The following is a 56,045-nucleotide window of genomic DNA, read 5'->3' on the forward strand; positions in this document are numbered from 1 at the left end:
CCAGCCGCAGGAAGGTCAGACTTTCATTGCGCTTGACCGTGTGCGTGATCCCGGCAATCTCGGTACCATCATTCGTACTGCCGATGCGGCGGGTGCATCCGGCGTCATCCTCGTTGGAGATTGCACCGACCCGTTTTCGCTGGAAACAGTGCGCGCCACCATGGGCTCGGTCTTCGCCACGCCGGTTGCGCATGCGACGGTGGAAGAATTTCTGGCCTGGAAAAAATCAGCTGGTGTCAGCGTGGTCGCCACCCATCTTGCCGGGTCTGTCGATTACCGGACCATCGATTACAAGCGCAAGCCGACCGTGATCCTGATGGGCAACGAACAGTCCGGCCTTCCGCCGGAACTGGCTGCGAAGGCAGACCAGCTGGCGCGCATTCCCCAGCAGGGGCGTGCCGATTCTCTTAATCTGGCGATTGCAACGGCAGTCATGCTGTTTGAAGCCCGCCGTCATCTTCTCGAACTTGCACCGGTAAAATGATGGCAAAGCCTGCTCTGTTCTCCAAGCCCATCCCGGCCATCGCCCTGATCGTCTTTGCGCTGATCGCAGACCAGATCATCAAGCTTCTGGTGGAAGCCTATCTGCCACTGCAGCAGATGGTGCCGGTCATGCCTTTCTGGGCGCTCTACCGCACCTATAATCTCGGTGTCGCCTTTTCCATGCTGGCGGACATGGAAGGGTGGTTCATCGTCACCATGCGCCTGGCCATCGTTGGTTTCGTCATCTGGCTGTGGCGCAAGACGGACAAAGATCGCACCTTCGCGCATCTGGGCTTTGCGCTCATCATTGCCGGTGCCGCAGGCAATATTTTCGACCGCTTTTTATACGGCCATGTGATCGATTATATTCTTTTCCACACTGACACTTGGTCTTTTGCGGTCTTCAACCTCGCCGATAGCTTCATCACCATCGGTGCTGGCTGCGTTATTCTGGACGAGATCTTGCACGCCAGAGCATCAAGCCGCGCTAAAAACGAGGAACGCTAAAAATTTAGCGATCAAGCCAAGCCAATCCAAACGGCTGGCGTGCTAGCGTCGTGGTATGAGCGAACTGGCGAAACTGAAAGAGCAGCTTTCCGAAGCCTTCGGCCCGACTGAGGCGGATGCTGTTCCTCCGGTCGTTTCAAAAAAGGCGAGTCCGCGAGAAGCCGACGCCCTTCCTTTCTACAACAAAATTCTGCGCCGGGTGACGCTGTTCACCGCTGGCTGCGGCTTTGCTTTCGCCAGTGCCGTTTATCTGGGTGGAAACGCCGCACTTTATATGGCCGCACTGTCGGTCGCCATCTGCGTATCCTGCGCGCTCTACATGATGGTCCGATCCTCCATGCTGCGGCAGGCATCCGTGCGCGATGCGAAAATCATCGAAGCGCGGCAGATGCAGAATGCGGCGCTGATGGCCGAAATCCATGAGGCGATGGGCGATATCGTCGTGACGCGGGACATGGAGCGGCGCATTCTGCACGCTAATGCCGCCTTTTGCGAAATGACCGGCTGTGCGGCTCCCCGCGGCAAGACCTGCGAGGAAATCGGCATTGCCTTCCGCCCCGGTGGAAAGGCGCATTGCTACGATGTGGAAATCGCAACGCCCTACGGCCAGCGCATCTTCACCTGGCACGATGTGGTCGCCAATGATTCCTCCAGCAGCCGTCTGGTTATCAGCAGCATCGCCCGCGATATCACCGATGAGCGGGCGGCACTCCGGGCGCGTGAGGATGCAAGGCTGCGCGCGGAAAATGCCAATGCCGCCAAGGGCAGGCTACTGGCCACCGTCAGCCACGAAATCCGCCTGCCGCTGTCGGGCATTCTGGGCATGAACCATCTTCTGTCACAGACGAAGCTCAGCCATGAGCAGCGCAATTATCTGGATGGCATGCGCCAGTCCGGTCAGGCGCTGGTGCAGCTGGTGGAGGATCTGCTGGACTTTTCCACCATGGAAGCGGGACGTTTCCGGCTCAACCCGCGGGCGGAGAACCTGCGTCAGCTGATTGAAAGCGTGGTGGAAATGCTGTCCCACCGCGCCCATGAGAAAGGCATCGAAATCGCCTCCATCGTTGCACCCGACGTGCCGGATTATCTGGATTTCGATCCGGCCCGGCTTCGGCAGGTCCTGTTCAACCTCATCGGCAATGCAGTGAAATTCACCAGCAAAGGCGGTGTGCTGGTACAGGCCTCCATGCAGGGCGACACGCTGTCGATTGCCGTTGAAGACACCGGCCCCGGCATGAGCAAGACCGAACAGGCCCGCATTTTCGGAGAGTTCGAGCAGGCGGGCTCCACCTCGCAACGCAGCGCTGGCACCGGGCTTGGCCTTGCCATCTCCGCCCGCATCATCCGTGAATTCGGCGGCCAGCTGTCGGTGACGAGCAAGAAGGGCAAGGGCAGCATCTTCACGCTCACCTTCAAGGCAGGCTCCGCGACGGCATCGGCAGGGCCTTCCAGCCGCATCGATGCGCTGCGCAGATCGAATGTCCTGCTGCTTGCCCCCGCAGGTATTGCTGCAAACGCCACCATCGAATCGATACAGGCGCTTGGCGGCGAGTGCATGCTGGTCTCGACCACGCGTCAGCTGGAAGCGCTGCGGTTGAAAGCTCCAGTCGATCTGGACCGCGTCACCGATATCATCATCGATCACCGTGCCGCGCCGGAGTTTCGCGAGAGCCTTCAGAACTGGCCCGTCGTGGCGGATCGGACGGTGCGCCACATCCTTCTCGTCAATCCGGAAGACCGCGCCTCGCAGCAGCAGGAAGATTTCGACGCTTGGCTGATCAGGCCGCTGCGGGAAAAGTCGCTGACGGATGTGCTGTGTGGTCGCCTGCGCGGTGTAGAGCGGCGCGATGCCATCAACGACAATAACCATCCCGGCCTCGGTTTCTTCTCCCTGCTGGATGAGAAATCCCACGACCTCGACGTTCTCGTGGCCGAGGACGATCCGGTCAATGCCCGTATCCTGCGTGCGGTGCTGGAAAAATCCGGCTGCACGGTGCGGCTGGTCAGCGATTTCGAGGCTCTGTCTGCCGCTCTCGGTGGCGCTGAAACCTTGCCTGATCTGATCATTTCGGATTTGAACATGCCGGGTGGCGACGGGCTGCAAGTGCTGCCACGCCTCTGCGCCTCGCTGGCAGGTAAAAGCACGCCTGTGATGGTGCTGAGCGGCGATACGACGCCGGATACCAAATCGACTTTGCTGCGTGCCGGCATCGCCGCCGTGCTGGCAAAACCCGTGGAGCCTAAGCGGCTGATCGAGGAAGTGCTGCGGTTGTTTCCCCAAAAAAGCACAGGCAGATTTTAGATTTGATCTGCGGGCCGTTACGCGGCTAACTGTCACTGTTTTGTCGTCAATAAGTGATTTATGACAGTCAGAACCAAACGGTGGTGGGACGATTCTCCATGATCACGGAAATTCTCGAGCACGACATTCGCGAGCGAAATGTCATCACCAGCGCCCGTCCCGTTTCGCAGACGCGCAACGACGACGTCTTCGGCCGTATCGGCCCGTTGGAAACGCGGCTTGCGCGCAATGACCGCGAAATCGACGCCGCGCAACATGTCCGCTTTCGCGTTTTCGTGGAAGAAATGGGCGCGAGACTTCCCGCCGACGCCATGCGCCGCAACCGCGATGCCGACGCTTTCGACGCCGTCTGCGACCATCTGCTTGTCCTCGATAATTCCATCGAAGGCGACACCGAAGATCAGATCGTTGGCACATACCGTCTGCTGCGGCAGGAAACGGCCTTTGCCCATAACGGTTTTTATTCGGCCAGCGAATTCGATATCGAAGGGCTGATCGCCCGGCATCCCGGCAAGAGCTTCATGGAGCTGGGCCGCTCCTGCGTGCTGCCGGAATATCGCACCAAGAGAACGGTGGAATTGCTGTGGCAGGGCAACTGGGCCTATGCCGTGCGCCACCGCATGGACGCCATGATCGGCTGCGCCTCCTTCCCCGGCGTGCAACCGGAAGCGCACGCGCTGGCGCTCTCCTTCCTGCACCATACCTGCGGCGCAAAGGGTGACTGGGCGGCGCAAGCCTTGCCGGAACTCTACCGCGAAATGGACATGATGCCGATGGAGGCCATCAACCCACGCCGCGCACTTTTCGCCATGCCGCCGCTGATCAAGGGCTATATGCGCCTCGGCGCCATGTTCGGCTCCGGTGCCGTCGTCGATCACGCCTTCAACACCACGGATGTTCTGGTCATCCTGCCGGTTTCTTCGATTGCGGGCCGCTACATCAATTATTACGGCGGCGACGCCTATCGCTTTACGGGTTGATGCTTTCCGGCCAAGCTTCCTGTGGGCAGGTGGCTTCTATGTGTTGTCCTGATGGGGCGGGGCCGTTAGTCTCTGCGCTCGTTTCCCGCAACACATAGCGATATTGAAAAGCCATTGACGGACGTTCACTCCACTGCCTCGCTCATATCCGAGGAGAGCCGCGCCTCGGCCACTCCGATGATGGAGCAATATATCGAGATCAAGGCGAACAATCCCGGTTCGCTGCTCTTCTATCGCATGGGCGATTTCTACGAGCTGTTCTTCGATGATGCGGCGGAAGCTTCGCGGGCGCTGGGCATTACGCTGACCAAGCGCGGCCAGCATCTGGGGCAGGATATTCCCATGTGCGGCGTGCCAGTGCATGCAGCCGATGATTATCTGCAAAAGCTGATCCTGCGCGGCTACCGCGTGGCGGTGTGCGAGCAGACGGAAGACCCGGCGGAAGCCAAGAAGCGCGGCTCCAAATCCGTGGTGCGGCGGGATGTCGTGCGTCTGGTGACGCCGGGCACGCTGACCGAAGAAAAGCTGCTTTCGCCAACGGAATCCAATTATCTGATGGCACTGGCGCGTATCAGGGGCAGCGGCGATGCTCAGTTTGCGCTGGCCTGGATCGACATTTCCACCGGCGTTTTCCGTTTGGCCGAAACGACGCTGACGCGGCTTCTGGCCGATATCTGGCGCATCGATCCGCGCGAACTGATCGTCGCCGACAGCCTGTTTCATGACGAAGAGCTGAAGGCCACCTTCGATGTGCTGGGCCGCGTGGCCGTGCCGCAGCCTGCCGTTCTGTTCGATAGTGCGACCTCTGAAGGCCGTATCGCGCGCTATTTTGGCGTCACCACACTGGATGGCTTCGGCACGTTTTCCCGCGTCGAAATGGCCGCTGCTGCCGCAGCGGTTGCCTATGTCGAGAAAACGCAGATTGCCGAGCGCCCGCCTTTGGCAGCACCCGAACGGGAAAGTGCGGCCTCTACCCTCTTCATCGACCCCGCCACCCGCGCCAATCTGGAACTGACTAAGACGCTGTCGGGCGAGCGCGACGGATCGCTGCTGCACGCCATCAACCGCACGGTCACAGGCGGCGGCGCGCGGCTTCTGGCAGAGCGGCTGATGTCGCCGCTGACGGATGCCGACAAGATCAATGCCCGACTGGATGCCGTCGCCTATCTGCTGGATGATGTGTCGCTTTCGGATGGCTTGCGGGATGCGTTGAAGCAGGTGGCGGATATGCCGCGCGCGCTGTCGCGTCTGGCGCTGGATCGCGGCGGGCCACGGGATCTCGGTGCCATCAGGATCGGGCTTTCCGCCGCCGCCCATGTTGCGGAACTGCTGGATCAGGGCCTGTTGCCGGATGAGCTGGCGGATGCTCTAGCCGCGCTGAAAGCGCTGCCGACGACGCTGGAAGCGATGCTCAGCGCCACGCTTGCCGATGAATTGCCTTTGCTGAAACGCGATGGTGGTTTCGTGCGCGAGGGCTCCAACCCGGAGCTGGATGAGATTAGGGCGCTGCGTGACCAATCCCGCCGGGTCATTGCCGGGTTGCAGCTGCAATATTCCGAAGAGACGGGCATCAAGTCTCTGAAGATCAAGCACAACAATGTGCTGGGCTACTTCATCGAGGTCACGGCGGGCAATGCCGATGTGATGATGACTGGCGATGAGGCCAAAGCCCGCTTCATCCACCGCCAAACCATGGCCGGTGCCATGCGCTTTACCACGACGGAACTGGCCGATCTGGAAAGCCGCATTGCCAATGCCGCCTCGCAGGCGCTCACCATCGAACTGCAGGCATTCGAGCAGATGGTGCGGGCCGTCGTTTCCCATGCCGAAGCCATAAAGGCCGGGGCGTTGGCGCTTGCGGCCATCGATGTTGCCACCAGCCTTGCCTATCTTGCCGCAGAACAGGCCTATTGCCGCCCGGTCATCGATGGTTCGATGATGTTCGACATCAAGGGTGGTCGCCACCCGGTGGTGGAACAGGCGCTGCGCCGCCAATCGTCAGGGCCGTTCATTGCCAATCATTGCGATCTTTCGGCGGTGAATGGCAATCGCAACGGCGCGATCTGGCTGCTGACCGGCCCGAACATGGGCGGTAAATCGACCTTCCTGCGCCAGAGCGCGCTAATCGCCATTTTAGGCCAGATCGGCTCCTTCGTTCCGGCGGAAGCAGCCCATATCGGCATTGTCGACCGGCTGTTCTCCCGCGTCGGTGCATCGGATGATCTGGCGCGCGGGCGCTCCACCTTCATGGTGGAAATGGTGGAAACCGCTGCCATTCTCAATCAGGCGACAGACCGCTCGCTGGTCATTCTGGACGAGATCGGTCGCGGCACGGCAACCTTCGATGGCCTTTCGATTGCCTGGGCGGCTGTCGAACATCTGCATGAGGTCAACCGCTGCCGCGGACTTTTCGCCACCCACTTCCACGAATTGACGGTGCTGTCGGAAAAGCTTGGACGTCTGTCCAATGCCACCATGAAGGTGCGCGAGTGGGAAGGCGACGTGATCTTCCTGCACGAGGTGGGGCCAGGTGCGGCGGATCGATCCTACGGCATTCAGGTGGCAAGGCTGGCAGGGCTTCCGGCTTCCGTCGTGGAGCGGGCGCGGACGGTTCTGACCCAACTGGAAGATGCCGACCGCAAGAACCCGGCCAGCAAGCTGATCGACGATCTGCCGCTGTTTCAGGTGGCGGTGCGGCGCGAGGAAAGCCGCAGCCATGGAAATTCCAAGGTGGACGAGGCTTTAAAAGCACTCAACCCGGATGAGATGACCCCGCGTGAGGCGCTGGATGCGCTTTATGCGCTCAAGAAACAACTTGGCAAGGCTTGAGCCTTACAGTGCCCCTTGTGAAGGGGCATTGAACTTTTAAGATGCGCATCGTGCCTGTCCATCACGCCCTAAAATCGTTATAGGGCTATGCCAAAACTATAGCCCGTATGAAATGGATATCGGCATCAATGGCCACGAAAGACCTGGATTTCTCCGCAATACTGGATGTCGATGCGCTGAAGCGGGAATGCGAAACCGTGTTTCAGGGCGATGGGCAGCGCGTGTCGGATGTGCGTGCCGACCTTTTGCCGATCTTCAAGAAAGCCAGCGCACAGGGCCGTGACAAGGCACGAGAACTTCTGGACACCGAAGGCGGCGGCATCGATTGTGCGCGCCGAATTTCCTGGCTTCAGGACCGGTTGATCGAAGTTCTCTATGATCTGGCCTGCACTTACGTCTATCCCAAGGATGCGCCACAGGTGGCCATAACAGCCGTTGGCGGTTACGGGCGTGGCACGCTGGCACCGGGCTCCGATATCGACCTACTGTTCTTGCTGCCGCCCAAAAATACGGCTGACATGAACAAGGCCATCGAGTTCGTTCTCTACATTCTCTGGGATATCGGCTTCAAGGTGGGCCATGCCACGCGCTCCGTGGATGAGTGCATTCGTCTGTCCAAGGCCGATATGACCATCCGCACCGCGATCCTCGAAATGCGTTCCATCTGCGGCAAACAATCGCTGGCCGATGAACTGGAGCGTCGTTTTGAAACGGAAGTCGTCACCAATAGCGGCCCCGAATTCATTGCCGCCAAACTCGCCGAGCGCGACCAGCGCCACCGCAAGGCAGGCGATACGCGCTATCTGGTGGAGCCCAACGTCAAGGAAGGCAAGGGCGGTCTGCGCGACCTGCACACGCTGTTCTGGATTGCCAAATATTATTACCATGTGCGCGACACGGCCGAACTGGTGAAGCTGGGTGTGCTGTCGAAGCGCGAATTGAAGCTGTTTGAAAAGGCCGATGATTTTCTCTGGACCGTGCGTTGCCAGATGCACTTCATCACCGGCAAGGCGGAAGAGCGGCTGTCCTTCGACATCCAGCGCGAAATCGCTGCGGCACTGAATTACCAGCCACGTCCTGGCCTGTCTGCCGTCGAACGTTTCATGAAGCACTATTTCCTCGTGGCCAAGGATGTCGGCGATCTGACACGCATCCTTTGCGCGGCACTGGAAGACAAGCAGGCCAAGGATGTTCCGGGTCTCTCAGGCGTGTTCAGCCGCTTCGCCCATCGCCTTCGCAAAATTCCGGGCTCCGACCAGTTCGTGGAAGATCGTGGCCGTATTGCGCTGGCCAATGCCGATGTGTTTCGCAGCGATCCGGTCAGCATCATCCGCCTGTTTCATGTGGCCGATATCAACAATCTGGAGCTGCACCCGGATGCGCTGCGGGTGCTGACCCGCTCTCTGGCTCTGATCAATCACGAGCTTCGCGACAATGAGGAAGCCAACCGGCTGTTCCTCTCCATCCTGACCTCACGGCGCGATCCGGCGCTGACGCTGCGGCGTATGAACGAGGCGGGTGTTCTGGGCAAATTCATCCCGGAATTCGGCAAGATCGTCGCGATGATGCAGTTCAACATGTATCACCACTATACTGTCGATGAGCATCTGATCCGCTCTGTTGCCGTGCTGTCGGAAATCGAAAAAGGTCAGGCTGTCGATACGCACCCGCTGGTCAACCAGCTGATGCCCGGGATCGAGGATCGCGACGCGCTCTACGTCGCTGTGCTGCTGCATGATGTGGCAAAGGGACGGCAGGAGGATCACTCCATTGCCGGTGCCCGCGTTGCGCGCAAACTGTGCCAGCGGTTTAGGCTTAGCAGCAAGCAGACGGAAACGGTTGTCTGGCTGATCGAGCAGCATCTGCTGATGTCGATGGTGGCGCAGACCCGCGACCTGCATGACCGCAAGACGATCACCGATTTTGCCGACAAGGTGCAGTCCATGGAGCGGCTGAAAATGCTGCTGATCCTCACCGTCTGCGACATCAGGGCCGTGGGGCCGGATGTGTGGAACGGCTGGAAGGGCCAGCTTCTGCGCACGCTCTATTACGAAACAGAGCTTCTGCTGTCGGGCGGCTTTTCGGAAACCTCCCGCAAGGAGCGCGCCAAGATTGCGCGTCAGGCGCTCTATGATTCGCTGACGGACTGGGGCCAGAAGGCACGGCGCAAATATACCGGCCTGCATTACGAGCCCTATCTTCTGTCGGTCGATCTGGAAGACCAGATCCGCCACACCCGGTTTCTCCGCGAAGCGGACAAGCAGGAAAAAGCGCTTTCCACCATGGTGCGCACCCATTCCTTCCACGCAATTACCGAAATCACCGTGCTGGCGCCGGACCATCCACGCCTTCTGTCCATCATCACAGGCGCCTGTGCTGCTGCCGGGGCCAACATCGCCGATGCGCAAATCTTCACGACTTCGGATGGGCGCGCGCTCGATACCATCCTTATCAACCGCGAATTCCCCATCGATGAGGACGAGACGCGGCGGGCCAACAATATCGGCAAGATGATCGAAGAGGTTCTGGCAGGCAAGAAGCGCGTTCCCGAGATCATCGCGACCCGCACCAAAGGTCGCAAAAAAAGCAAGACCTTCAACATTCCGCCATCCGTTACCATCTCCAATGGACTTTCCAACAAGTTCAGCGTGATCGAAGTCGAATGCCTTGATCGCACCGGTCTGCTGGCGGATATGACGGCTGTTCTGGCCGATCTGTCGCTGGATATCACCTCTGCCCGCATCACCACCTTCGGTGAGAAGGTCATCGACACTTTCTATGTGACCGATCTGTTCGGCCAGAAGGTCATGACCGATAACCGGCAGGCGAGCATCGCTTCGCGGCTGAAGGCTGTCATGGCCGAACAGGAAGACGAATTGCGAGATCGCATGCCGCCCGGCATCATCGCCCATCCCGATGTCGCGGCCTTGCCCGCCTCACGCACCGCGAAAGCTTAGATAGACAATGGGTTTGATCGCGAAATTCGCAACCGTCGGCACCGCGACGCTGGGTAGCCGGCTATTCGGCTTCGTCCGTGAGATGTTGATGGCCGCTGCGGTGGGCACCGGCCCGGTGGCCGATGCCTTCAATGCGGCCTTCCGTTTTCCCAACACCTTCCGCCGCCTGTTTGCCGAAGGGGCGTTCAACTCCGCCTTCGTGCCTCTCTTTGCCAAGGAAATCGAAGCCAATGGCATGGAGGGCGCAAAGCGCTTTTCGGAGGAGGTCTTCGGTGTTCTCTTCACGGTGCTGATGGCGCTGACGATCCTGATGGAACTGTCGATGCCCTTCATCGTGCGAACGGTGATTGCGCCGGGGTTCGTTGAAGACCCGACCAAATTCGACAACACCGTGCGGCTCGCAACCATCATGTTTCCCTATCTCGCCTGCATGTCGCTGGCGGCGATGATGGGTGGCATGCTGAATTCGCTGCATCGATATTTTGCAGCGGCGATTGCGCCTGTCTTCCTCAATATCATTCTGATTGGCGTGCTGGGCATGGCCTGGTGGAAAAGCTACGATCCGCTTCAGGTCGGTTATGCCCTGTCCTGGGGCGTGATGGCCGCCGGTTTCGTGCAACTGGCCATCGTCTGGATTGCCGTGCGCCATGCCGGTATCAAGATCGGCTTTCGCCGCCCGCGCATGACCGGCAATGTCAAACGCCTGCTGGTTCTGGCACTGCCCGCCGCCATTACCGGCGGCATCACCCAGATCAATCTTCTGATCAACACCAATATCGCCTCGGGCAAAGAGGGCGTCATCTCCTCGCTTGCCTATGCGGATCGCATCTATCAGCTGCCGCTCGGCGTCGTCGGCATTGCGGTGGCGACCGTGCTGCTGCCTGAACTGGCGCGCGCCCTGCGTGGCGGCCATCAGGTGGAAGCCGCCAATCTGCAAAACCGCTCGGTCGAATTCGTGATGTTCCTGACCCTGCCAGCCGCAGCCGCCCTGCTTGTCATGGCCGAACCGATCGTGCGGTTCTTGTATGAGCGCGGTAATTTCTCGCCCTCCGCCACCATTACGGTTGCGCAAATCCTCGGCATTTACGGGCTTGGGCTGCCTGCCTTCGTGCTGATCAAGGCCTTCATTCCCGGCTTCTTCGCCCGCGAAGACACCCGCACGCCGATGATTTTTGCGGCGGTTTCCGTGGTCGTCAACGTGTCGCTGGCGCTCACCCTGTTCCCGTCCTATGGCGGGCCGGGTATTGCAACGGCGGAAATTACCGCAGGCTGGGTCAATGCCGCCCTTCTTTTCGGCATGCTGCTGTGGCGCGGCCATTGGAAGCTCGACATTCCGCTCCTGACCCGCATTCCCCGGCTGCTGTTTGCAGCGGCGGTCATGGCTATCGCTATCCACTATGCGCTCGCCTATCTCGCCTTCGAGCTGTCATCCGCATCCTCTATCGCGGTGCGGGCCGGAACGCTGGTCGGTCTCGTCTTTGCAGCGATGATCCTTTATTTCGGAATGGCTTTCCTTACGGGTGGTGCAAGTCTTGGCATGGTCAAGCGCGGATTGAAGCGCAAACCAAAGGCCGTCGTGGAAGACCAGGGGAATTAATGGCCGCTTTTTCATCGTCCAGGCAGATCGCTTTGGTGACGCTCGTTGTTGATGATTACGACAGGGCAAAGGCGTTCTATTGCGACCTCTTAGGTTTCGACTGCGTGTCCGATGAGCCGCTTCCAGACGGAAAACGTTGGGTGGTGGTGACGCCACAGGCAAGCCTCGGCTTCGGCCTTTTGCTGGCACAGGCAGATGGCGCGCAACAGACCGACGCCATCGGCAACCAGACCGGCGGGCGCGTCGGTTTCTTTCTCCATACGGATGATTTTGCAGCCGATTTTGCACTTATGACGGCAAGGGGCATCCGGTTTCTGGAAGAGCCGCGCCATGAGGTGTATGGCTCCGTCGCCGTCTTTGAAGATCTTTACGGTAACACATGGGATCTGTTGCAGCCCGCGCGTTGAAATCACGGAAACCCCTTGATTGCAGGCTGTTGCGGGTGCATAAGCGCGGCCAATTTGAAACCGAGTCTGAAACATAGGGCAAGGCCCTCCACAAGCCTTTTCGAGGATGATCATGAACGCATTCAAGCCGCTGGTTTTCTCAGGCGTCCAGCCGACCGGAAACCTCCATCTCGGCAATTATCTCGGTGCCATCCGCAAATTCGTTGCGCTTCAGGAAGACAATGACTGCATCTACTGCGTCGTGGATATGCACGCCATTACCGCACAGCTGGTGCATGCGGACCTGAAGGCGCAGACGCGCTCGATTGCAGCGGCCTTCATTGCGGCGGGCATCGATCCGGTCAAGCACATCGTCTTCAACCAGTCGGCGGTGCCGCAGCATGCGGAACTGGCATGGGTGTTCAACTGTGTGGCGCGCATCGGCTGGATGGAGCGTATGACGCAGTTCAAGGACAAGTCCGGCAAGAATGCCGAACAGGTCTCTTTGGGTCTGCTTGCCTATCCAAGCCTGATGGCTGCCGACATTCTGGTCTACCGCGCGACGCATGTTCCTGTCGGTGACGATCAGAAGCAGCATCTGGAACTGGCGCGCGATATTGCCCAGAAGTTCAACATCGATTTCAGCGACAATATCCGCACGAACGGTCTCGGCGTCGATATCACTGTCGGCAATGAGCCGGTTCATGCCTATTTCCCGATGGTGGAGCCGTTGATCGGTGGTCCTGCACCGCGCGTCATGTCCTTGAAGGACGGCACGAAGAAAATGTCGAAGTCCGATCCGTCCGACCTGTCGCGCATCAACCTGATGGACGATGTCGATGCGATCTCCAGAAAGATCAAGAAGGCAAAGACCGACCCGGATGCGCTGCCAAGCGAAGTGGATGGCCTGAAGGGCCGTGCGGAAGCGGAAAACCTCGTCGGCATCTATGCGGCCCTGTCCGACAAGACCAAGGCCGAAGTTCTCTTAGAATTCGGCGGTCAACAGTTCTCGGCTTTCAAACCGGCGCTGGTCGATCTGGCGGTCAATGTTCTCGCTCCGATCAATGGCGAAATGCGCCGCCTGCTGGACGATGTCAGCCATATCGACGCGATCCTGAAGCAGGGTGGCGAGCGGGCTGGCGCGATGGCAGAAAAAACCATGAACGAGGTGCGCGACATCATCGGCTTCCTGCGTTGACACGCAGAAGCATTTTTTAATCCTGGGATTTGATATAAAGTCCGCCCGAACCGCCGGGCGGCTTTGGCCGTGACGGCGAAAACAGGAGTATGCAATGGTATCGAAACGGCTTTCGCGTCTCGAAGGACACCGCCGCAAATTTCTGGCGGTTATTGACGGAACACCCGAATGCGAAAGGGCCGTTCATTATGCCGGGCGTCGCGCCAAGAATTCCAATGGCGCTCTGGTGCTTCTCTATGTGATCCCGGAAGGCGACTTCCAGCAATGGCTCGGCGTCGAGCAGATCATGCGGGCCGAAGCGCTCGAAGAGGCTGAGGCGTCGCTGGCCAAGGTGGCGCAGAAGGTGCGTGAGAGTGTGGGCATCGAGCCGGAAGCGGTGATCCGCGAAGGCAATGCCGCCGAGCAGATCCACGGGCTGATCGAAGAAGATCGCGATATCGCCATTCTGGTTCTGGCGGCGGGATCGACCAAGGATGGTCCGGGTCCGCTGGTGTCTTCCATTGCCGGGCGCGGGGCTGCGTTCCCCATTCCGGTAACGGTTCTGCCGGACACTTTGACAGATGAGGAAATCGACGCGCTCTGCTAAAGAGTGGAAGGGCGCGATGCAGATTTCTTGACTATGTTTATCATGTCAGGACTTGAAGTCAGGCTTCGTCCGGCGTATTTTGGAAGTATTCTAAATTCCGGGATGTCTTCCTGACGTCCTGAAGGAGATTGCAATGTTCATTCAGACGGAATCCACGCCGAACCCGGCAACGCTGAAGTTTCTTCCCGGCAAGGTCGTTCTAGAGAGCGGCACGGCGGAGTTCCTGAATGCCGCGCAGGCGCAAGCCTCGCCGCTGGCTGCGGTTCTGTTCGAAATTCCGGGCGTGACCGGCGTTTATTACGGCTTCGATTTCATCACCGTCAGCAAGGACGGCGCGGAATGGCAGCATCTGAAGCCCGCCATCCTCGGCTCGATCATGGAACATTTCATGTCCGGCCGCCCGCTAATGGGTACGGCTGTTGCGGCTGAGATTTCCGATGAGGAAGAAGAGTTCTTCGAAGCAGGCGATGAGACCATCGTCGCCACAATCAAGGAACTTTTGGAAACCCGCGTTCGTCCTGCCGTTGCGCAGGATGGTGGTGACATCACCTTCCGCGGTTTCCGCGATGGCACCGTCTTCCTCAACATGAAGGGCGCATGCTCCGGCTGCCCGTCTTCCACGGCAACGTTGAAGCATGGTGTGCAGAACCTGCTGCGCCACTTTGTGCCTGAGGTACAAGAGGTCGAGGCCGTCTGATACAGAGGCGACTCAAGCGATGATCGTTCTATCCATCGACACGTCGGGTGTGGATTGCTCCGCCTGTCTCTATGACAGTGCTGAGGATGTCGTGCTGGGTGAAGTCACCGAGAATATCGGCAAGGGCCATGCGGAACTGCTGATGGGCATCATCGATGGTGCGCTAGAGCAGGCGTCCGTGGCGCTGAAAGATGTCGAGCGGATCGCTGTTACTATCGGTCCGGGTTCCTTTACCGGCATTCGCGTCGGTGTGGCGGCGGCGCGTGGCTTTGCCCTGTCGCTGGGCATCGAGGCCGTGGGCATCACCACACTCGAAACACTGGCGGCGCATTACCACGCTCAAAATCCTGGCCTGCCGGTGGCAGTCGGGCTGGATGCCAAGCGTGACGAGGCCTATCTCCAGACCTTTGCGGCGGATGGATCGCCCTTGAGCGAGCCAGCGCTTTTGTCGCTGGACGATGCGAAAGCTGCGCTTGCGGGCTTCGCGGGCACCGTGATCGGTTCTGCCGCACCGCTTTTTGCGGGTGGCGAAACGGGCTCCGGGCCGGACAGGTTTGCGATTGCGACGGTTGCCCGTCTGGGTGCGCAAAAGCCTGAAGGCATGCCGAAGCCCGCACCGCTTTATCTGCGCGGACCGGATGCAAAGCCGCAGGCAGGATTTGCGCTGGAACGCCGCCCGGTTGCCTGATACGGCCATTCAGAGTTTGGATGCGGATGATTCCCTGCAATGTTTGACGATTATCTCAGCTGGAAACCGTTTTTCGAAGTCGTGACGATGGAGCACGCTGACTGCGCCGATGTTGCCACCCTCCATCAAGAGCGCTTTCCGCGACCGTGGAGCGACGGCGAATTTTCGAGCCTTCTGGGTCAATCCAGCGTGTTCGGTTTCATCGCGCGCCAGACCAATGCGTTTTTCAGCAAGCCGCTGGGTGGTTTCGTTCTGTCGCGCGAAGCAGGTGGAGAGGCCGAAATCCTGACCGTTGCCGTCAGCGACAAGTTTGCCCGCTCCGGCCTCGGCTGGCGGCTGATGCAGGCGGCGATGCGCGAAGCGAGTATGCGTGGCGCAGAAACCATGTTTCTGGAGGTGGATGGCGGCAATCTGTCGGCCATCGGTCTCTATAAAAAGCTCGGCTTCAAGACGGTGGCCGAGCGGCAGGCTTACTACACAGCGAAAGACGGTACGAAATCGACGGCGCTTGTCATGCGTCGTGATCTTCGCTAGTTCGTGTAGACATTGAAATCAGCGCTTTGCGCCATCCAACGGAAGCATCTGGAAGCCGGACGACGTGATAGACCTCTCTAAAACCCTGGAAGAACTTTGTGCCGAGCGCGGTATGCGCATGACCGATCAGCGTCGTGTGATTGCCCGCGTTCTCCAGGAATCCGACGATCACCCAGACGTCGAAGAGCTGTATCGCCGGTCGTCCGCGGTTGATCCGCGCATCTCCATTTCCACGGTCTATCGCACGGTCAAGCTGTTCGAAGACGCCGGTATTATCGAGCGGCATGACTTTCGTGACGGTCGTTCGCGCTATGAGACCATGCCGGAAGAGCATCACGATCATCTGATCGATCTGAAGCATGGTGTGGTGATCGAGTTTCATTCCCCGGAAATCGAAGCGCTTCAGGAAAAGATCGCCCGTGAACACGGCTTCAAGCTGGTGGATCACAGGCTCGAACTCTATGGTGTTCCGCTCAAGCCCGAAGAAAACTGAACCGGACATGGGGCCACGGAGCGAATGAAGCGATGATGTGGCTGCGGGTTATCTATCTGGTCGTCCTTCTGGCGCTGGTCACATTGGTCCTGCTGCCTGTGCAGCTTCTGGCCCTTTGTTTCGATTGGCCGATCAGGCGTCGTCTGCCGCGCTGGTGGCACAGGGTCGCCTGCCACGGGCTGGGCATCAAGGTTCATGTTCACGGTTCGCTGGAGCGGGCAAAGCCGCTGCTTCTGGTGGTCAATCATGTGTCGTGGAAGGACATCATGATTGTTGGCAGCGTGGCCGATGTGGCGTTTATCGCCAAGACGGAAGTGCGCCACTGGCCGATCTTCGGGGTTTTGGCCCGTTTGCAGAAAACCATTTTCGTAGCGCGCGAGCAGAAGCGTGCCGCAGGCGTGCAGGTCAACGAGATCGCGGAACGTCTGGCGGGCGGCGAAATCGTCGTTCTATTTCCTGAAGGAACGACGTCCGACGGCAACCGGCTGCTGCCCATCAAGTCATCGCTGTTCGGTGCGGCCTCCAGTGCGGCCGATCAGGTGCCGGGGCAGATGGTCTATGTCCAGCCCATGGCGATTGCCTATACCGGCATTCAGGGCATGGCGATGGGGCGTTACCACCGCAGCGTCGCAGCTTGGCCCGGCAGTCTGGAATTGCTGCCATCGCTTTTCGGGCTGATGAAGGCGGGCGCTATCGATGTGGACGTCTCCTTCGGCGACGCCATTCCCTTCCACCGGGGTGATAATCGCAAGACCCTGAGCGCGGATGCGACGGCGTCTCTGCGGGCCATGTTGAATTTCTCTTTGCGCGGCGGATGGCGAAAGTCTCGTTGATTCCCTGTTTTCAGCATCGGATTGTCGGAAAACCGCGATACGCTTTTCGGTCCGATGCCGTGATTCCACATTTTTCTGTTTAATCTGGCGCTCAAAATCATTAGATAGCGGCCATGACCCAGGAAACAATCGGCCTCGAGGCCGCCCCAACTGCTCTTCGCGAAGGCGCAAACAGCCGTAAGGTCTTTATCAAGACCTATGGCTGTCAGATGAATGTCTATGATTCCGTTCGCATGAGCGATGCTCTGGCGAAGGACGGCTACGTGCCGACCGAAGACATGGGTGAGGCGGATCTGGTTCTTCTCAACACCTGTCACATCCGCGAAAAAGCCGCCGAGAAGGTCTACTCCGCACTGGGCCGTCTTCGCGACATGAAGAAATCCCGCGAGGAGCAGGGCCGCGAATTCATGATCGGCGTGGCCGGTTGTGTGGCGCAGGCCGAGGGCGAGGAAATTCTGCGCCGTGCACCGGCGGTCGATGTGGTCATCGGCCCGCAGACCTACCACCGCCTGCCGGAAGCCTTGAAGCGCGTGCGTGGCGGCGAGCGCGTCATCGAAACCGAATATGCGGTTGAAGACAAGTTCGACCATTTGCCGGTCGCGGAAAAGTCGAAGCTGCGTGCGCGTGGCGTAACAGCCTTTCTGACGGTGCAGGAAGGCTGCGACAAGTTCTGTACCTTCTGCGTGGTGCCCTATACGCGCGGGTCGGAAGTTTCGCGGCCCGTGCACCAGATCGTCGATGAGGCCATGAAGCTGGCGGATGCCGGCGTGCGCGAAATCACGCTGCTGGGCCAAAACGTCAATGCCTGGCGCGGAACCGGGCCGAAGGGTGAGCAATGGGGCCTTGCCGAACTGCTTTATCGTCTGGCCGAAATTCCCGGTCTTGCGCGCCTGCGTTACACGACCAGCCACCCGCGTGACATGGATGACCAGCTGATTGGCGCGCATCGCGATCTGCGCAGCCTGATGCCTTATCTGCATCTGCCGGTGCAATCCGGCTCGGACCGAATTCTGAAAGCCATGAACCGTCGCCACACCGGCGAGGAGTATATTAGGCTTGTTGAAAAGATTCGTGGCGCCCGCCCTGATATTGCCATGTCCGGGGATTTTATTGTTGGTTTCCCCGGTGAGACGGATCAGGATTTCGAAGATACACTCGCCATCGTGGATCATGTGAAATACGCGCAGGCCTTTTCGTTCAAATATTCGACACGCCCCGGCACGCCGGGGGCGGATTTGACCGATCAGGTACCCGAGGATGTGAAGGCCGAAAGGCTGGAGCGACTACAGGCTTTGTTGCTGAAACAGCAGCATGACTTTGCCGGATCGCTGGTCGGCAAGACCATGGATGTGCTGCTGGAAAAGCCGGGCCGGATGCCTGGCCAGTTGATCGGACGATCTCCTTGGCTGCAATCTGTGAATCTTGATGCAAACGACATGAAAATCGGCGACATTATTCATGTACGAATCACCGCAACGGGTCCAAACAGCTTGTTTGCCGAGGTGGCATAAAGCTAGAGTGAGGAACCCACACTGATTAGGACGGGAGCCTGACCGCTTGAACGCACACGAATTGGTATCACCCTCATCGCGCCAGCCACGCCCAGCCGCGACCGACGCCAATCACTTCGTCCTCACGTTCGAGAATAACAGGATAGCCGGAGAGCTATTCGGTCAGTTCGATCAAAACCTGAAATTGCTGGAACAGCGACTGAACATCGATGCGCGCCCGCGCGGCAACTCTGTTGCCATTACCGGCGAACTGGTTGCCACCAATCAGGCACGCAGGGCGCTGGATTTCCTCTATCAGCGTCTGCTGAAGGGCGGAAGCGTAGAGGAATCGGACGTCGAAGGTGCCATCCGAATGGCGGTGGCTGCCGACGATCAGTTGACCCTGCCGACCATGGAACGCAAAGCCAAGGTTTCTATGGCGCAGATTTCTACCCGCAAGAAGACCATCGCGGCCCGCACGCCGACGCAGGACGTCTATATGCGGGCGCTGGAACAGTCGGAACTGGTCTTCGGCGTCGGCCCTGCCGGTACGGGCAAGACCTATCTGGCCGTGGCACACGCCGCCCAGCTTCTGGAACGGGGCGTGGTGGATCGCATCATCCTGTCGCGTCCAGCCGTGGAAGCGGGTGAACGTCTGGGCTTCCTGCCCGGCGACATGAAGGAAAAGGTCGATCCTTACCTTCGCCCGCTCTATGACGCGCTGTACGACATGATGCCGGGCGACAAGGTGGAGCGTGCCATTCAGGCCGGCGTCATCGAAATCGCGCCGCTCGCCTTCATGCGCGGACGCACGCTTGCCAATGCTGCGGTCATTCTCGATGAGGCCCAGAACACCACGACGATGCAGATGAAGATGTTTCTGACGCGTCTGGGTGAAAACGGTCGCATGATCGTGACCGGTGACCCGAGCCAGGTGGACTTGCCACGCGGCGTGAAATCCGGCCTCGTGGAAGCGCTGCAAATCCTGCCCGATGTCGAAGGTGTGTCCGTCGTTCGCTTCAAGGACGTCGATGTCGTTCGCCATCCGATGGTCGCACGCATCGTCCGCGCCTATGAAGCTCAGACAGCAGTGCCCGACGAAAGCCTGCCAAGAGGCACGTGATTTTAGATTTTCGTCATCCTCGGGCTTGTCCCGAGGATCTGCTACGCCTCACTTGTCTCAACGTGATTAGATCCTCGGGACAAGCCCGAGGATGACGGAACACTGGGAAGACGTTTTCATGATGGAAGCGGCCTTCAAAAATATTTTGTAACGGCCGCTAACGGGAAACTAAAAAGCATAAGCATGACTGTGCTGGAAATTCAAATCAGTGTTGAGGCCGAAAACTGGACCTCGGAAGAAGAGCTTTATGCCTTCAGCACGAAGGTGCTGGATGCGGCTGTCGATTTTCTGAAAGCGGAAGAGAATCAGCCCTTTCCGAAACAGCCGACCGAGCTGTCGCTGGTTTTTACGGATGACGAAGCCATTCGCGAAATTAATGCCGAATGGCGCGACAAGGACAAGGCGACGAATGTCCTGTCTTTTCCGGCCTATCCGCTGGAGCCGGGCGGCATGCCGGGGCCGATGCTGGGTGATATCGTCATCGCGCGCGAGACTGTTGAGCGCGAGGCCCTTGATCTGGAGAAGAGTTTCGAGGATCATTTGACACATCTTCTGGTGCATGGATTTTTGCATCTTTTCGGTTACGATCATCTGGACACCGAAGAAGCGGAAGAAATGGAAGGGCTTGAGACTCGCATTTTGGCGAAGCTTGGTCTATCTGATCCCTATGCGGGACAGGAACCGCTTTGATTTAACAGTTTGGGACCATGAACGAACATTCGGCACGACCGCCCCTGGAGGGCAAAGACACCGGGGAACAATCCTCATCGGAGGAGGGCAGTAGTCCCTTACGGCAGGACTATCAGGCCAAACCCAGAGCCAGCATCTGGTCTCGCATCTCGAGGCTTCTAAAGCCATCGCAGGGCGAGCGTCTTCGAGAAGACATTACCGACGCGCTGATGACCGATACCGAAATCGGTGCCGCGTTTACGCCCGAAGAGCGGGCGATGCTCAACAACATCCTGCGTTTCCGGGAAGTCCGCGTCGAGGACATCATGATCCCGCGCGTCGATATTGACGGGCTCGATCAGGACATGACCATCGGCGAAGCGATGATCCTGTTTGAAGAAACGGGCCGCTCGCGCATGCCTGTCTATGACGAGACGCTGGATAACCCCAAGGGCATGATCCATATTCGCGATCTTCTGTCCTTCATCGGCAAGCAGGCCCGCAACAAGCGCCGCGTCGGTTCGCGTGCCGCCGCAGGTGGCGAAGCCAAGGCTGCGAAATCGCCCCGCGCCAATTTCGACCTTGCCCGCGTCGATCTGGAAAAAACGCTGGCGGAAGCGGGCATCATCCGCAAAATCCTCTTTGCGCCACCTTCCATGCTGGCCTCGACGCTTCTCAAGACCATGCAGGCGCAGCGCACCCAGCTGGCGCTTGTCATCGATGAGTATGGTGGCACCGACGGTCTCGTCAGCCATGAAGACATCGTGGAAATGGTCATTGGCGACATCGACGACGAGCACGACAAGGACGAGACCATGTTCTCGCGTCTGTCTGCCGACGTTCTGATTGCCGATGCGCGTGCCGAGCTGACCGAACTGGCCGAGGCCATCGGCCCGGATTTCGATGTGCGGGAACATATCGAGGAAATCGATACGCTGGGCGGTCTGATTTTCTTCGCGCTGGGCCGCATTCCGGTCAAGGGCGAAGTGGTCCGGGCCGTGTCCGGTTTCGAATTCCATATTCTGGATGCCGATTCCCGCCGCATCAAGGGCGTGCGCATCGTGCGCAATCAGTCCTCCGAGGGCGAGGATGACCAGGCGCCTGCCGAAGCGGTGAGCGATGTCGTGCTGGCGCTGCCAGCCCCGACCAGCCGTGCGGATAGTGCGTCCGCCTGAATTTAAGGCAATGATTTCAGATTGAAGGCCGCGGACTGTTCGTTCTGCGGCCTTTCTGTTTCGGGCCGGTGCGTGTCTGTAAGATAGGCGAAGTGGAGCCTGTGGACGCGCGCTTTTTTTTACAGTAAGTCCCGTTAAGCAGACGGTGTCGCCTCCCGTGTATCTTGTGTCGGACGGTGCCTTAACAAGGTGGAGACTGCATGGAGCGGCTGGCGGGCAAGATCATGTTGAGCAGTGGTTTTGGCCGCACAATCACCGCCATCCTTGCCGGTGCCGTGGGCGCGCTTGCCTTTCCGCCCTTCGGTTTCTTTGCGGCACTCTTCATCTCTTTCACGCTGCTGGTCTGGTTGATCGACGGTACCACGGGCAGTCCCGAGGGCGGCGTCTGGTCGCGCGGCTGCAAAACCTTCGTCATCGGCTGGCTGTTCGGCCTCGGCTATTTTGTTGCGGGCCTGTGGTGGCTGGGCAATGCGCTGCTGCTGGAGGCGGATGAATTCGCCTGGGCTCTGCCGCTCGCCATTCTCGGCCTTCCCGCCTGTCTTGCCATTTTCTACGGCCTTGCCGTCATGCTGGCTAACCTGTTGTGGTCGGATGGCTGGGGCAGGATCGCCGCACTGGCTGCATCCTTCGGCCTGATCGAATGGCTGCGCAGCTTCATTCTTACCGGCTTTCCCTGGAATACGGTGGGCTACGGCCTGATGCCCATTCCGATGATGATGCAGACATCCAACCTGATCGGCATTTTCGGTATGTCGATGGTGGCCGTCTTCGTCTTTTCCAGCCCGGCTCTGTTGGGAACGAAGAAGGGCATGCTTCCGGGCCTGTCCATTGCCCTGCTGATGTTGGCGGCACATCTCGGTTACGGTGCTTACCGTTTGCAGCAACCGTTGCCGGTTGCCGATGATGCGCTGACCGTTCGGATCGTGCAGCCCGGCATCGATCAGTCCCGCAAGATGCTGAACGAGGACCGGGCGGAAATCTTCAAGGAGCATCTGCGCTTGTCTGCGCTGCCGCCGACGGCGGGCCAGAAGCGGGCGGACATCATCGTCTGGCCGGAAACCTCGGTTCCCTTCATTCTGACCCAGAACCCGGACGCGCTGGAAGAGATCGCCAAGACGCTGGAAGACGGGCAAATCCTGTTGACCGGTGCGGTGCGGATGGAAGATGCGGGGGCGGGCCATGCGCCACGCTATTATAACTCGGTCTATGCCATCGACAGTCAGGGCCAGATCATCGGCGCCACCGACAAGGTGCATCTCGTGCCCTTTGGTGAATATGTGCCGTTCGAGAATGTGCTGCGCAACTTCGGCATCAACAATCTGATCAGCCTGCCGGGCGGCTTTTCACCGGCGGTGACGCGGGAACCGATCACCCTGCCATCGGGCAAGAAACTCGATTCCTTCATCTGCTATGAGATCATTTTTCCGGGCGAAGTACCATCTGACATCGCCACATCGACGGCCATCGTCAACGTGACCAATGATGGCTGGTTCGGCAATACGCCGGGCCCGTATCAGCATTTTCAGCAGGCGAGAATCCGCGCGGTCGAAACCGGCGTTCCTGTGATTCGCGCGGCCAATACCGGCATTTCGGCCTTCATAGACCCTCTGGGGCGAATTGTCGCAGGTCTTGACTACGGTCAAAAGGGAATAATCGATTCTACTTTAAGTAGTAATGCTACTGGCGTGATGACCGCAGATATGCGACAAATGCACTTTTGGTTGTTCTTTGGTCTATTACTCGTCATCGCATTCATTTCAAGGATTGGTTTGATGAATCGGAAGAATTGACCAAAAACCCCTAAAATTGCATAGTGAACTTGTTAGGTTGCACAACGCACATGATATATTCCGTGTTGCGACAATCCTACAGTTCAGGATTTGCACAGGTGTGTAGTCGATAACCCCGAATAAACTGAATGTCAGGACCATAACAATGACAGAGAACAAGAAGAAACCGAACCCGATTGACATTCATGTCGGGAGCCGTATCCGCCTCCGCCGCACCATGCTGGGCATGAGCCAGGAAAAGCTGGGTGAGAGCCTTGGCATCACATTCCAGCAGATTCAGAAGTATGAAAAGGGAACGAACCGCGTTGGCGCCAGCCGCCTGCAGAACATTTCCGGCATTCTGAACGTTCCGGTTTCCTTCTTCTTCGAAGATGCGCCGGGCGACCAGACTGTCAACCCAACCGGCATGGCCGAGGCGACCAGCTCCAACTACGTTGTGGACTTCCTGTCTTCCTCCGAAGGTCTGCAGCTGAACCGCGCCTTCGTGAAGATCAATGATCCCAAGGTTCGTCGCCGCATCGTCGATCTGGTCAAGGCGCTGGCCGCCGAAGGCGACGCCGAGTAATCTCACGGCTTCAAAACAATCGGACGACTACAACGGCCCTTCGGGGCCGTTTTTTATTGGGTAAGCATGAGTTAGGAATTCTCATATAAAGATATATTTATGTCGTTGTGTCCTTGTTTTTTTCGGGCAAACTGACTAACAAACCGGAAGACACTTCTTTGAGGGGAATCCCGCATGCGCGCTAATTACCTGTTCACCAGCGAGTCTGTTGCTGAAGGTCACCCTGACAAGGTGTGTGACCGCATTTCCGATGAAATCGTCGATCTCATCTATCGTGAAGCCGCCAAGACCGGCGTCGATCCGTGGACTGTGCGCATTGCTTGCGAAACGCTTGCCACGACCAATCGCGTGATCATCGCTGGCGAGGTCCGCGTTCCCGACACGCTGTTGAAGAAAGACAAGGAAGGCCACGTCCTGAAGGACGCGAGCGGTCATCCGGTCATCAACCCGGCCAAGTTCAAGGCTGCGGCGCGCAAGGCCATTCGTGACATCGGCTACGAGCAGGACGGCTTCCACTGGAAGACGGCCAAGATCGACGTGCTGCTGCACCCACAGTCTGCCGACATCGCGCAGGGCGTGGACAATGCTTCCGACAAGCAGGGTGACGAAGGCGCTGGCGATCAGGGCATCATGTTCGGTTACGCCTGCAAGGAAACGCCGGACCTGATGCCGGCCCCGATCTACTATTCGCACCGTATTCTCCAGCTTCTGGCAACTGCTCGCAAGAGCGGCGAAGGCGAAGCTGCCAAGCTCGGCCCCGATGCCAAGAGCCAGGTGACCGTGCGTTACGTCGATGGCAAGGCTTCCGAGGCCGTTTCCATTGTTCTCTCCACGCAGCATCTGGATGCGAGCTGGGATTCGAAGAAGGTTCGCGACGTCGTGGAGCCCTATATCCGCGAAGCTCTTGGCGACCTCAAGATCGCCAATGATTGCCAGTGGTACATCAACCCGACCGGCAAGTTCGTGATCGGTGGTCCTGATGGCGACGCTGGCCTCACCGGACGCAAGATCATCGTGGACACTTACGGCGGTGCAGCTCCGCACGGTGGCGGTGCATTCTCCGGCAAGGACACGACCAAGGTCGACCGTTCGGCTGCCTATGCTGCCCGCTACCTCGCAAAGAACGTCGTGGCTGCTGGCCTTGCAGAACGTTGCACCATCCAGCTGTCCTACGCCATCGGCGTGGCCCAGCCGCTGTCGGTCTATGTCGATCTGCACCAGACCGGCAAGCTCAGCGAAGACGAAGTCGAAGCAGCGATCCGCAAGGTCATGGACCTCTCGCCATCGGGCATTCGTCGCCATCTGGACCTCAACAAGCCGATCTATGCCAAGACGTCCTCTTACGGCCATTTTGGTCGCAAGGCCGGTCGCGACGGTTCCTTCTCCTGGGAGAAGCTGGATTTGGTCAAGCCGCTCAAGGATGCATTGAAAGCCGCATAAGGCTTGTCAATCGCCGTTGATTGAGAGATACGGTCTAAACGTTTTGAAACCCGCACAGCGCCATAAACAGGCGCGGTGCGGGTTATCCATTTGTCTGAGAGTGTTGACATGACGGAAGAGCGGCGTTCACGCGCAACGGAAGCGTTTTTTGGCCGGCGTAAAGGCAAGCCGCTGCGCAACCAGCAGGTCGATACGATCGAGAACCTTCTGCCTTTGCTGAAGGTGGATCTGGCGACGCAGCCGCCCAAAAACCTTGCGGCCCTTTTTCCCGCCGATGTGAAATCCATTCGTCTTGAAATCGGCTTTGGTGGTGGTGAACACCTCATCCACCGCGCCTCTGAAAATCCGGACACCGGTTTCATCGGCGTCGAGCCCTTCGTCAATTCCATGGCAAAGCTTCTGGGCAGCGTGAAAGAGCGCGAGCTGATGAACATCCGTCTCTATGACGACGACGCGACGCAGCTATTGGATTGGCTACCGGATGCGTGCATCGACCATATCGATCTGCTCTATCCCGATCCATGGCCGAAGAAGAAGCACTGGAAGCGTCGCTTTGTGTCTGACGTCAATCTGGCGCGGTTCCACCGGGTGCTGAAGCCCGGCGGCAAGTTCTGCTTCGCATCCGATATCGACACCTACATCAACTGGACGCTGCAGCATTGCGCTGCCCATGGCGGTTTCGAATGGACGGCGCAGGTCTCTGCCGACTGGACGACGCCCTTCGCCAATTGGCCGGGCACGCGTTACGAGAACAAGGCGAAGCGCGAGGGTCGCAGCTCCGCCTATCTCACCTTCATCCGAACCTGATTGTCAGATCTTCGCATCCACCTCGGATGCGACAGGAATGGATGGCTGTGCGCCGGGTTTGGTGCAGGCCAGCGAACCGGCAACGGCGGCACGGCGAAGGGCCGCCTCGAAATCCAGACCGGCATCGAGGCTCGCGGCCAGATAGCCGCAGAACGTATCACCCGCACCGACCGTATCGACCGGCTCGATCTTCAGCCCCTTGGCCTTGACGAGCTTGCCGTTGCGGATGGCGATCACGCCTTCTGCGCCCAGGGTGACGATCAACGTCTGGCCAGTTTCGTCATGCAGTGCGGCCAGTTCCTTCTCGCGCTGATCAGCGGAGAGGCCGTTTTTGCCGATCAGCAATTCGAATTCGGTCTCATTGGCAATGACGACATCTGCCAGCCGCGACAGGCGCTGCGCTTCAGATGTCAGAGGCGCGGTGTTGATGAGCGTCGTCACGCGCTTTGCCTTGGCGGCTTTCAGCGCGGCTTCGATGGCTTCGGCGGGAACCTCGAACTGCAACATCAGGATATCGCCTGCCGCCATTTCGGAGACGGCGCGTTCTGCATCGGCTTCCGAGACTTCACCATTGGCGGCGGGAATGACCGAGATCATGTTTTCACCGCCCTCACCAATGAGGATGACGGCGGTGCCGGTGGGGACGGCAACGGTTTTGACCAGCGACAGGTCCGCCCTTGCATCACGCAGCAGGGTCAGGGCAGGGGCAGCGAAACTATCGTCGCCGACGGCACCCGCCATTTTCACCTCTGCACCCGCTCGACGTGCCGCCAGCGCCTGATTGGCACCCTTGCCACCGGCTGCGGTCGAAAATGTCTTGCCAGTCACCGTCTCGCCCGGCTTTGGCAGGCGGTCGGAAATGGCAACGAGGTCCATGTTGATGGAGCCGAAAACTGTGATCATGCGGGTCATTCCATAAGGGACGAAAAAGAAGGCGACTTTGCCGAGTGGATCACTCGTCGTCAACCACCCTAAGCTTGGCAGCACCGGCGCGCACATCCGCGATGCGCCGCAATTGCTCGGCTTCCAGATGGGCGATTTCCTTTTGCGATGGCGCGAAATCAAGGCTTTCGATCTTGATACCGCGCGCCAGCACCTTGTCGGACGAGGTCAGCATCATGTCCACATCCTTCTGAACCAGCCCGAAATGCGCCTGCAATTTGCGGGTTCGCTCGTCCAGACGCCGCACATCATCCATCAGCATCGCGACCTCGCCTTGAATGAGATGCGCCTGTTCGCGCATGCGCTGGTCTTTCAGCACCGACTGGATGACCTGCACCGAAAGCATCAGCAACGATGGCGAGACGATGACGACGCGCGAGCGGTGGGCGCGCTGCACTAGATTTTCGAAATGCTGGTGGATATCGGCAAAGATCGATTCCGAGGGAACGAAGATAAAGGCCGTATCCTGCGTTTCGCCTGAAATGAGATATTTGTCGGCCACATCGCGAATATGCACTTCCATATCGCGGCGAAACTGCTGGGTAGCGGCGCGTTTTCCTTCGGCCCCCTCTTCCGCCTTTAGCGCATTCCATGCTTCCAGCGGAAACTTCGCGTCGATGACCAGTGGTGGCGCATTGTTCGGCATCTTGATCATGCAATCAGGCCGGAAACCGTTGGAAAGCGTCGGCTGCAAACTGTAGGCACCGGAGGGCAGGGCGTCGGCAATCAGTGCTTCCATGCGCGCCTGTCCGAAGGCACCACGGGTCTGCTTGTTATTGAGGATGGCCTGTAGGCCGATGACGTCCTTGGCCAGATCCTGAATATTGCCCTGCGCCGCATCGATGACAGCCAAGCGCTCCTGCAACTTGCTGAGATTTTCGTGGGTTGAGCGGGTCTGCTCCGTCAGCGTCGTGCCGATGCGCTGCGACATGCCGTCGAGCCTGTCGTTCAGCGTCTGGCTCATCTCGTTCTGGCGGGCGCTGAGGCTTTCCGTCATGGCGGCGATGCGGCCATGCAGTTCCGATTGGGTTCTGAGAAGCTCGGTGATTTCATCGCGCGATTGATCGGCAACAGGCGGTCTGCGCCAGACGAAGGCGGCGGCCACCAGACAGCCTGCGACGATGATGCCGAGCAAAGCGCCGACCGATATGTACAGGTCGCCGAGACTGAAAGCTGTCGTACCAAGGGCAGTGAGATCGATGTTCATGCGCAAATCTACCAGATTTCTCGTGATTCGTAAGATCAAACCAAGAACATTTCTGGGGCCTAATTGAGTCCTATGGATCGCTGAAACAGACCTTATTCCGGGCCTTTATTTTTTGTTTCCTCGAAAGATGAGATGCGTTATGGGAAGCCATGACCATCAAACCGCTTATTATTTTGCCTGATCCGTTGTTGCGCCAGCAATCCAAGCCTATCGAACAGGTGGATGCCGAGATCGTGCGTCTTGCCGATGATATGCTGGAAACCATGTATGATGCGCCGGGCATCGGCCTTGCCGCCATCCAGATCGGCGTGCCGCGCCGCATGCTGGTCATCGATATCTCGCGCGAAGATGAAGACCGCAAGCCGGTCGTTTTCATCAACCCGGAAATCCTCAAAGTGTCGGACGATGTTTCGACCTATGAGGAGGGCTGTCTGTCCATTCCGGATTATTATGCCGAGGTGGAACGTCCTGCGGCACTGACGGTTGGTTATATCGACCGCGATGGCAAAAAGCAGACGGTGGAAGCCGATGGCCTTCTGGCCACCTGCCTGCAACATGAAATCGACCATCTGAACGGTGTTCTGTTCATCGACCACATTTCCCGCCTGAAACGGGATATGGTCATCAAGAAATTCACCAAGGCGGCCCGCGCAAAGGTCTGATTTTCTTGACCTGCGGGTCAGCATATCAGGTCTTTGAGGGCAGGGGGCGAGCATGGCACTGCGCATTATTTTCATGGGAACACCGGAATTTTCCGTTCCCACTCTGCGCGCGCTGGTCGATGCGGGCCATCAGATCGCCGCTGTCTATACGCAGCCGCCACGGCCCGGTGGCCGTCGCGGGCTCGATCTCCAGAAATCTCCTGTGCATCAGGCCGCTGAACTGCTCGGCATTCCCGTTTTGACGCCACTGAATTTCAAGGCGGAAGAAGACAGGGCGGAATTCAATGCGTTCAATGCTGACGTGGCCGTCGTCGTCGCTTATGGCCTGCTGCTGCCCGAGTCCATTTTGAACGGCACGGACCTTGGCTGCTACAACGGCCATGCCTCGCTGCTTCCGCGCTGGCGCGGTGCGGCCCCTATTCAGCGCGCGATTATGGCTGGTGATACAGAAACCGGCATGATGGTGATGCAGATGGAAAAGGGGCTGGATACTGGCCCCGTCGCGCTGACGGCAAAGGTTGCCATCGGTCCGAACATGACCGCTGGCGAATTGCATGACAGCTTAATGCTGGCGGGTGCGCGGCTGATGCGCGAGGCGATGCTGAAGCTGGAAGATCGCGATCTGCCGCTGACACCACAGTCGGACGAGGGCGTTCTCTACGCCGCCAAGATCGACAAGGCCGAGACCCGCATCAATTTCTTCCGGTCCAGCCAGGATGTGCACAATCACATTCGCGGCCTCTCGCCTTTCCCCGGCGCTTGGTTCGAAATGGACATCGGCGGCAAGGGCGAGCGCGTGAAGGTTCTGGAAACGGAACTGGCAAGCGGCATGGGCGAGGCGGGCTCCGTTCTGGACGATGCCCTGACGATTGCCTGCGGTAGTGGGGCGGTGCGGCTGGTACGCCTGCAAAAAGCGGGGGGCAAGCCGATGCTGGCCGCAGACTTCCTGCGCGGCACGCCCGTTGCTGTCGGTACGAGGCTCGGCTGATGCCACGCTTCCGCATGACCGTCGAATATGACGGTTCCCCCTATTTCGGCTGGCAGCGGCAGACCAATGGTCCATCCGTGCAAGGCGCGCTGGAAGCAGCCGTGCTGTCGTTGACCACAGAAACGGTCAGTTTTCGTGGCGCAGGCCGCACCGACTCCGGCGTTCACGCCAAGGGGCAGGTCGTGCATGTCGATCTCACCCGCCCCTGGGAGCCCTACAAGCTGCGAAATGCGCTGAATGCGCATCTGGCTATGGCGGGAGAGGCGGTTTCGGTTCTCGATGTCGAAGCTGTCACCGAGGACTTCGATGCCCGTTTCTCAGCGCTGCGCCGCCACTATCTCTACCGCATCATCTGCCGCAAATCCCGGCTGGCGCTGGAACACAAGCGGGCCTGGTGGGTGTCGAAAGACCTCGACCACGAGGCCATGCATGCGGCAGCCCAGATGCTGGTCGGTCGGCATGATTTCACCACTTTCCGCTCCGTGCACTGCCAGGCCAACAGCCCGATCAGAACGCTCGACCGGCTGGATGTGACGCGCGATGGGGACCTGATCGAGATCCGCGCCACCGCGCAGAGCTTTCTGCACAACCAGATCCGCTCCTTTGCCGGCACGCTGAAGCTGGCCGGTGATGGCGGTATGACGGTTGATGATGTGAAGGCAGCGCTGGAGGCGCGTGACCGCAAGGCCTGCGGCCCGGTCGCCCCGCCTGATGGCCTCTATTTCATGCAGGTCGATTATCCCGATGTGATACCGCCGCGCCTGCCCAGAACGGAGACGAACAATGACGGTGACGATCTATCATAACCCAGCCTGCGGCACCTCGCGCAACACGCTGGCCATGATCCGCCAATCGGGCGAAGAACCCGTTATCATCGAATATCTGAAGACGCCGCCATCGCGCGCCGAGATCGTATCTCTTGCGCAAGAGATCGGCGTGCCGCTGCGCGGTCTGCTGCGGGAAAAAGGCACGCCCTATGTGGAGCTTGGCCTTTCGGACGAGAGCTTGAGCGACGATGCCTTGCTGGATGCCATCGAAGCGCATCCGATCCTCCTGAACCGGCCTATCGTGGTGACGGACAAGGGCGCGCGCCTCTGCCGCCCGTCGGAACTGGTGCTGGATGTTCTGGCCGATGGCAGCATCGGTAGCTTCACCAAGGAAGATGGCGAGGTTGTGCCTGAACGCTGATTTTTGCGGAAGCTAGGCGACAGTAGGCGGTGGCGGGTGCGGCTCACCCCCCTCTGTCCTGCCGGACATCTCCCCCACAGGTGGGGAGATCGAATCGTTGCTAGCTCTCGCCCATCTTTAACCCTGCTGGTGAGGCAGGCGTTTGCGTCTTGCCGATCTCCCTCCGCAGGACAGAGGGGGGTAAGCCACACCCGCGACGCCTGTAATGACACGATTCACAGACCAGTCTTCAGCTCGGATAGACACCCAGAAAGCGTTGCAGCACTTCCGACAGGATCATGCCGGGAATAAGCAGCGTCATGACGAGTGCGGCGACGAGCAGCGGCTGTTCCCGCACGAAGAATTTCACAATGCGGGAAAAGCTGAAGACCAGCGTCAGCAACAGCGAAAACCACAGGATTGCGACCAGCCCCTGCAGGGAGGGCACCAGAAGCGCGATCAGGATCAGCGTTGCATAGGCATAGGAAAAGGGCAGCGACAGCCAGTTGGCGACGACGACGAGGGCGGAAAACTTCTGCTTGGCACCGAATGCCACCAGCAAGAGCCCGATGAGGATCAGCGGCACCATCCAGCAGATGGCCTCGACCATGGCCAGCCGCAAAAAGAAGATGGCGCCAGTGCCGACACCCTTCGGCAAGACGGACAGATAGGCCTCATGCCACCAGTACCATGACAGCGCCATGGAGGGCAGGCACCACAAGGCTGCATAAAAAGACCGGGCCATGCCGCGATCCGTCAAATCCAGCAAACGCCCACCGGCAGGATCGCCCAGAAACAGCAGCCACAGGCCTCTAACGTAAAGGGTGACCTCGTTATACGATGGCATGGTCAAACCAGCGTTCGATGAAGGTCTCGTAGATACGCGTCAGGGTTTCCAGATCTGCGACGGCCACGCGCTCATCCACCATGTGCATGGTCTGGCCGACGAGGCCGAATTCCACCACAGGGCAATAGTCCTTGATAAAACGGGCATCCGACGTGCCGCCGGTGGTCGATAGCTTCGGCTCGTTGCCGGTGACCTCTGCCACAGCACCCGACAGCGATGAAATCAGCGCATTGTTGCGGGTCAGGAAAACATGGGCTGGGCGGTCGGCCCAGACGAGGTCATATGTGACCGGCGAACGATCCGGGCGCAGCACGCCATCGGCAGCGGCTTCATCCAGACGGCGAATGATCTCGGCGCGCAGTGTCTCAGCCGTCCACGTGTCGTTGAAACGGATGTTGAAGGCAGCCGTCGCCTTGGACGGAATGACGTTTGTGGCCGTATTGCCGGTGTCGATGGTCGTGACTTCGAGGTTGGATGGCTGGAAATTATCCGTGCCATTATCGAAGGGCGGGTCCATCAAGGCTTGGGTCAGTTGCAACATGCCACGAACGGGGTTGTCGGCCAGATGCGGATAGGCCGCGTGTCCCTGAACGCCATAGACCACGATGCGGCCCGACAGCGAGCCGCGGCGACCGATCTTGATCATGTCGCCCAGCTGATCCGGGTTGGTGGGTTCGCCCACGACGCAGGCATCCCATGTCTCGCCCTTGGCGGCGGCCCATTCCAGAAGCTTGGAGGTGCCGTTGATCGATGGCCCCTCTTCATCGCCGGTGATGAGGAAGGAGACAGAGCCCTGGGGCTTGCCATGCTTTTCGATATGGCGGGCGATGGCCGCGACGAAGCAGGCGATGCCGCCCTTCATATCGACGGCACCGCGCCCGAACATCTCACCACCTGCAATGTCAGCGGCAAAAGGCGGATGGCTCCAGGCGGTCTCGTCGCCCACGGGCACGACATCCGTATGGCCCGCAAACATCAGATGCGGGCCTTGATCGCCAAGCCGGGCATAGAGATTTTCGACGTCAGGCGTTCCCTCTTCCGTCGCCGTGACGCGCTCCACTGCAAAGCCAAGCGGGGAGAGCAGCGTATCGAGCAGCGTCAGCGCGCCACCTTCTTTAGGTGTCACCGACGGGCAACGGATAAGGGCGGCAAGATTGGCGACGGGATCGGTGGCGTGCATGGGTCAGTCTACTTCTATCAGTCGCGCAGCAACTCGTTGATGCCGGTCTTGGAACGGGTCTTCTCGTCCACGGTCTTAACGATGACGGCGCAATAAAGGCTGGGGCCCATTTCGCCATTCGGGAAGGGCTTGCCCGGCATGGTGCCGGCGACGACGACCGAGTAGGGCGGCACTTCGCCATAGGTGATGGAGCCGGTGGCGCGATCCACGATCTTGGTGGACTTGCCGATGAACACGCCCATGCCGAGAACGGCACCTTCGCGAATGATACAGCCTTCCACGACTTCAGAGCGAGCGCCGATGAAGCAATTGTCTTCGATGATGGTCGGGCCAGCCTGAAGCGGCTCGAGCACGCCACCGATGCCAACGCCGCCGGACAGGTGGACGTTCTTGCCGATCTGTGCGCAGGAACCGACGGTTGCCCATGTATCGACCATGGTGCCTTCATCGACATAAGCGCCGAGATTGACGAAGGACGGCATCAACACGACGTTCTTGGCAACGTAAGCGGAGCGGCGCACGACGGCATTCGGCACGGCGCGGAAACCTGCAGCGCGGAACTGGTTTTCACCCCAGTTTTCGAATTTGGACGGCACCTTGTCCCACCATGTGGATTCGCCGGGGCCGCCGGTGACGATCTCCATGTCGTTGAGACGGAAGGACAGCAGCACGGCCTTTTTCAGCCACTGGTTCACTTTCCAGCTTCCATCGGCCTGCTTTTCAGCAACGCGGGCCTTGCCGCCATCGAGCAGGTTCAGCGAGGTTTCGACGGCATCGCGAACTTCGCCTTTGGTCGATATGGTAACGCTGTCGCGATTATCGAATGCGGTTTCGATGATTGTTTCAAGGGAGCCAAGATCCGAGATGCTCATGAGAATTCCTTAAACTTCGCTGACTATCGTCACATACAGGGAAACATCCGCGCGCTGGCCGGACATGGTCAATTGCTCTAAGCGAGTGTTTCAAGGGCGTCAATGTGATTTGGCGCGGCTATACGAAAGGCATGGACATGGCAAAACTGAAAAATGGCAAGTTGCGTCGCAAGGATGGCGTCTGGGACCCGTTGAAATCCAGCTCGGATGACAAGCAGCAGGCAGAAGGCCTGCCCAAAACCCCGCAATCGGCCTCGCCATCCTATCGTCTGGCCTATGCCGATACCGATTTTCTGTGCCGCGAAGAATTGCGTCCCATCCGGCTGCAACTGGAACTGATGAAGCCGGAAATGATCCTGACCGAGCGCGGCATCAAATCCACCGTCGTGCTGTTTGGCGGCGCGCGCATTCCCGAGCCGGGCGGAGAAGCCTGGGCAGCGCGCAATGAAACGCAGAGAAAGAACCTCGAGGCGGCCTCGGTTTATTATGATGAGGCCCGTAAGTTCGCCAAGCTCTGCGCGGGTGAATCCGAAAAGCATGACCACCGCGAATATGTCGTGATGACGGGTGGCGGACCGGGCGTGATGGAAGCGGGCAATCGCGGCGCGTCAGAAGCCGGAGCGCCGTCAATCGGCCTCAACATTCTGCTGCCGCACGAGCAGGCACCCAACCCGCATGTGACGCCGGACCTCAGCTTCAATTTCCACTACTTCGCCATCCGCAAGATGCATTTTTTGATGCGTGCAAAGGCCGTCGTGGTGTTTCCAGGCGGCTTCGGCACTATGGACGAGCTGTTTGAAACGCTAACGCTGATCCAGACCAAGCGCATGGCGCCGATCCCGCTCATCCTGTTCGGTGAAGCCTTCTGGCGTTCCATCATCAATTTCGAGGCGCTGGCCGATTTCGGTACGATTGCGCCAGATGATATGGATCTGCTGCATTTCTGCGAAACGGCTGAGGATGCCTGGAAGGTCGTTGCGGATTTTTATGAGCTTTGAGTGAGGCGAATAGGCCCACCGCTCGTCATCCTCGGCCTTGTGCCGAGGATCTAACGAACCACAAGATCAAACGTGGTTAGACCCTCGGGACAAGCCCGAGGGTGACGTAAGGAAAGGGCGGCACCCGCCCTCAACACACCATCAAATCCGCGCAAACCGCTCCGTCAAAAGCGCGAAGAAACCATCCGCATTCACATCGCGCATGACGCGGGCATTCGGTTCGCGGCCTGTGACCTTCCACCAGTCGACAACCGTCATGCCGATGGTGAGTTCGGAATTCACTTCGATCTCGACATTGCAATCGCGACCGTCAAACAGGTCCGGCTTGATGAGATAGGCGATCACGGTCGGGTCATGCAGCGGGCCGCCGTCGGATCCGTATTTCTCCACGTCGAAGCGTTCGAAGAACTCCAGCATTTCGGCCATGGCAATGGCCGGGCGGGTGCCGATATCGCGGATGGCTGCAACGCGGGCCTTGGTGGTGAGCAGCTTGTGCGTCACATCGAGCGGCATCATGACGAGCGGAATGCCGGACCGGAAGACGATGTCTGCGGCCTGCGGATCGACATAGATGTTGAATTCGGCAGCGGGCGTAATATTGCCGCCCTCGAAGAAACCGCCGCCCATCAGCACCAGCTCTTTCACGCGTGGCGCAATATCGGGGGCCTTCTGCAAGGCGGTGGCGATGTTGGTGAGCGCACCCAGTGTGCAGAGCGTGATGGTGCCTTCCGGCTCGCGACGGATCGTCTCGATGATGAAGTCGATGGCGTTTTGCGATTGCGCTTCAAGAACCGGCTCCGGCAAGGTCGGGCCGTCCAGCCCGGTGCTGCCATGGACGTGCTCGGCGGTAATCGGCGCACGGACCAGCGGGCGCTCGCAGCCTTCATAGACAGGGATTTCCGTGCGGTTACACAGTTCCAGCATGATGCGGATGTTGCGGCTGGTCAGCTTCAGCGGCACGTTGCCTGCAACGGCGCACAGACCGAGGATTTCGATTTCCTCCGGGCTTGCCAATGCCAGCATGATGGCGGCTGCGTCGTCCTGCCCCGGATCGGTGTCGATAATGATTTTTCTGCGCTCGGCCATGATTGTCCTGTTTTTTCTATCACACGCCTTTTCAGGCCTGTTTCGAAAGCTTGTCAAGCACGCGCCAGTGCAGAGTTTTAGCAGCACGGCATTCTTGCGTTGCAAACACTATATTACCATATGCAGGAAAGCCGCCGTAAACGGGGCTGACGATCGTCGCTTGGGTACAAGGACTGAAACAGATGAGTCGCATGACACCTTTCACGCACCCGCTGATGCTGGGTTTCGATGCCATGGAAAAAACGCTGGAGCGCATGGCAAAGGCGAATGATGGTTATCCGCCCTATAATATCGAGCGCCTAGCCGCCGAGGGAAACAGCCCCGAGCGCCTGCGAATCACCATTGCGGTGGCCGGATTTTCCGAAGACGATCTGGAAGTGACGACGGCGGACAATCAGCTCGTCATCCGTGGACGCCAGCAGGAACAGGATGCGCGGGACTATCTCTATCGCGGCATTGCTGCGCGCCAATTCCAGCGGGTTTTCGTTCTGGCGGACGGGATGCAGGTCAATGATGCGCGCCTGCGCAACGGGCTGCTCTCCATCGATCTGACGCGACCGGAAATCTCCAACGTGGTGAAGAAAATTAACATTTCCGTCTCACAGTAGGATTCTGCACGCCACCGATTCTCACGTCGCGGCGTCTTAGAATGTGGAGACTGAAATATGCTCTTGAAAGAAGCGCATGCGCGTTTGACCAAGTCCCAGCTGGCTCATATCGGAGCAGGCGAAGTCGGATATATCCGCAAAATTCGCGCCGAAGACGTGAATCGTTGTTTTCCAGAAGCACCCAGTATCGATCCCGGCCTTGATCTGTGGGCCCTGTTCGGTGCGGATGGCACGCCGATCCTGTTGACCGACAATCGCTCCAGCACCTTCTTCAAGGCGGCGGAAGACGAGCTGCGCACCATCAGCGTGCACTGAGACGAACCAGTTGCTCTGTTGAATATGATCAAGGCGCCCCCGCGCGCCTTTTGTCTTTGTCTTACATCACGTCTTCCGGCGGTCTGCCAGGACGGGGATGGTAGCGCGGAAAGGTCCAGCCGAAGATCAGCGCGCCGCTTCGGATCGCAAAGGCGGTGAGAACGCCAGCGGCGGATGCAACGAGAAGCGGCAGGCCGATGGCATGGGCGGCGGTAAAGACGCAGGCTCCCATCAGGGCGCAGCTGATATAGACCTCGGGCCGCAGCAGGACGGATGGCTCGCCCGCCAGAATATCGCGAAGCACGCCACCGAATGTGGCCGTCATGGTGCCGGTGACGATGGCGACGGTGGGAGAGCCGCTGACGGCCAGACCCTTGGCCGCGCCCATCACGCAATAGGCCGAGAGACCGATCGCATCGAGCCAAATCAGCAGCCGGTAGCGGGATTCCAGCAGGTGCGCCGTGAGATAGACGAGTGCGGCGACGACCACGCAGACGAGAATATAGGTGGGATTGACGACCCAGAAGACGGGTGCGCGACCCAGAACCAGATCACGCAACGTACCGCCGCCAATGCCGGTTGCGGCTGCAAAAAACAGAAAGCCGATGAGATCCAGCTGCTTGCGGGAGGCGGCAAGCGCCCCTGTGGCGGCAAAGACGGCAACGCCCGCATAATCGAGAAAGGCCAGAAGGGTCATGGGCAGGCGCTCCTCAGATAATGCGCGCAGGGTCAGTGTCACGCAAGGGACAGGACCTATCCTCCGTCGCCGGATCGACAAAGCGACAGTCCCATGCTGCCCGCATCCATAGCCGAAACAGACCCAAAGGAAAATGCCGTGAAACGCCTTCTCTTCGTAACGCTTCAAGCGCTGGTATTTCTGGCCGTTCCGGTGGTGGCGCTGGCACAGCAGGAACTCGTCAGCGATCCGGAAATTTACGAGAAGGACCATTTTCGCCAGGAATGCAAAGTGGCCGAGTTCGGTTCGGGTTTCGTGACAAGGCTCGATATCAACAATGATGGGCTGGTGGATGCCGTCACCAATCGCGGCGAACTGACCTGCGATGGCGAGAAGGCACGGGCCTGCAACGATGATGGCTGCCCCTATAATTTCTATGTGCAGGTCAAGGAAGGCGGTTATCTGATGATCGCCACCGCCACGATCTACAGCTATGATTTCGTCCAGCGCTTTGGAAACATGGTCTTCGTGCTGAAAATGCACCCGCGTTTCTGCGACCGCACGGATAGCGAACCCTGCGAAATGACGGTGCGCGTGCGTGGCACGAAATTCGTGACGATCTCGCGAAAATAATCTGCGGGCCTATTTGCTGGTCCTGATCGCGACGCCCTGATTGTAGCGGCGGCGCAACGAAGGCGGCATGAACATGCTGGCAATGGCGACGACGAAGACGAGCAGGCTGACGCAAGCAAGGGCGATTTCGGAATAGGCTGTCGCCAGAACCGCACCGCAGATTGCGCCCGCGACCATGCCGATCCACGGCACCATCTGGATCGTCCAATCCAGCTTTCGCTCGCCCAGAATGAACCTTCCGATGCCGCGCCCAAATCGCGACAGTGCGCCGGTAACATAAGTGAGGCCAATCGGCAGGCCCTCGATATGTTCGACGGCGGCATTGATCATGCCCATGGCAAAGACGACCAGATAGAACTGGGTGAGCTTCATTTCCTGCATTTGCAAAAGAGCGGCGGCGAAAAGCAGCAGGCCGACGCAGCACAGAACGGTGAAAACGCGCCTTTGGGTTCGATAGGCAACGACGATGCCGCCCGCATTACCAGCAACGAAGGTGAGAATGGCCAGCAGCAGAATGCCCGCATGGGCATAATCACCAGCTTGCAGCGACAGGGCCGCGCGGGTGGTGTTGCCGGTCATGAAAGACACGAAATCGCCGGACATCGTGAGCCCGATGGCATCCGTCATTCCGGCGATGAAGGACAGCGCAGCCACCAGCGCAATGCCGGTTGCCGTGCGCCTTGCGCGAATGATCTTTCGCCGTCTCTGTCTGGTCATGGACGTCTCGCAATACGGGTTCGATGCGGAGTTTAGGTGGCCAAGATTTCCACCCCGTTAAACGGGTTGGCGTCCACAATTACCGGAAACTCCCGCCTTGGCTTGCTGCATCACGAACAGCCTGGCCGAATCAGAAGGCCGTTTTCGTAAAAGAGGAGTTTACAGGACAGGTTTCAGCAAGGTATTAGTTGTCAATCCTACTCAACTTTGTTAGCGGAATGCGCAGAACGCTTGCAAGGTTTGAGAATGCAGGCTCTGGCTGCAGAAGATCGGCGCATTGTTACGGAACTCCGGGAATATCATGATGGCATCTGAAAAATTGACCCATTCGTCAAACCTCAAGGCTTTGCCGGGCAAACGACGTGGGTCTGCCGCACTCATGCTGTCACTCGTTGCCTGCCTCTACGCTGGCGCAGGCGTGGCGCAAACCACGACGCCCGCCCCGACCAATGAGCCTGCCGCCGCAGGCCAGACCGTCACACCACAGGCACAGACCCCTGCCGCTCCTGCACCCGCAGCGCCAGCAACCGAAAATTCGGTTCAGCCAGCCCCAGCAACGCAGCCAACAGCGCCCACGTCTGCCGCAGAGCAGCCCGCACCGGCAACGGCCAGCCAGCCACTGGTTCAGCCAAGCCTTGCCGACCCGGCGCAGCAGCCTTCGGGCACGCCTGAAAAGCGCACCGATATTCCGCACAATCTGTCCCCTTGGGGCATGTTCATGGCCGCCGACTGGGTCGTGAAGGGCGTGATGATCGGTCTTGCTTTCGCGTCGCTGATCACATGGACGGTCTGGGTGGCGAAATCCATCGAACTGGCTGGTGCACGCATTCGCGCCGGTTCCACGCTCAAGATCATCCACAAGGCGAAGACTCTCTCTGAAGCCATGGGTGCGGTGGAAAAAAAAGGTGGCCCGGCTGCTCTCATGCTTCGGATGGCGACCCATGAAATGCATCTTTCCGACGCGGTGGTCGAACATACCGATGGCGGCGGCATCAAGGAGCGCGTGTCCTCCGTACTCGGTCGCATCGAAACCCATGCGGGTCGTCGCATGTCGCGCGGAACCGGTATTCTGGCAACCATTGGCTCCGTCTCGCCCTTCGTCGGCCTGTTCGGCACGGTCTGGGGCATCATGAATTCCTTCATCAGTATCTCGGAATCGCAGACGACCAATCTGGCCGTCGTTGCACCCGGCATTGCCGAAGCGCTGCTGGCAACCGCCATCGGCCTCGTCGCGGCCATTCCGGCTGTGGTGATCTACAATATCTTTGCCCGCTCTATCACCGGCTATCGCCATCTGCTGGCGGATGTTGCCGCTGGCGTCGAGCGTCTGGTCAGCCGTGACCTCGATTTCCGTCGTATTCCGCCCGGCAATGCCGCCAAGCCTGCCGTCTCGCTCGTGGGTCGCTGATCATGGCTGGTGGTATTCGTGAAAGCGGTGGGGACGAACTCTCCGAAAACCATGAGATCAACGTCACGCCTTTCATCGACGTGATGCTGGTGCTGCTCATCATCTTCATGGTGGCAGCGCCGCTTGCGACTGTCGATGTGAATGTCGATCTGCCCGCCTCTTCGGCCAAGCCTGCCGAGCGCCCGGATGAGCCACTGTATCTCACGGTCAAGAATGACCTGTCGCTCAATCTCGGCAACGACGCCGTGGCGCGTGAAGCGCTGGCGGCAAGCCTCGATGCGCGCACCGGCGGCAACAAGGATACGCGCATTTTCCTGCGGGCCGACAAGGCCGTCGATTACGGGCATTTCATGGAAATCATGAACATGCTGCGAGACAGCGGCTATCTGAAGATCGCGCTGGTGGGCCTTGAGAATGCTGCGGCTGCAACGCAGCCTGCCTCTTCTGCGCCCGGCACGCCTGCACCTGCTGGAGCGACGCCATGAGTGCCACGTCTTTTCCCCGTTCCGGACGCTCCCGGCTGGGAGAAGTGGCGCTATGGTCGGTCGCTGGCCTCCTGACGCTCTCCGTTCATGCGGGGGCGGCCTATTATCTGATGCAGGACCAGCCGGAACCCGACGCCGATGGTGGACCGCCTGCGGCCATCATGATCGAGCTTGCTGCCCTTCCCGAAGCTGTTGAAACCGAAGAAACGGTGGAGGCAAATGATGTGGAAGACGTGCAGGAGGTAAAGAGCGAGGTTCCCGAAAAGGTGGAAGAAGTTCCGCCAGAAGAAGCGCCTCAGCCCCAGCCTGAACCGCAGCCAGAACCCGTTGTCCAGGAAACGCCGCCCGAGCCCGAACCGATGCCGGAGCCGCCACAGGAAGTGACGGAGCCTCTGCCGGAAGAAGTGCCCGAGCCGGTGGAAGAGATCGACCCCATTCAGCAGGAACAGATGGCCGCTCTCGAAAATGTCGAGGTGCCATTGCCCGTCATGCGTCCGCCACCTCCTGTCGAGAAGAAGGTGGAAAAGAAGGAAGAGCCCGAAAAGAAGAAGGTCGAGCGCAAGCAGACAGCCGCGCCGCCACCTTCCGTTGCCAAGGAAACCGCCAAGGTCGAGACGACACAGTCCAACCGCACGGCGGCATCCCGCAACAGTTCGGGTTTGTTCTCCTCTTCTATGACGCCTGCAAAATGGCAGTCGCGCATCCGCTCGCAGATTTCGCGCAAAAAGCCCTCGTCGCTCAGCGCTGGCGGCAAGGTCGTGACGGTGACGTTCCGGGTCAATGACAATGGCGCCTTGAGCTCGATCCGATTGCAGGGATCGACAGGCGATGCCTCCATCGATCAACAGGTGCTGGCCTGGATCGAAAGAGCCTCTCCCGTGGCAGAGCCACCACCGGATGCAAACCGGACTGTCACACTGCCGATCAAGATTCAGTAGGCTGAGGACGGGGCAGAGCGAAAAGCATTTCGCTCCGCTGCCGCTTGCGCTATGGCTGGCTTTTACCCACCGCAGGTCAAGCCAGTCATGAAATTCAGCATAGAGCAGGCGGAAGAGTTCGTTTCTTCCATCTTTGAAAAGAACGGTGTTCTGCCGGATAATGCGCGCTCCGTTGCGCGCGCACTCGTGGCAGCAGAAGCTGCGGGGCAGGGTGGTCACGGGGTGCGCCGCATACCTGCCTATATCGGCCAGCTGCGTGTCGGGAAAATCGAGGGCAAAGCCCGGCCTGTCGCCACGCAGACACGCCCCGCCGTGCTATCCGTCGATGCCGGTCACGGCTATGCTTATCCGGCTATTGATCTCGTCGTTGAAAAGCTTCCCGATATTGCGCGCTCGCAGGGCATTGCTCTCGGTCTCATCGGTCGGTCGCACCATGCCGGTGTGATGGCGTTGACGGTGGAGCGTTTTGCGGAACAGGGACTCGTCGCGTTTATGGTCGCCAATGCACCGGCGTCCATGGCGCCCTGGGGTGGCATCAAGCCGCTTTACGGCACCAACCCCATCGCCTTTGCAGCCCCGGTTGACGGTGCCGATCCGCTGGTCATCGACCTTGCTCTGTCCAAAGTCGCGCGGGGCAAGATCATGGCGGCACGCCAGAAGGGTGTTGAAATCCCCAGTGACTGGGCGCTGGATGCTTCGGGACAACCGACGACCGATCCGAACGAGGCGATCAACGGCACCATGGTGCCAGCGGGTGAGGCCAAGGGTGCTGCGTTGGCATTGATGGTGGAGGTTATGGCTGCAGGCCTGACCGGCGGCAATTTCGGCTTTCAGGCCTCATCGCTGCTGGATGACACGGGGACCGCACCTTCGCTGGGCCACACCATCATCGCCATCGATCCGCTGATTGCCGGAAACGACGTCTTTGCCAAGCGGCTTGCTCTCATGGCAAGTGAAATCGAGGGGCAGGAGAATGCGCGGCTGCCGGGACGTCGCAGTCAGGGCATTCGCAAGCAGTCGCTGGAAAACGGCATCGTCATCGAAGACGATATTCTGGCTCAGATCAAAGCCCTGTAATCAAAGCGCCGTAATCATTGGCAACGGCTGAGCTGCTCTTCGAGCAGCTCAGCAAAAGCTGCGCCGGAAACCTCCAGCGCACCGCTATTGTCTATCGTCGTCACATCGAAGTCGCCACAGACTTCCAGCGAGCTACGCTGGAGCCGGCGGAGGATTTCCTCCCGGCTTTCGCGGCCACGGCTTTCCAGCCGCGCGGCCAGAACATCCAGCGTGGCGATGATGTTGACGACTTTCAGCGTCGGAAAGGCCGCCTTGAAATGGCTGAGCGCGGACCGTGATCCATTGGCGATGACGATCTTGCCTTGCGCCAGCTGGTCCCGAACCGAGGTCGGAATGCCGTAGCTGAGGCCATGCGCCTGCCAGGACACGCAAAAATCACCGTTTTCGAAGCGGCGCGCGAACTCTTCCGGCGTCACCGCATCATGGTTCTCACCGCCCGCATCCCGGCTGCGGGTAATGGCGCGCTGGGCAAAGTGAATATCCTCCCGTTGGCCGAGCCGTTGTGCCGCAAATTCCATCAGCGTGTCCTTGCCAGCACCGCTCGGGCCGACCACGACGATCATCACGCCGTGGCGGTTCGCAGCCGGGTTGGAAAGATGCGGCGCGCTCTCGTTCATGCCACGCGCCTGCCTTGCCGCCAGACGGAGCGGACGATGGGAACATCCTTGTCCCTGTGAACACGCAGCATGTCTGCACGAAGGCCGGTGGCGATGCGACCGCGGTCGCTGAGACCCACGGTACGCGCAGGTGTTGCGGTGACCATGGAGAGCGCCTTGGGCAGCGTCATGCCTTCGACCTGATCGGCCAGCAGAAACGGCGCATACAGCAGGCTGAAAGGAACGTAGTCGGACGACAGGACATCGAGCACGCCGAGTTCAGCGAGATCGCGCGCTGCGATATTGCCGGAATGGGATTTGCCACGAACGATGTTGGGTGCACCCATCAACACGCTCATGCCCGCGCTGTGCGATGCCTGCGCCGCCTCGACGCTGGTGGGAAACTCGGCCAGCTTGACGCCGTGGCCGATGGCTTCCTCGACATGCGCATGGGTGGCATCGTCATGGCTGGCAATGGTGATACCCCTCTCAAGGCAACGGGCGGACAGATAATCGCGGTTCGGGGCGGAATATTTGGCCGATGCAGCGACACGCCGTTCCATGAAAGCCTTGAAGACCTCGTCGCTGAGCCCGCGCTTCTTTTGATAGAAGACGATATATTGATCCATGGTCTGGAACTGGCGCTGCCCCGGGGAATGGTCCATCAGCGAAATCAGCTTCACATGCGGGTCGTTTTCGAAGTCCTCGAAATGATCCAGCACGTCGCCAGCCGCAACCTCGCAGCGCAGATGCAGCAGGTGATCGGCGCGCAGGCGGTTTTCGTTCTGCGCCTGCTCGATGGCGTCGGCCATGTCGCGCATTTCGCCCTTGGCAAAGCCGCCATCTTCATCCGAGCCGAGGCGAAGACAATCGAACACCGTCGTGATGCCTGATGAGGCGATCTGCGCATCATGCGCCTGAATGGCGGCAATCTTGTTCCAGGTCACGCCCGGGCGCGGCGAGTAATGCTGCTCAAGATGGTCCGTGTGCAATTCCACGAGGCCGGGGATCAGATAGTCACCCTCGAAATCCTCGCCGACGCGGGATGTGCCTTCGCTGACATCGGCGATCAGCCCATCGCGAACCAAGACCGAGCCTTCGATGATCTTGTCTTCAAGAACGATGCGGGCGTTGGAGAATATCTGTTCCGTCATGCTATTGCTTCTTTCATATCAGGTGCGGCAAGCGGCAGCCATGTGTGAATGGTGAAGGCCTCGCCACGCGCCTTCTCAACGAAAAGGCCAAGTCCCGAAATGGACAGTGGCCGATCCGTGAAATTGGAAAATTCTGACGCCAGCACGCCGGATATGTGCGCAGTGTCTGCCTCATCCACGGGTCCGGTGAGTGTCATGTGAAAGCGAAAATCGTCCATGACATGCGGGTAGCCCCAGAGCGACAGATTATGCCGCTGGCTTTCCGTGAGGTTCTGCGGCCTGCGGCGGGCGATGTCACTGTCGGACAAGGGTGCACGGAAGGGCTCGAAATAATCGACCACGTCTGCTGCAAAATCCTGAAGTGGTTGATACGGCGCGTGCGGCACCAGCGCAAAGAAGGGTCCGAGAGATCCGACCACCAGTTTGGGGATGTAAAAAGCCTGCCGCGAGGCGGCAAACGCCTGCAAAGCGGCCAGAAGATCGGTTTCGCTACGCTTCTCGGACAGCTCGAAGGGCGCTTTTAACGTGGCGTGAAAACCATATCGACGTGGTTCGGCGGTGATCTCCGCATAGGCCTCATGGTCATCATGAGCAATACCGGAAAACGCATTACGCCCCAGCCATCGCGATGCCTTTTCGGTCAGGGCATCGTTTTCGGCGGGTGTAAAATAGATGGCGTAGCGCACGTCGGTCGCACTTTCAGTATCAGGGATCAGAGCGGTATTTGGAATGACTCGCCTTGGCGAAGCAAGGCCGCAGAAGCGAATTAGAACCTCTACGTGACGGAATGATGATAGCGGCGAAAAACTCTGCCCGAGAGATGCATTTTAGGGGTGAGATCGCTGCTCGCTTCTCCACGCCCGAAATCCATGATGAAACTTCTTCAACCATTCTGCGTTAGTCTTGCAAGTATTCACGGATGCAAGGAGCACAGGCTCATGGAAATCGGAATTCTCGTCGCACTGTTCTTTACAGTATTTGCCGCTTCCAGCGTATGTTGCGCCTATTGGTTCGGCGAACATCGCAATTTCTGACGTTAGCTCAGGCGCAATATTTTCCTTGTGCTGGAACGCTCGAGTAAGAAGAAGATAAAATACAAAAAGCGCCGCTAGCTTTACGCAGCGGCGCTTTTTTGATTCTGCGCACTATTAATGCGCCGCGGACATATCGCCCAGCACTTCCTTGGAAGCGACGGTGGAATCTGCGTTCAGCTTGTAGACCATGGGAACACCGGTCGCGAGGTTGAGCTTGAGGATTTCTTCCTTGCTCAACTTGTCCAGCACCATGACCAGCGAGCGCAGCGAATTGCCGTGCGCAGCAACCAGTACCTTTTCGCCCCGCAGAACGCGCGGCAGGATTTCCGTCAGGTAATAGGGCCAGACGCGGGCGCCGGTGTCGCGCAGGCTTTCACCGCCTGGAGGTGGAATATCGTAGGAACGGCGCCAGATATGCACCTGTTCTTCACCCCATTTTTCGCGGGCATCATCCTTGTTGAGACCGGAGAGATCGCCATAGTCGCGCTCGTTCAGCGCCTCATCCCGGATGGTCTCAAGGTCAGGCTGGCCGACATTGTCGAGCACCATCTGGCAGGTTTTCTGGGCGCGGATCAGCGATGAGGTGTAAGCGATATCGAATTTGATGCCATAATCGGCCAGAGCCTTGCCACCTGCATTGGCTTCCTGCACGCCGAGTTCGGTGAGGTCAGGGTCACGCCAGCCCGTGAAGAGGTTCTTGAGGTTCCAGTCACTTTGGCCGTGACGAACGAGGACGAGGGTTCCGCTCATATCAATTGCTCTCCGAGTTGATTATTGGTCTTTCGCCAGACCGAGAACGTCCAGCATGGAATAAAGGCCGGGTTTCTGCCCATGCGCCCAGACGGCAGCAGCGATGGCGCCACGCCCGAAAATCGTGCGGTCTGCCGCATGGTGGGACAGCGTGACCTGCTCACCCTCTGCAGCAAAAATAACCGAATGGTCGCCGACGACGGAGCCGCCGCGCAATGTGGCAAAACCAATCGTGCCACCTTCACGAGGGCCGGTATGGCCATCGCGCACGCGCACGGATTTGGATGTAAGGTCGATACCCCGGCCCTTGGCCGCAGCCTCACCGAGAAGCAGGGCGGTGCCCGAGGGCGCATCGACCTTGTGCTTGTGGTGCATTTCGAGAATTTCGATATCCCAGCCGCTGCCATCCAGTGCCTTTGCCGCCTGCCGCGTGAGAACGCTGAGCAGATTGACGCCAAGGCTCATATTGCCGGATTTCACGACACGGGCATGGCGAGCCGCAGCCTCGAATTTTTCCTCATCCGCCACCGAGCAACCCGTTGTGCCGATGACATGGACGATGCGGGCTTGTGCGGCAAGACCGGCAAAGGCGACGCTGCCAGCGGGTGAGGTGAAATCGATGACACCTTCGGCATGGACGAAAGCTTCGAGCGCATCGCTGGTGATTGCTACGCCGTTGGGACCAAGGCCGGAAATCTCGCCAGCATCACGACCGATAAAGGGGGAGCCTTCACGCTCCACGGCGGCATGCAGTTGGACACCCGGTGTTTCGTGGATCAGGCGGATCAGCGTTTGCCCCATCCGCCCAGCTGCACCGACCACCACCAGTTTCATGCCATTGCCGCTCATGCTGCCCCACTCAATGCTTTCGTTTAAAGACCGCGAACGCCCGTCGCCTGAAGATTGTTGAGGCGAGCGTAAAGACCATCTTCCTGACGCGCAAGCGTCTCGTGGACGCCTTCTTCCACGACGAGGCCTTCATTCATCACCACGATCTTGTCTGCCTTGACCACGGTCGAAAGACGGTGGGCGATAACGATGACGGTGCGCCCTGTCATGGCGGTGTCGAGCGCCATCTGCACGACGGCTTCCGATTCTGTATCGAGCGCGGAGGTCGCTTCGTCCAGCAGCAGGATCGGTGCATTGCGTACCAGCGCGCGGGCAATCGACAGGCGCTGGCGCTGACCACCGGAAAGCGTCATGCCGTTCTCGCCGACCGGCGTCTCATAGCCCTGCGGCTGAGCGAGGATGAAGTCATGCGCAAAAGCAAGCCGTGCTGCTTCTTCGATTTCGGCATCCGTCGCTTCCGGGCGACCGTAACGAATATTGTCGCGGATGGTGCCTTCGAAGAGATAAGGCTGCTGCGACACATAAGCGAGGTTCTGGCGAACGGACATGGTCGTGACATCGGCGATGTTTTGACCATCGATCAGGATCGCTCCGCCGCTTGGATCGTAAAAGCGCGGTATGAGGTTGATGATGGTCGATTTGCCCGCACCGGAGGGGCCGACCAAAGCGGTGGTCTTGCCACCTTCGGCAACGAAGCTCACGCCCTTCAGAATTGCACCGCCATCCTTGTAGGAAAATACCACGTCACGCAGTTCAACCGTCGCGTTGGACACGGCCAACGGCTTCGCATCCGGCTTCTGGCGCTGGACGGGCTCCATGTCGAGAATGTCATAGATCATCTGTGCGTTGACGACGGCGCGCTCCAGCGAAATCTGAACGCGAGCGAGACGCCGTGCAGGATCATAGGCCAGAAGAAGTGCAGTCACGAAGGCAAAGAACGCGCCCGGCGGAACATTGTTGTAAATGGCGCGATAGGCGGCGTAGGCCAGAACGCCAGAGACGGCGAGGCCTGCAATGGTTTCGGTCAGGGGCGCGCTTTTCTCGGTCAGTCGTGCAATACGATTGGCACGCCATTCAGCGGAATCGATGACCGCATCAACTCTGGTCTCTAGCTGCTTTTCCATCGTGAAGGCTTTGACGATGGCAATACCCTGCAATGTTTCCTGCATGGCGCCCAGCACGCGGCTGTTGAGAATGACCGCGTCGCGCGTGGCGCTGCGCAGCCGCTTGGCAATGTAGCGCAGGCCAAGGACCAAAGGCGGCACGATGAAAACGATAACGATGGAAAGAACCGGATCCTTGAAGATCATCACCGCAACCAGCGCAATGAAGGTCAGGAGATCGCGAGCAACAGTAGTGACAGTAAGGTTCATGACATCGCGGATGCCGCCGATGTTCTGGCTGACCTGTGCTGCGAGATGGGCTGAGCGGGATTCGCTGAGATACCCGACCGACAGTGTCATCAGATGCGAATACAAACGCTTCTGATAGCGCGCGACGATGTTGTTACCGATTTTCGACAGCGCCACCGACTGGCCGTAAGTTGCAATTCCGCGGATGAAAAAGGCTGCGAAAATGGAGAAGCAGATGATCCAGACGAGATCGGCCCGTCTGTTGACGAAGGCTTCGTTGATGATGGAGTCCATGATCCAGGCCGTGAAAGCCGTGGTCCCGGCAACGGTCAGCAGGCAGAAAATCGCAAATGCGTAGCCGGAAATATGATCACGGGCGTTTTCTGCAAAAATGCGTTTCAGGACAGATGTAATTGTGTCGGTATCCATTGGATGCCGTGTCTTGGCGGTCTTCAAGCTTTATCCACCTTGTGCGGTTCTGGCGGGCAAGCCGCCTTCTTTACGGGCGTCTATAGCCATTCGGGCAGGTTTTGACCAGTGCCGAGTGCGCTCTAAGCCTGCCAGCGCCGACCGTCCAGCGCCAAGCCGAAGTCTTCGGGTCTGCGGGCATAGGTCGATAGCCCTGCTAGAGCGGCTTGCGGATGGGTGACGACATGGGTCGGAATGCTGCGCATCAAGGCGCTGTGCGGAGCCTTGTCTTCGAAGGCCGCGCGGAACTCCGGCAGTTTCAAAGCGGGGATGATTTTCTGAGAAATCCCGCCAGCGAGATAGACCCCGCCTCGCGCCATGAAGATCAGTGCCAGATCGCCTGCGATGCGACCGAGATAGGTGCTAAACAGAGACAGGGTTTCTTTCGCCTCGCGGTTTTCGCCGCTGAGGCCCGTCGCGGTGATCTCGGCTGGGTCCGAGAAGGAAGGCGTCACGCCATCCGTCTTGCAAATGGCCCGGTAAAGATTGACGAGGCCGCGTCCGCAGAGAATTTGCTCACCGGCAATGCGGCCTTCGATGGTTTCGAGATGCGGGAAGACCTGATAGTCGCGTGCACTGCGTGGACCGATATCGATATGGCCGCCTTCGCCGGGCACTGGAAACCACATGTGGCGGGCATAGACCAGCCCGGCGACACCCAGACCCGTGCCTGGCCCAAGCACCACGCGTGACGCCATCATGTCGGGGCGCTGCGGGCCAATCGTGTCCCTGTTGTCGTCGCCGAGAGTGGCAATGGCGAGTGCCTGTGCTTCGAAATCATTGATGACGATGACGTCTTTCAAGCCGAGATTGACGAGCATCTCTTTCGGCTTGACCACCCAATGGCAGTTTGTCAGCGGAATCTCATCCGTCTCAATGGGGCCGGCAACGGCAAGAATGGTCGAAACCGGCTGCAACGATGTCTTGTCGAGGATGGCGATCCTGATCGCATCATCGATGGTCTTGAAATCCGCCGTCTTGACGCTGGTCAGTTGCACCGGCTCGGCATCGGCATCCTGCAAAATACAGAAACGGGCATTGGTGCCACCGATATCTCCAATGAGAATGGGAAAGGAAAGAGTATCGTTCTGCTTGGGCATTGCTGCTCCTGGATCGCCGGATATCAATGTTTCAATTAAAGTCTGTCAGCATTTCCGCTGTGGCGCGGTTCAGCGCCATGGGAATGTCGTAAACCGTTGCAAGTCGCGTCAAGGCCTTCACGTCAACATCATGCGGTAAGGCTGTGAGGGGATCGACAAAAAAGATCAGCATATCCACTTCGCCCGTCGCGATCATCGCGCCGATCTGCTGGTCACCGCCAAGCGGGCCGCTTTTCAGGCGGATGACATTCAGGCCCGGGCAGGCATCCTGCACGCGCCCGCCGGTGGTGCCAGTGGCAACAAGGCGAAATTGCGATAGCGCCGCCTGATGCTCGCGGGCGAAATCCGCCATATCGTCTTTTTTCAGGTCATGTGCGATCAGTGCGATACAGCGTTGCCCGGTCATCTCATGTCCTGCGCCAGCGTTATTTGCGTTGCGATGTTTAAATCGATTTGAAGCCTTCTATAGCAACTCGACACCGTTTGAAAAGCGGTGTTGGGTCACATCAGTTCAGCGATGGGCGCGATGAGGGGCGTGGAACGTCTGCGGGTGGCATGGGAACGCCGGAGCCGCCGGACTGCGACCGTGCCGGGGCAGGCGCCTGCGGTGCTGCTGCCGCTGGCACGTAGGTTTCCCGAACAGCCATGCTGGCTCCGTTTGCAGCGGGCGCAGCCGCAACGGCGGCGCAGGCCTTTGGCAGATCGGACACCATCATCGGGCGCGGCGGCTTTGGCGGCTTGGCGTTGGGGTCTTTTTTCGGTGTGGCCCAAGGCTCCTTGGTGAACCACCATGCCAAAGACTTGTCGCAGCCATCGCCTGCTGCAACGGGTGCCTGCGGCTTGCAATTGGTCGCGCCCGGCGGGCATTCCAGACGAACGTGGAAATGCTCGTCATGCCCATAGATCGGCCTGATCTTGCCCATGAAGGTGCGGTCGCCGGTCCATGACTGGCATAGCTTCTGCTTGATGGCCGGATTGACGAAGATACGCTCCACCTGCGGATAGCTCGCCGCCATCATCACCAGTTTCGCATTGAGCGGCGACCATTTGCGATCATCCACCGTCAGGAATTTGCTCTTATCGAGCATGGAAATGAAGGGTGTGCTTTCCCGCTGTTCGGCGCTCATCACCTGATTAGGCATCTGTCGCCACCAGATATCGACGTCGAGGCCGATCTGGTGCGAGGCATGGCCGGTTAGCATCGGCCCGCCACGCGGCTGCGAGATATCGCCGATCAACAGGCCCGGCCAGCCGATCTTTTGGGCATCCTGCGCAAAGCGTTCGATAAAGGAAATCAGTTGCGGCTGGCCCCAACGACGGTTGCGCGACAGCCGCATGGCCTGAAAGCCCTGACCTTCTGTGGGCAGCGCCACCGCGCCCGACTGGCAACCCTTGGCATAGGATCCGTAGGAAATCGAAGGACCGGCAGATGGAAGGGCAATATTGCCGAATACCTGTTTGGCCGGGCCGTCCTGCGCGAAGGCGGTCCCGATATCCACAGACATCATTGATATGACCGAGAGGGCCAGAAGGGATGCCTTGCGCAGGCCCGTTGCCTGTTTTTCCATATCGTCCGCCGCCTGCAATGCTTGAGCTGATTCTCTTTTGAATATTACGCTGGAACGGGAATTTGGTGAAAGCATGTTTGCGGGCTCTCGAAGGATTGAGGCAGGCCCCCTATTTTTTGCCCATGTTTGTCTTATGCTGCGCGGCAATGAAAACCAAAAAGGACTGTCGCCCCATGGCATTGGCAATGTTGAAATCCGGCTTGTTCACTCTGGCCACCCTGTCTCTTGCGGTCGCTCCCATGGGAGCATCGGCTGCGGATGGTGATGTCTGGCGCAGTGGGATTTCGACAATCGGTGAGCTGAAGCACCCAAACGGTTTCGAGCGCTTCGATTATGTCAACCCGGATGCGCCGAAGGGTGGCGCGCTACGCATGTCGACCGCTGGCACTTTCGATACGGTCAATCCGCTTCTGGCCAAGGGCGAGCTTGCGACAGGACTGAGCCTCGTTTTCGATACGCTGATGAAATCTTCGGAGGAGGAGCTGTCTTCGTCCTACGGTCTTCTTGCAGAGGCGGTCAGCTATCCCGACGATATCGCCAAGGCCAGTTTTCGCCTGCGAAAAGAAGCGAAATGGGCCGATGGCCAGCCGGTGACGCCGGAAGACGTGGTTTTCAGTTTCGATAAAGCGAAGGATTTAAGCCCGCAACTGGCCACCTATTACACCCACGTTACAAAGGCCGAAAAGACCGGCGAGCGTGAGATCACCTTCACCTTCGATGAGAAAAACAACAAGGAACTGCCGCAGATCGTCGGCCAGCTTCTCGTCGTGCCCAAACACTGGTGGGAGGCCAATGGCGCTGACGGCAAACCGCGCGACATTTCCCGTGGCACACTGGAACCCGTCATGGGGTCCGGCCCGTACAAGATCGCGTCCATCGCACCGGGCTCCACCATTACCTATGAGCGGCGCGACGATTATTGGGGCAAGGACGTCAACGTCAATGTCGGGCTGAACAACTTCAAGACAATCACTTACACATTCTATACCGACCGCGATGTCGAGTTTCAGGCTTTCAAGGCCGGGAATACGGATTTCTGGCAGGAGAATTCGGCAGGGCGCTGGGCAACCGGTTATGATTTTCCGGCCGTGAAAGACGGTCGTATCAAGAAAGAAGAGCTGCCCAATATCTACCGCTCTGTCGGTATCATGCAGGCGCTGGTTCCGAATGGGCGGCGGGACAAGTTCAAAGACCCGAAGGTCCGTCTGGCTTTGAACTATGCGTTCGATTTCGAAGACATGAACCGCACGCTGTTTTATAATCAGTACCAACGGATCAACAGCTTCTTCATGGGCAGCGATCTGGCGTCATCCGGTCTGCCGCAAGGCAAAGAACTGGAAATTCTCAACGAGATCAAAGATCAGATCCCACCTGAAGTCTTCACTAAGGAATATCGCAACCCGGTCGGTGGCGATCCGGCCAAGCAGCGCGACAATCTCCGCGAGGCCGTCAAACTCATGAAGGACGCCGGATATGAACTGCGCGGCAACCGCATGGTCAATGCGTCCACCGGTCAGCCATTCGATTTCGAAATTCTCGTTGATTCCGCTGCGATGGAGCGCGTCGTCGTTTCCTACACGCAAAATCTGAAGAAGATCGGCATCAACGCGACGGTGCGGCTTGTCGATACGTCGCAATACACGAACCGCACCCGCTCCTTCGATTTCGATATGATCGTCAATCTCTGGGCTCAGAGTGCCAACCCTGGCAACGAACAGTCCGATTACTGGGGATCCAAGGCCGTGGACCGTCAGGGCTCGAAGAACTTCGCAGGTATCAACAATCCTGCTGTGGACACGCTTATTCGCAAAATCATTTTTGCAGCAAACCGGGACGATCAGGTTGCTGCCGTAAAAGCTTTGGACCGCGTGCTTCTGGCCGGAAACTACGTCATTCCGCAGTTCTATCGCGGCGAGATGACGCTTGCCTACTGGAAGACGCTGGTGCAGCCGCAAAACCTTCCCCGATACGGCATCGGCTTTCCCGACGCATGGTGGTCCGCAAACGCCGGGAAATGATGCGGGACTTGCTTTATAAGCCAAGCCTTGATTCACATGGACCATTACGAATCACGACGCCTGAGGCATTGTCCGCAGGCCCGAAAGGAAACGGTTTGACGAAACCGATGATGACCGAACCTCTTGCCATGCAGGGACGCGCCTGATGGGAGCTTATATTCTGCGGCGTTTGGCCCTGATGATACCGACCATTATCGGTATCATGGGTATTTCCTTCCTCGTCATTCAGTTCGCTCCGGGCGGGCCTGTGGAGCAGGTCATCGCCCAGCTTTCCGGCTCCGGTGACAGCGCTTCCGACCGACTTTCCGGCGGTGGCGACCTCATGGGGCAGGGCGGTCTAGATGAGAGCGGTTCGAAATATCGCGGCGCGCAGGGGCTCGACCCGGATTTGATCGCGAAGCTGGAAAAGCAGTTCGGTTTCGACAAGCCGCCGTTGACCCGCTTTCTGGACATGATGTGGAACTACATCCGCTTCGATTTCGGCGACAGCTTCTTCCGCAATTCCTCAGTCATCGATCTCATCATAGATAAGCTGCCGGTGTCGATTTCGCTCGGCTTCTGGATATTGATCATTTCCTACGCCATCTCCATTCCGCTCGGCATCAAGAAAGCGGTTTCGGACGGATCGCGCTTCGACGTCTGGACATCGGGCATCATCATCGTCGGTTATGCGGTGCCGAGCTTCCTGTTTGGCATTCTGCTGATCGTGGTTTTTGCGGGTGGATCCTTCTTCGACTGGTTCCCGCTGCGCGGGCTGACCTCGGACAATTTCGCGGAACTGACATGGTGGCAGAAGATCATCGACTATTTCTGGCACTTAGCGCTGCCGCTTACAGCACTTGTTCTTTCAGCCTTTGCGACGACGACGCTTTTGACCAAGAATTCCTTTATCGATGAGATCAAGAAGCAATATGTGGTCACGGCCCGCGCCAAGGGGCTTTCGGAGCGCAAAGTGCTGTATGGCCATGTGTTCCGCAATGCCATGCTGATTGTCATTGCCGGTTTCCCCGGCGCCTTCATTTCGGCTTTCTTCACCGGTTCGCTGTTGATCGAAAACATCTTCTCGCTGGATGGCCTCGGGCGGCTGGGTTATCTCTCGGTCGTCAACCGCGATTACCCCATCGTGTTCGGCACGCTGTTCATCTTCTCGCTGATGGGCCTTGTCGTCAGCCTCATATCCGACCTCATCTATACATGGATCGATCCGCGCATCGATTTCGAGCGGAGGGATGTGTAATGACGCTTGTTTCACCCGCCGCCACCGATGCAGCGCCACCGCAAAAGCGCCCCTACTTTTCGCCCACAAGCGTGCGGCGCTGGCAGAACTTCAAGGCCAACCGCCGCGGTTACTGGTCGTTCTGGCTTTTCCTGCTTCTGTTCGGGCTCAGCCTATGTGCGGAATTCATCGCCAACGATAAGCCTATTCTCGCCTCCTACAAGGGTGAGATTCTGGTGCCTGTGATGGTGGATTACCCGGAAGAGAAGTTTGGCGGCTTTCTGGCCCAGACGGATTACAAATCCTCTTTCATTCAGGATGAGATCAACGCCAATGGCTGGATGATCTGGCCACCGATCCGCTATTCCTACCAGACGGTCAATTCGAACATTCCACATTCCGCCCCCACGGCACCCTTCTTGCTGATGGATGCGCAGGAGCGTTGCTCGGGCTATCCTCAAGGTGCGGCAGATCCCGGCTGTACGATTGGCAATCTCAACTGGCTGGGAACCGACAATCAGGCGCGCGATGTCGCCGCCCGCGTCATCTATGGTTTCCGTATTTCGGTTCTATTCGGTCTGGCGCTCACCATTGCATCGGCCATTGTCGGCGTAACCGCCGGTGCGGTGCAGGGTTATTTCGGCGGCTGGACCGACCTTCTGATGCAGCGTTTCATCGAAATATGGTCGTCCATGCCGGTGCTCTACATCCTGCTCATCATAGCGGCCATTCTGCCGCCCGGCTTTTTCGTGCTGCTGGGCATCATGCTGCTGTTTTCATGGGTGGGCTTCGTCGGTGTCGTGCGCGCGGAATTCCTGCGGGCGAGAAACTTCGAATATGTGAATGCCGCCCGCGCGTTAGGTGTCGGGAACGGCACCATCATGTTCCGGCATCTGTTGCCCAATGCCATGGTGGCAACGCTGACTTTCCTACCCTTTATCCTCTCGGGCTCTATCACCACGCTCACCTCGCTCGATTTCCTCGGCTTCGGCATGCCACCGGGTT

The 56,045-nt window shown here is 58.8% G+C and carries 55 protein-coding genes (2 of these 55 only partly in view); 38 read left to right on the forward strand and 17 right to left on the reverse strand.

The window, feature by feature from the left end; all coding sequences use genetic code 11:
• From AC27VJ_RS00530 to trmB, 23 genes are all read left to right on the forward strand, one after another.
• On the forward strand, positions 1-484 hold the 3' portion of the coding sequence (locus AC27VJ_RS00530; protein WP_113087242.1) for a TrmH family RNA methyltransferase. 377 nt of this gene lie to the left of the window's left edge; only the last 484 of its 861 coding nucleotides appear in the window; the start codon falls outside the window, past its left edge; it ends in the stop codon at positions 482-484.
• Positions 484-990 (forward strand): signal peptidase II, encoded by a 507-nt coding sequence (lspA, locus tag AC27VJ_RS00535; protein ID WP_488682400.1) that lies wholly within the window; start codon positions 484-486, stop codon positions 988-990. Before AC27VJ_RS00530 ends, lspA begins: the two co-directional genes overlap by 1 nt.
• A gap of 55 nt (positions 991-1,045) precedes the next feature.
• Positions 1,046-3,292, forward strand: a complete 2,247-nt coding sequence (locus AC27VJ_RS00540) for a PAS domain-containing hybrid sensor histidine kinase/response regulator (protein ID WP_488682401.1) — start codon at positions 1,046-1,048, stop codon at positions 3,290-3,292.
• 98 nt (positions 3,293-3,390) lie between these two features.
• Positions 3,391-4,272 (forward strand): l-ornithine N(alpha)-acyltransferase, encoded by an 882-nt coding sequence (gene olsB / locus AC27VJ_RS00545; RefSeq protein WP_062451588.1) that lies wholly within the window; start codon positions 3,391-3,393, stop codon positions 4,270-4,272.
• 177 nt (positions 4,273-4,449) lie between these two features.
• The gene (gene mutS, locus AC27VJ_RS00550) at positions 4,450-7,101 is read left to right on the forward strand and encodes a DNA mismatch repair protein MutS (protein ID WP_488683149.1); all 2,652 of its coding nucleotides are present in this window, start codon (positions 4,450-4,452) and stop codon (positions 7,099-7,101) included.
• 128 nt (positions 7,102-7,229) lie between these two features.
• A complete protein-coding gene (locus tag AC27VJ_RS00555) occupies positions 7,230-10,058 on the forward strand; it encodes a [protein-PII] uridylyltransferase (protein WP_488682402.1) in 2,829 nt (942 codons plus the stop codon).
• A 7-nt stretch (positions 10,059-10,065) separates the two neighbouring features.
• The gene (gene murJ / locus AC27VJ_RS00560) at positions 10,066-11,655 is read left to right on the forward strand and encodes a murein biosynthesis integral membrane protein MurJ (RefSeq protein WP_488682403.1); all 1,590 of its coding nucleotides are present in this window, start codon (positions 10,066-10,068) and stop codon (positions 11,653-11,655) included.
• Positions 11,655-12,062, forward strand: a complete 408-nt coding sequence (locus AC27VJ_RS00565) for a VOC family protein (RefSeq protein ID WP_488682404.1) — start codon at positions 11,655-11,657, stop codon at positions 12,060-12,062. The genes murJ and AC27VJ_RS00565 overlap by 1 nt, the downstream gene beginning before the upstream one ends.
• A gap of 112 nt (positions 12,063-12,174) precedes the next feature.
• Positions 12,175-13,239: a tryptophan--tRNA ligase gene (trpS, locus tag AC27VJ_RS00570; RefSeq protein ID WP_113087320.1), complete on the forward strand. Its 1,065-nt coding sequence runs from the start codon at positions 12,175-12,177 to the stop codon at positions 13,237-13,239.
• A gap of 94 nt (positions 13,240-13,333) precedes the next feature.
• Positions 13,334-13,825, forward strand: a complete 492-nt coding sequence (locus tag AC27VJ_RS00575; RefSeq protein ID WP_062451584.1) for a universal stress protein — start codon at positions 13,334-13,336, stop codon at positions 13,823-13,825.
• Positions 13,826-13,958: 133 nt separating this feature from the next.
• Complete coding sequence (locus tag AC27VJ_RS00580; protein ID WP_062451583.1) at positions 13,959-14,522, forward strand: NifU family protein; 564 nt, start codon at positions 13,959-13,961, stop codon at positions 14,520-14,522.
• 19 nt (positions 14,523-14,541) lie between these two features.
• Entirely contained in the window at positions 14,542-15,210 is a 669-nt protein-coding gene (tsaB, locus tag AC27VJ_RS00585; protein WP_488682405.1) for a tRNA (adenosine(37)-N6)-threonylcarbamoyltransferase complex dimerization subunit type 1 TsaB, read from the forward strand.
• Between the two features lie 39 nt (positions 15,211-15,249).
• Entirely contained in the window at positions 15,250-15,744 is a 495-nt protein-coding gene (locus AC27VJ_RS00590) for a GNAT family N-acetyltransferase (RefSeq protein ID WP_488682406.1), read from the forward strand.
• Between the two features lie 64 nt (positions 15,745-15,808).
• Positions 15,809-16,237: a Fur family transcriptional regulator gene (locus tag AC27VJ_RS00595; RefSeq protein WP_113087234.1), complete on the forward strand. Its 429-nt coding sequence runs from the start codon at positions 15,809-15,811 to the stop codon at positions 16,235-16,237.
• A gap of 32 nt (positions 16,238-16,269) precedes the next feature.
• Complete coding sequence (olsA, locus tag AC27VJ_RS00600) at positions 16,270-17,070, forward strand: lyso-ornithine lipid O-acyltransferase (protein ID WP_488682408.1); 801 nt, start codon at positions 16,270-16,272, stop codon at positions 17,068-17,070.
• 113 nt (positions 17,071-17,183) lie between these two features.
• The gene (gene miaB, locus AC27VJ_RS00605; RefSeq protein WP_488682409.1) at positions 17,184-18,581 is read left to right on the forward strand and encodes a tRNA (N6-isopentenyl adenosine(37)-C2)-methylthiotransferase MiaB; all 1,398 of its coding nucleotides are present in this window, start codon (positions 17,184-17,186) and stop codon (positions 18,579-18,581) included.
• A 46-nt stretch (positions 18,582-18,627) separates the two neighbouring features.
• Positions 18,628-19,683, forward strand: a complete 1,056-nt coding sequence (locus AC27VJ_RS00610) for a PhoH family protein (protein ID WP_488682410.1) — start codon at positions 18,628-18,630, stop codon at positions 19,681-19,683.
• Between the two features lie 183 nt (positions 19,684-19,866).
• A complete protein-coding gene (gene ybeY / locus AC27VJ_RS00615; RefSeq protein WP_488682411.1) occupies positions 19,867-20,373 on the forward strand; it encodes an rRNA maturation RNase YbeY in 507 nt (168 codons plus the stop codon).
• 17 nt (positions 20,374-20,390) lie between these two features.
• Positions 20,391-21,527: a hemolysin family protein gene (locus AC27VJ_RS00620; RefSeq protein WP_488682412.1), complete on the forward strand. Its 1,137-nt coding sequence runs from the start codon at positions 20,391-20,393 to the stop codon at positions 21,525-21,527.
• Positions 21,528-21,727: 200 nt separating this feature from the next.
• A complete protein-coding gene (gene lnt, locus AC27VJ_RS00625) occupies positions 21,728-23,317 on the forward strand; it encodes an apolipoprotein N-acyltransferase (RefSeq protein WP_488682413.1) in 1,590 nt (529 codons plus the stop codon).
• A 145-nt stretch (positions 23,318-23,462) separates the two neighbouring features.
• A complete protein-coding gene (locus AC27VJ_RS00630; RefSeq protein WP_488682414.1) occupies positions 23,463-23,882 on the forward strand; it encodes a helix-turn-helix domain-containing protein in 420 nt (139 codons plus the stop codon).
• A gap of 174 nt (positions 23,883-24,056) precedes the next feature.
• Positions 24,057-25,322, forward strand: a complete 1,266-nt coding sequence (metK, locus tag AC27VJ_RS00635; RefSeq protein ID WP_488682415.1) for a methionine adenosyltransferase — start codon at positions 24,057-24,059, stop codon at positions 25,320-25,322.
• A 108-nt stretch (positions 25,323-25,430) separates the two neighbouring features.
• Positions 25,431-26,129, forward strand: a complete 699-nt coding sequence (gene trmB, locus AC27VJ_RS00640) for a tRNA (guanosine(46)-N7)-methyltransferase TrmB (protein ID WP_353578232.1) — start codon at positions 25,431-25,433, stop codon at positions 26,127-26,129.
• Between the two features lie 3 nt (positions 26,130-26,132).
• Here the strand turns inward: trmB and AC27VJ_RS00645 are convergent, their stop codons facing one another.
• Both AC27VJ_RS00645 and AC27VJ_RS00650 read right to left on the reverse strand, forming a co-directional pair.
• Positions 26,133-27,032: a ribokinase gene (locus tag AC27VJ_RS00645; RefSeq protein ID WP_488682416.1), complete on the reverse strand. Its 900-nt coding sequence runs from the start codon at positions 27,030-27,032 to the stop codon at positions 26,133-26,135.
• Positions 27,033-27,081: 49 nt separating this feature from the next.
• A complete protein-coding gene (locus AC27VJ_RS00650) occupies positions 27,082-28,278 on the reverse strand; it encodes a DNA recombination protein RmuC (protein ID WP_488682417.1) in 1,197 nt (398 codons plus the stop codon).
• A 149-nt stretch (positions 28,279-28,427) separates the two neighbouring features.
• Here AC27VJ_RS00650 and def point away from each other — a divergent pair, with 149 nt between their 5' ends.
• The 4 genes from def to arsC are packed head-to-tail and all read left to right on the forward strand — an operon-like array spanning position 28,428 to position 31,116.
• A complete protein-coding gene (gene def / locus AC27VJ_RS00655) occupies positions 28,428-28,940 on the forward strand; it encodes a peptide deformylase (protein ID WP_488682418.1) in 513 nt (170 codons plus the stop codon).
• A gap of 52 nt (positions 28,941-28,992) precedes the next feature.
• On the forward strand, positions 28,993-29,928 hold the full coding sequence (gene fmt, locus AC27VJ_RS00660; protein ID WP_488682419.1) for a methionyl-tRNA formyltransferase: 936 nt from the start codon (positions 28,993-28,995) through the stop codon (positions 29,926-29,928).
• Positions 29,928-30,734, forward strand: a complete 807-nt coding sequence (gene truA, locus AC27VJ_RS00665) for a tRNA pseudouridine(38-40) synthase TruA (protein WP_488682420.1) — start codon at positions 29,928-29,930, stop codon at positions 30,732-30,734. Before fmt ends, truA begins: the two co-directional genes overlap by 1 nt.
• A complete protein-coding gene (arsC, locus tag AC27VJ_RS00670; protein ID WP_488682421.1) occupies positions 30,712-31,116 on the forward strand; it encodes an arsenate reductase (glutaredoxin) in 405 nt (134 codons plus the stop codon). Before truA ends, arsC begins: the two co-directional genes overlap by 23 nt.
• A gap of 229 nt (positions 31,117-31,345) precedes the next feature.
• Here arsC and AC27VJ_RS00675 read toward each other — a convergent pair whose 3' ends face one another.
• Genes AC27VJ_RS00675 through dapD form a run of 3 tightly spaced genes read right to left on the reverse strand, consistent with a single transcriptional unit; the run spans position 31,346 to position 33,994 of the window.
• A complete protein-coding gene (locus AC27VJ_RS00675; RefSeq protein WP_488682422.1) occupies positions 31,346-31,942 on the reverse strand; it encodes a hypothetical protein in 597 nt (198 codons plus the stop codon).
• Positions 31,929-33,122, reverse strand: a complete 1,194-nt coding sequence (gene dapE, locus AC27VJ_RS00680) for a succinyl-diaminopimelate desuccinylase (RefSeq protein ID WP_488682423.1) — start codon at positions 33,120-33,122, stop codon at positions 31,929-31,931. Before dapE ends, AC27VJ_RS00675 begins: the two co-directional genes overlap by 14 nt.
• Positions 33,123-33,139: 17 nt before the next feature.
• Positions 33,140-33,994: a 2,3,4,5-tetrahydropyridine-2,6-dicarboxylate N-succinyltransferase gene (gene dapD / locus AC27VJ_RS00685; protein ID WP_062451562.1), complete on the reverse strand. Its 855-nt coding sequence runs from the start codon at positions 33,992-33,994 to the stop codon at positions 33,140-33,142.
• A gap of 137 nt (positions 33,995-34,131) precedes the next feature.
• Between dapD and AC27VJ_RS00690 the strand changes: the two genes are divergently transcribed.
• Positions 34,132-34,992 carry an LOG family protein gene (locus tag AC27VJ_RS00690; RefSeq protein WP_103656908.1) on the forward strand — a complete coding sequence of 287 codons (861 nt, stop codon included), beginning with the start codon at positions 34,132-34,134 and terminating at the stop codon, positions 34,990-34,992.
• A gap of 141 nt (positions 34,993-35,133) precedes the next feature.
• On the opposite strand, the gene AC27VJ_RS00695 is transcribed toward AC27VJ_RS00690, so the two are convergent.
• A complete protein-coding gene (locus tag AC27VJ_RS00695; RefSeq protein ID WP_488682424.1) occupies positions 35,134-36,078 on the reverse strand; it encodes a nucleoside hydrolase in 945 nt (314 codons plus the stop codon).
• A gap of 182 nt (positions 36,079-36,260) precedes the next feature.
• Between AC27VJ_RS00695 and AC27VJ_RS00700 the strand changes: the two genes are divergently transcribed.
• Positions 36,261-36,686: an Hsp20 family protein gene (locus tag AC27VJ_RS00700; RefSeq protein WP_062451560.1), complete on the forward strand. Its 426-nt coding sequence runs from the start codon at positions 36,261-36,263 to the stop codon at positions 36,684-36,686.
• Positions 36,687-36,743: 57 nt separating this feature from the next.
• Complete coding sequence (locus AC27VJ_RS00705; RefSeq protein ID WP_113086283.1) at positions 36,744-37,001, forward strand: BQ00720 family protein; 258 nt, start codon at positions 36,744-36,746, stop codon at positions 36,999-37,001.
• Between the two features lie 61 nt (positions 37,002-37,062).
• Here AC27VJ_RS00705 and AC27VJ_RS00710 read toward each other — a convergent pair whose 3' ends face one another.
• Positions 37,063-37,698 carry a trimeric intracellular cation channel family protein gene (locus AC27VJ_RS00710; protein ID WP_488682425.1) on the reverse strand — a complete coding sequence of 212 codons (636 nt, stop codon included), beginning with the start codon at positions 37,696-37,698 and terminating at the stop codon, positions 37,063-37,065.
• Positions 37,699-37,791: 93 nt separating this feature from the next.
• Between AC27VJ_RS00710 and AC27VJ_RS00715 the strand changes: the two genes are divergently transcribed.
• Entirely contained in the window at positions 37,792-38,310 is a 519-nt protein-coding gene (locus AC27VJ_RS00715) for a hypothetical protein (protein WP_488682426.1), read from the forward strand.
• A gap of 9 nt (positions 38,311-38,319) precedes the next feature.
• On the opposite strand, the gene AC27VJ_RS00720 is transcribed toward AC27VJ_RS00715, so the two are convergent.
• Positions 38,320-39,027 (reverse strand): YoaK family protein, encoded by a 708-nt coding sequence (locus tag AC27VJ_RS00720; protein WP_488682427.1) that lies wholly within the window; start codon positions 39,025-39,027, stop codon positions 38,320-38,322.
• Positions 39,028-39,331: 304 nt separating this feature from the next.
• Between AC27VJ_RS00720 and exbB the strand changes: the two genes are divergently transcribed.
• From exbB to AC27VJ_RS00740, 4 genes are all read left to right on the forward strand, one after another.
• Entirely contained in the window at positions 39,332-40,435 is a 1,104-nt protein-coding gene (gene exbB / locus AC27VJ_RS00725; RefSeq protein WP_488682428.1) for a tonB-system energizer ExbB, read from the forward strand.
• 2 nt (positions 40,436-40,437) lie between these two features.
• Complete coding sequence (gene exbD / locus AC27VJ_RS00730) at positions 40,438-40,920, forward strand: TonB system transport protein ExbD (protein ID WP_488682429.1); 483 nt, start codon at positions 40,438-40,440, stop codon at positions 40,918-40,920.
• Positions 40,917-41,858, forward strand: coding sequence for a TonB family protein (locus AC27VJ_RS00735; RefSeq protein WP_488682430.1), 942 nt, complete (start codon positions 40,917-40,919; stop codon positions 41,856-41,858). Before exbD ends, AC27VJ_RS00735 begins: the two co-directional genes overlap by 4 nt.
• A gap of 87 nt (positions 41,859-41,945) precedes the next feature.
• Positions 41,946-42,935, forward strand: coding sequence for an Ldh family oxidoreductase (locus tag AC27VJ_RS00740; RefSeq protein ID WP_488682431.1), 990 nt, complete (start codon positions 41,946-41,948; stop codon positions 42,933-42,935).
• Between the two features lie 14 nt (positions 42,936-42,949).
• Here the strand turns inward: AC27VJ_RS00740 and phnN are convergent, their stop codons facing one another.
• From phnN to mepA, 9 genes are all read right to left on the reverse strand, one after another.
• Entirely contained in the window at positions 42,950-43,552 is a 603-nt protein-coding gene (gene phnN, locus AC27VJ_RS00745) for a phosphonate metabolism protein/1,5-bisphosphokinase (PRPP-forming) PhnN (RefSeq protein ID WP_488682432.1), read from the reverse strand.
• The gene (locus AC27VJ_RS00750) at positions 43,549-44,685 is read right to left on the reverse strand and encodes an alpha-D-ribose 1-methylphosphonate 5-triphosphate diphosphatase (protein ID WP_488682433.1); all 1,137 of its coding nucleotides are present in this window, start codon (positions 44,683-44,685) and stop codon (positions 43,549-43,551) included. Before AC27VJ_RS00750 ends, phnN begins: the two co-directional genes overlap by 4 nt.
• The gene (locus tag AC27VJ_RS00755) at positions 44,682-45,371 is read right to left on the reverse strand and encodes a DUF1045 domain-containing protein (RefSeq protein ID WP_113086289.1); all 690 of its coding nucleotides are present in this window, start codon (positions 45,369-45,371) and stop codon (positions 44,682-44,684) included. The genes AC27VJ_RS00750 and AC27VJ_RS00755 overlap by 4 nt, the downstream gene beginning before the upstream one ends.
• 462 nt (positions 45,372-45,833) lie before the next feature.
• Positions 45,834-46,469 (reverse strand): 2,3-bisphosphoglycerate-dependent phosphoglycerate mutase, encoded by a 636-nt coding sequence (locus AC27VJ_RS00760; RefSeq protein WP_488682434.1) that lies wholly within the window; start codon positions 46,467-46,469, stop codon positions 45,834-45,836.
• A gap of 21 nt (positions 46,470-46,490) precedes the next feature.
• A complete protein-coding gene (dapB, locus tag AC27VJ_RS00765) occupies positions 46,491-47,318 on the reverse strand; it encodes a 4-hydroxy-tetrahydrodipicolinate reductase (protein ID WP_488682435.1) in 828 nt (275 codons plus the stop codon).
• A gap of 23 nt (positions 47,319-47,341) precedes the next feature.
• Positions 47,342-49,099 (reverse strand): ABC transporter ATP-binding protein, encoded by a 1,758-nt coding sequence (locus tag AC27VJ_RS00770; protein ID WP_488682436.1) that lies wholly within the window; start codon positions 49,097-49,099, stop codon positions 47,342-47,344.
• A gap of 122 nt (positions 49,100-49,221) precedes the next feature.
• The gene (locus tag AC27VJ_RS00775; RefSeq protein WP_488682437.1) at positions 49,222-50,238 is read right to left on the reverse strand and encodes a glucokinase; all 1,017 of its coding nucleotides are present in this window, start codon (positions 50,236-50,238) and stop codon (positions 49,222-49,224) included.
• Between the two features lie 31 nt (positions 50,239-50,269).
• Positions 50,270-50,644 carry a methylglyoxal synthase gene (locus AC27VJ_RS00780; RefSeq protein WP_353578258.1) on the reverse strand — a complete coding sequence of 125 codons (375 nt, stop codon included), beginning with the start codon at positions 50,642-50,644 and terminating at the stop codon, positions 50,270-50,272.
• Between the two features lie 100 nt (positions 50,645-50,744).
• Positions 50,745-51,806, reverse strand: a complete 1,062-nt coding sequence (mepA, locus tag AC27VJ_RS00785; protein WP_488682438.1) for a penicillin-insensitive murein endopeptidase — start codon at positions 51,804-51,806, stop codon at positions 50,745-50,747.
• A 173-nt stretch (positions 51,807-51,979) separates the two neighbouring features.
• Here mepA and AC27VJ_RS00790 point away from each other — a divergent pair, with 173 nt between their 5' ends.
• The 3 genes from AC27VJ_RS00790 to AC27VJ_RS00800 form a co-directional block, all read left to right on the forward strand.
• Positions 51,980-53,824, forward strand: coding sequence for an extracellular solute-binding protein (locus tag AC27VJ_RS00790; protein WP_488682439.1), 1,845 nt, complete (start codon positions 51,980-51,982; stop codon positions 53,822-53,824).
• Between the two features lie 145 nt (positions 53,825-53,969).
• Positions 53,970-55,061, forward strand: coding sequence for a microcin C ABC transporter permease YejB (locus tag AC27VJ_RS00795; RefSeq protein WP_353578261.1), 1,092 nt, complete (start codon positions 53,970-53,972; stop codon positions 55,059-55,061).
• Positions 55,061-56,045, forward strand: partial view of an ABC transporter permease gene (locus tag AC27VJ_RS00800; RefSeq protein WP_488682440.1) — the 5' portion only. Its footprint extends 161 nt past the window's final position; only the first 985 of its 1,146 coding nucleotides appear in the window; its start codon is at positions 55,061-55,063; its stop codon lies beyond the right edge, outside the window. Before AC27VJ_RS00795 ends, AC27VJ_RS00800 begins: the two co-directional genes overlap by 1 nt.

The organism is Agrobacterium sp. 20P9.1.2, from assembly GCF_057799395.1.

What these genes read in the sequence shown, in the direction of transcription:
- lspA (WP_488682400.1), top strand. Translation starts at nt 484, where the DNA reads ATGGCAAAGCCTGCTCTGTTCTCCAAGCCCATCCCGGCCATCGCCCTG.
- AC27VJ_RS00540 (WP_488682401.1), top strand. Translation starts at nt 1,046, where the DNA reads ATGAGCGAACTGGCGAAACTGAAAGAGCAGCTTTCCGAAGCCTTCGGC.
- olsB (WP_062451588.1), top strand. Translation starts at nt 3,391, where the DNA reads ATGATCACGGAAATTCTCGAGCACGACATTCGCGAGCGAAATGTCATC.
- mutS (WP_488683149.1), top strand. Translation starts at nt 4,450, where the DNA reads ATGATGGAGCAATATATCGAGATCAAGGCGAACAATCCCGGTTCGCTG.
- AC27VJ_RS00555 (WP_488682402.1), top strand. Translation starts at nt 7,230, where the DNA reads ATGGCCACGAAAGACCTGGATTTCTCCGCAATACTGGATGTCGATGCG.
- murJ (WP_488682403.1), top strand. Translation starts at nt 10,066, where the DNA reads ATGGGTTTGATCGCGAAATTCGCAACCGTCGGCACCGCGACGCTGGGT.
- AC27VJ_RS00565 (WP_488682404.1), top strand. Translation starts at nt 11,655, where the DNA reads ATGGCCGCTTTTTCATCGTCCAGGCAGATCGCTTTGGTGACGCTCGTT.
- trpS (WP_113087320.1), top strand. Translation starts at nt 12,175, where the DNA reads ATGAACGCATTCAAGCCGCTGGTTTTCTCAGGCGTCCAGCCGACCGGA.
- AC27VJ_RS00575 (WP_062451584.1), top strand. Translation starts at nt 13,334, where the DNA reads ATGGTATCGAAACGGCTTTCGCGTCTCGAAGGACACCGCCGCAAATTT.
- AC27VJ_RS00580 (WP_062451583.1), top strand. Translation starts at nt 13,959, where the DNA reads ATGTTCATTCAGACGGAATCCACGCCGAACCCGGCAACGCTGAAGTTT.
- tsaB (WP_488682405.1), top strand. Translation starts at nt 14,542, where the DNA reads ATGATCGTTCTATCCATCGACACGTCGGGTGTGGATTGCTCCGCCTGT.
- AC27VJ_RS00590 (WP_488682406.1), top strand. Translation starts at nt 15,250, where the DNA reads ATGTTTGACGATTATCTCAGCTGGAAACCGTTTTTCGAAGTCGTGACG.
- olsA (WP_488682408.1), top strand. Translation starts at nt 16,270, where the DNA reads ATGATGTGGCTGCGGGTTATCTATCTGGTCGTCCTTCTGGCGCTGGTC.
- miaB (WP_488682409.1), top strand. Translation starts at nt 17,184, where the DNA reads ATGACCCAGGAAACAATCGGCCTCGAGGCCGCCCCAACTGCTCTTCGC.
- ybeY (WP_488682411.1), top strand. Translation starts at nt 19,867, where the DNA reads ATGACTGTGCTGGAAATTCAAATCAGTGTTGAGGCCGAAAACTGGACC.
- AC27VJ_RS00620 (WP_488682412.1), top strand. Translation starts at nt 20,391, where the DNA reads ATGAACGAACATTCGGCACGACCGCCCCTGGAGGGCAAAGACACCGGG.
- lnt (WP_488682413.1), top strand. Translation starts at nt 21,728, where the DNA reads ATGGAGCGGCTGGCGGGCAAGATCATGTTGAGCAGTGGTTTTGGCCGC.
- AC27VJ_RS00630 (WP_488682414.1), top strand. Translation starts at nt 23,463, where the DNA reads ATGACAGAGAACAAGAAGAAACCGAACCCGATTGACATTCATGTCGGG.
- metK (WP_488682415.1), top strand. Translation starts at nt 24,057, where the DNA reads ATGCGCGCTAATTACCTGTTCACCAGCGAGTCTGTTGCTGAAGGTCAC.
- trmB (WP_353578232.1), top strand. Translation starts at nt 25,431, where the DNA reads ATGACGGAAGAGCGGCGTTCACGCGCAACGGAAGCGTTTTTTGGCCGG.
- AC27VJ_RS00645 (WP_488682416.1), bottom strand. Translation starts at nt 27,032, where the DNA reads ATGATCACAGTTTTCGGCTCCATCAACATGGACCTCGTTGCCATTTCC.
- AC27VJ_RS00650 (WP_488682417.1), bottom strand. Translation starts at nt 28,278, where the DNA reads ATGAACATCGATCTCACTGCCCTTGGTACGACAGCTTTCAGTCTCGGC.
- def (WP_488682418.1), top strand. Translation starts at nt 28,428, where the DNA reads ATGACCATCAAACCGCTTATTATTTTGCCTGATCCGTTGTTGCGCCAG.
- fmt (WP_488682419.1), top strand. Translation starts at nt 28,993, where the DNA reads ATGGCACTGCGCATTATTTTCATGGGAACACCGGAATTTTCCGTTCCC.
- truA (WP_488682420.1), top strand. Translation starts at nt 29,928, where the DNA reads ATGCCACGCTTCCGCATGACCGTCGAATATGACGGTTCCCCCTATTTC.
- arsC (WP_488682421.1), top strand. Translation starts at nt 30,712, where the DNA reads ATGACGGTGACGATCTATCATAACCCAGCCTGCGGCACCTCGCGCAAC.
- AC27VJ_RS00675 (WP_488682422.1), bottom strand. Translation starts at nt 31,942, where the DNA reads ATGCCATCGTATAACGAGGTCACCCTTTACGTTAGAGGCCTGTGGCTG.
- dapE (WP_488682423.1), bottom strand. Translation starts at nt 33,122, where the DNA reads ATGCACGCCACCGATCCCGTCGCCAATCTTGCCGCCCTTATCCGTTGC.
- dapD (WP_062451562.1), bottom strand. Translation starts at nt 33,994, where the DNA reads ATGAGCATCTCGGATCTTGGCTCCCTTGAAACAATCATCGAAACCGCA.
- AC27VJ_RS00690 (WP_103656908.1), top strand. Translation starts at nt 34,132, where the DNA reads ATGGCAAAACTGAAAAATGGCAAGTTGCGTCGCAAGGATGGCGTCTGG.
- AC27VJ_RS00695 (WP_488682424.1), bottom strand. Translation starts at nt 36,078, where the DNA reads ATGGCCGAGCGCAGAAAAATCATTATCGACACCGATCCGGGGCAGGAC.
- AC27VJ_RS00700 (WP_062451560.1), top strand. Translation starts at nt 36,261, where the DNA reads ATGAGTCGCATGACACCTTTCACGCACCCGCTGATGCTGGGTTTCGAT.
- AC27VJ_RS00705 (WP_113086283.1), top strand. Translation starts at nt 36,744, where the DNA reads ATGCTCTTGAAAGAAGCGCATGCGCGTTTGACCAAGTCCCAGCTGGCT.
- AC27VJ_RS00710 (WP_488682425.1), bottom strand. Translation starts at nt 37,698, where the DNA reads ATGACCCTTCTGGCCTTTCTCGATTATGCGGGCGTTGCCGTCTTTGCC.
- AC27VJ_RS00715 (WP_488682426.1), top strand. Translation starts at nt 37,792, where the DNA reads ATGCTGCCCGCATCCATAGCCGAAACAGACCCAAAGGAAAATGCCGTG.
- AC27VJ_RS00720 (WP_488682427.1), bottom strand. Translation starts at nt 39,027, where the DNA reads ATGACCAGACAGAGACGGCGAAAGATCATTCGCGCAAGGCGCACGGCA.
- exbB (WP_488682428.1), top strand. Translation starts at nt 39,332, where the DNA reads ATGGCATCTGAAAAATTGACCCATTCGTCAAACCTCAAGGCTTTGCCG.
- exbD (WP_488682429.1), top strand. Translation starts at nt 40,438, where the DNA reads ATGGCTGGTGGTATTCGTGAAAGCGGTGGGGACGAACTCTCCGAAAAC.
- AC27VJ_RS00735 (WP_488682430.1), top strand. Translation starts at nt 40,917, where the DNA reads ATGAGTGCCACGTCTTTTCCCCGTTCCGGACGCTCCCGGCTGGGAGAA.
- AC27VJ_RS00740 (WP_488682431.1), top strand. Translation starts at nt 41,946, where the DNA reads ATGAAATTCAGCATAGAGCAGGCGGAAGAGTTCGTTTCTTCCATCTTT.
- phnN (WP_488682432.1), bottom strand. Translation starts at nt 43,552, where the DNA reads ATGAACGAGAGCGCGCCGCATCTTTCCAACCCGGCTGCGAACCGCCAC.
- AC27VJ_RS00750 (WP_488682433.1), bottom strand. Translation starts at nt 44,685, where the DNA reads ATGACGGAACAGATATTCTCCAACGCCCGCATCGTTCTTGAAGACAAG.
- AC27VJ_RS00760 (WP_488682434.1), bottom strand. Translation starts at nt 46,469, where the DNA reads ATGAGCGGAACCCTCGTCCTCGTTCGTCACGGCCAAAGTGACTGGAAC.
- dapB (WP_488682435.1), bottom strand. Translation starts at nt 47,318, where the DNA reads ATGAGCGGCAATGGCATGAAACTGGTGGTGGTCGGTGCAGCTGGGCGG.
- AC27VJ_RS00770 (WP_488682436.1), bottom strand. Translation starts at nt 49,099, where the DNA reads ATGGATACCGACACAATTACATCTGTCCTGAAACGCATTTTTGCAGAA.
- AC27VJ_RS00775 (WP_488682437.1), bottom strand. Translation starts at nt 50,238, where the DNA reads ATGCCCAAGCAGAACGATACTCTTTCCTTTCCCATTCTCATTGGAGAT.
- AC27VJ_RS00780 (WP_353578258.1), bottom strand. Translation starts at nt 50,644, where the DNA reads ATGACCGGGCAACGCTGTATCGCACTGATCGCACATGACCTGAAAAAA.
- mepA (WP_488682438.1), bottom strand. Translation starts at nt 51,806, where the DNA reads ATGGAAAAACAGGCAACGGGCCTGCGCAAGGCATCCCTTCTGGCCCTC.
- AC27VJ_RS00790 (WP_488682439.1), top strand. Translation starts at nt 51,980, where the DNA reads ATGGCATTGGCAATGTTGAAATCCGGCTTGTTCACTCTGGCCACCCTG.
- AC27VJ_RS00795 (WP_353578261.1), top strand. Translation starts at nt 53,970, where the DNA reads ATGGGAGCTTATATTCTGCGGCGTTTGGCCCTGATGATACCGACCATT.